The following is a 57,671-nucleotide window of genomic DNA, read 5'->3' on the forward strand; positions in this document are numbered from 1 at the left end:
TTTTAAACATTCGAGGATGTCCTTTCTAAATGTTGCAGTTGTTACAGCTTATCGTTGAGCATTTTCCCTTGTCAATGTGAGACATTACCCATAATTCGGTCGCTTTAGCTGAAGATAATTGCTATCACTACAAGGAATAAAAATAAAAAGCAATAAATTACAATTACTTAATCTTCTTCGTCTTCGTAGCCAGCGATTTACGCGAAATCGTGGACTAGATATACCTAGGAGAAAATGTTTTAAGCGGTACAATTGTAAAAGTTTGAATAAACTCAAACGTGTTCACTGCCATATGAAGGCGAACTATAGCGATATTGTAAGGAAACAATATGAAGACGTTGGCTCAGCTTATATTGAGTTGTTTTTTATTTTATTCGTGTTTAACGACAGCGAAGCAAGAAGTTGTAGAGGCGAATTGTGAAGATATTCAATATCAACTTTTTTTACTTTCTGTGGCAATGACGTCGAAGCAGCATCCGAATTTGAAGGCATTGGACGCAATTAAAACAAGTTTGCTTGATCTTCACTCTTATCACTGCAGAGATGGTAGTTCCTTTATTATCGAAAAATCAGCTATGCAATCGAAGTCCTTGCCATTCACTATCAAAGGACAAACCTTTCAAGATGAGTCTATGCAACGAGCATGGGAATCTCATTATGTCTTGCCGGAAAAATGTCGAGAAAAAAACTCGGATCTATCTACGTTAGTGTGGTGTAGTGAAGATAAGAAAAAGCAACGTCAACGCTTTATACTCAATTGGCAGTCAAACAAGGAAATTAGGAAAACCATTTCACTTGTCGCGCGAAATGTCATCCTGGATTAGTGGTGTTTTTTGTCGCGGTCTTTTGCTCTGACGACACAACTTGCTAATGCGTACACAACGTAGACTAGGATCAGCGCGTTGCCAACGACGAGTATGTCTTTATCGGTCGCCAGCAACCACAATATTGCAGCTGCAAAAATAGCAAACGTGAGTTGAGAGACGAGAGGGTGAACCGTACGGCCTTTTTTCATGTCACAATTTGTATATTGAATATACTCGTAAGTTTATCCGAAAAGCCTTCCTAAAAAAACCGTTATCGTTTTTGGATACGTTGCGCGTTCGCTAACCCGTTTCTGTAATCATTACAAATGTGCACAAAGTTGACTTAGATTAAAAATACCTTCGGCAATATCGTTATGATTAGAGTAGCTTGTCTATTTAGAGCGTGTGCCGTGCAGAAGTTATCGTTCAAAACAATCGAGTTAAAAAGACTCATCTTACTATTAGCAGGATTTGGAGTATTAATTACTTTACTCAGTTCCTTTTATGCGACGTATCAGGTTCAACGTCAGTTACATATTCAAAAAACCTTAGAGGCCAATCGGGCTTACGCGACAAAAGTGGCTAAAATTACCAGTCTGTTTCTGGATGCATCGCTTCAGCAACTCGCCTACAGCGCTAAAAAGATAGCAATGCATTTTGACAATGAGCAAGTCGTCAAGTCAGAACTCGAGCGGCTAACGCTTCAAACCGATACATTTAACGCAACGATTTATGCGCGTGAAAACGCAGAAATAGTGTCTGTTTATCCACAGTCAATTCCCGTCAGTGGCCTATTTCTTCAAGATTCCCAATCGCTTAAGGTACTTGAAGCGCGTGAGCCAATGGTCTCAGAGCCTTTCGTTTCACCTGCAGGCAATTTCATTATTAGTTTGTCGGCACCTGTAATTGACCTCAATGGCACTTTTCGCGGATTCATTGGAGGAGCCATTTATCTTGACGGGGACAATATTCTTAACAAATTAATGGGTGAACATTTCTACCAAGATGGGTCGTTTTTGTATGTTGTTGATGGGCACGGCACTCTGATTTACCACAAAGACCCTAATCGAGTGGGGGAAAATGTTGTGCAAAATGACGTTGTCAGGCAAGCATTAGGTGATAGGGTTGGCGCACAACAAGTTATAAACACCAAAGGGGAATCTATGCTGGCGGGCTTTGCCGCCATCCCTGAAGTTCATTGGGGGGTAGTTGCACAGCAACCCTTGAATGTGACTTTGGAAAATCTAAATTGGTCCTTACTGCGTGTGGTCGAACTGAATTTGCCCGCCATATTTTTAGTTTTTCTTGGGATCTATGTGTTTGGCTCAAAAATCTCCAAGCCGCTTTGGCGAATGGCGAAAGGAGTAGAACTCACCGATTCGATAGGCCACAACAATGTACACAATATCAATGCGTGGTATTTCGAAGCTGCACAACTAAAAGCGGCCATTGTCGACAGTACCAGTAAATTAACCCAGCGAATCGTTAAACTCGATTACGACAGAACGACCGATCCACTTACTGGTTTACTTAATCGTCGTGGACTTACGCATCATTTGAATCAAATTGAGTGCCGTCAGCAGTGTTTTTCGACATTAGCTGTCGATATTGACCACTTTAAACACGTGAACGACACATTTGGTCATGGTGTGGGTGATGAAGTGCTGAAGCAGTTAGCAAACGAATTAAGTAAACATGCACGATTTGGTGACATTGTTTGCCGTGTCGGTGGTGAAGAGTTTTTGGTTTTACTTCCTGAAATCAATATGGATATCGCAACTTCCGTCGCCGAACGATTACGGAAAAGTGTTGAAGAGGTTGAATTTAAACATGCAAGACGGGTGACGATTTCAATTGGAGTCGCCTTTTGGGATGGTATAACAAATACACCAAACGAAATTCTAGAGAGTGCTGATAAGGCTCTATACAAAGCAAAACAAATGGGAAGAAACCAAGTGGCCGTTGTTTAATACGGCCACTCAAGACACGTGATTTTGCTGTGGACGAAGAGTGGTTCAGCCAATTTCCAAACAATCTCAACGTGGTGGTCTAGCACTTAAAGTCAGGTTTAATCACACTTAAAGTGCATTTTAGTAATATAAGGTTTTCCCATTGAAGCTTTGACCGACTCGCCTGTAATCGCCGCGATTCCGCCTGCGTCATCGACTCTGCCATCACCAAAAATCCACAATACAGTGCCTACGTTTGACACGATATCTGCAGTTTTAAGGTTGCTTAAATACTCAGACTCAGGCGTTGAGCCTTGATAAACCACTTCTTCGTTTATCACATACATTTGTTTTTTGATACTTTCGCAGTAGTGTTTGGCTTGTTTCATAGCCTCACGACCACCTTCTTCTTTTTGTTGTGAATTAACGGCAACATAATGTGTGTTATTTTCACTTGGGCGGACATCATCATGGTGCGCACAAGCCGCGAGTAAACTGCACAGTGAAAGTGCTACTAAAGTATTTCTCATGAACGTATCTCTTCATTTAGGATTTGGTTAATGAGGCTATTGTGCATTTGACGAGGGTATATAGACAGTAAAAAACTGTTAAAAATTGCAGAAAAAAATCCTTTTCCGCTTTGTTTTGTGGCTAAAAATTCAACAAAGTAAAAGGCGATTTAAATTTTATTGATCTAAGTTATTACTTATCTCGTCTTTCTACCGTACTATGAAATTCTTGAAGGACCACTCAATCCAAAATTGTAAATTCAAAATCATGATTTTAACGTTTAGCCATTTTTTCAATTTGCCAAGTAGCGAATCTCGATATGAGTATGCGGCGCAGATGCTCCACAAACGATTTGCTGCAAAAGTCTGCTTAATTGGCAAATTTTCAGATAACGACACTCGTGTAAAAACCGTAGTGCATACATTAAATGGTGAAATAGTCGACAACATCGTTTATGACTTAGAAGGAACGCCTTGTAAAGACGCGCGTTATAGCCATTCAGTTTGTATGATCGACAGTTGTATACAGCAAAAGTATCAAGATGATGAAGCCCTTAGGATCCTGAATGTGGATGGGTATTTGGGCATTACGCTTCGTGCACTCGACCATCGGCCTATTGGTATTATGGTGTGTTTGTTTGAGCAGTCGCCAAAAATGACGGAAGAAGATGTAGAGTGGTTTCGAGAACTTAGTCATTTAGTAGGGGCAGAGCTTAATCACAATTTAGAAATTGCACAGCAAGATGCATTACTTAATCACCTCACCAAAGGTGAACGAATTGCAAAGCTGTGTTCGTGGTCATGGAATATTAAAGCGGATCAACATTGGTTCAGTTATGAAATGCCAAGACTGATGTTGAAACCCGAGGCCTCACCAAGTCTACATACCTTGTTAGAGAATTTAGACGGTGACGATAGAAAGAAACTTGAGCGATTAATCGTTCAAGTTCGAGAAGGCGTGACGGAAAAAGCAGACATTACGGTTAGTCACCGCTACCGCAATACCATTCGCGGCTTATTGCACATTATGGGCCAAGTCGAGTTACTAGAAGATGGTGAACGAGTGTTTAATGCCACCATCCAAGATGTAACCTATATTACGGTACTGAATAAGCAATTAGAGTTAACGAACGTCGTGTTCGAAAATGCGTCTGAAGCCATCATGATTTGCGACGCTAACAACAAAATTATGATGGTAAACAACACCTTTGAAAAAGTTACGGGCTATACCGCACGTGAACTTATTGGCAAAGATCCGAAAGTTTTGTCATCAGGTTTACAAGACAAAGCGTTTTACTCAATGATGTGGGATGAATTAGCAAAACAAGGCAATTGGAAAGGTGAAATTTACAATCGACGTAAAAATGGTCAAATCTATCCAGAAGAATTAACCCTGACGGTTGTTAAAAACGAAGTAGGTGAAATACAGAATTTCGTCGCTATTTTCCGAGATATTTCAGAGTGGAAGCGCAATGAAGCCCAGCTCACCTTTTACGCCAATCACGAACCACTCACAGGCTTGCTTAATCGTCGCAGTTTCATGGATTCACTTGAATCAACCATTTCAGAATCTCGAGCAAAACACACATCTGGTTCACTCATCTTTTTAGGAACTCGACCGCTTTAAAGAAGTGAATGACGTGTATGGTCCAGAAATTGGCGATAGAATTTTGATCTCGGTCGCAAAACGCCTTCGCAACAGCGTTCGGCAACAGGACTTAGTTTGTCGATATGGTGGTGATGAATTTGCAATACTCATTTCGAATTCACAGGTAGACGACGCGCTTATCGTTGCCAGCAAGCTGTCTCAAAAGTTACGCCAACCCTACGTATTTGGCGAATTGACTGTGGAGCCTCACGGCAAGCGTTGGTGTTGCTCAACTCGACGAAACAGTCATGATTAGTGCAGCAAATCTTATTCGCAATGCCGCGCACGCACTGACGAGTGCAAAAAAAGCCAATCCAGGAAGTGTTGCAATACACAACCAAGTGATCCAAAGCGCTTACCTTAACAAAATTCATTTAAAACAGAAACTTAAATCAGCTTTAAAAGAAAGAAAGCTGAATGTCTATTATCAGCCAATCGTGCATTTAGATACGAAACGTATCGCGAAATTTGAAGCTCTTGTGCGGTGGTTTGACGATGAAGAAGGGATGATCCCACCAAACGTGTTCATTCCGTTGGCAGAAGAGTTCGGTTTAATTCAGTCTATAGGCCAATTTGTGTTGGAACAAACCTGCCATGACTTGGCGTGGCTTGATAAACAAGGTTTTGGCAACGTTAGCATTTCGATTAACCGCTCCGTTAATGAATTCAAAGCATCGAACAATCAAATTGATTTAATTCTAAAAGCGCTCAGCACACATCAATTAGCACCTGGACGTTTAACTGTTGAAGTGACGGAATCGATTGCCACCAATAGTTATACGTGGGATGTGTTGGAAACATTGCGAGGGAAAGGACTTACAATTGCATTAGACGATTTTTGTACGGGTTTCTCATCGCTTAGCAACTTAATTGAACACCAAGTCGACTTTTTGAAAATTGATAAATCGTTTGTTGATAGCTTAATGGCAGACAAAACGAAACAAGTAATGATTTCCGGACTAATCCAAATTGCCTCCAAATTGGGGATCAGCGTGATAGCCGAGGGAGTTGAAACGAATGAACAATTGCAGATGTTACGGGAGTTTGGTTGCCATTATGTTCAAGGGTACTTATTTAGTTCTGCAAAGCCACTAAAAGAATGTTTAATGATGCTTAATGCGCCGGAATTTGAATTTAGCTAATTTCCAACAAATTGATCTACAGAGAAAAATCGCGCGATAACCCTCGCGCGATTTAGTTATGGTTTGAGTTAAAGAAGCGGTTTTAGCAAACTGAACATCGCATCAATATGATCGTCTCTAGTATTCAAAGCGGGAATGTATCGATAATGTTCACCGCCTGATTCTATAAAATAATGACGGTTTTCTTCTTCAAGTTCTTCAAGTGTTTCTAAACAGTCCGCGCTAAAAGCAGGGCTTAAGATAGCAACGTCTTTAATGCCATTACTTGGAAACGCACGCAGTGTCGCATCGGTGTATGGCTTTAACCACTCAGCTTTACCGAATCGACTTTGGAACGTGGTTTCAACTAGTTCATCGCTTAAACCTAACTTTTCCTTCACCAAACGGGTGGTTTTCATACAAAAACAGTAATAGGGGTCGCCTCGTTCCAAAAACAGTTTAGGCGTTCCGTGGTAAGAAAACACGAGCTTTTGCGGTGTACCATGCTTTTCTAGATCTTCTTTTACGGATGCAGCGAGTGAATCGATGTATTCAGGAGAATCATGATAGCCGTTTAAAAAGTGAAGTTCAGGAACCCATCGCCATTTGGATAGAACTTTGGCGATGGCATCAAAGGTTGAGCCTGTTGTCGCACTTGAATATTGTGGATAGAGAGGAAGCACGATTATCCGCGTGATCCCTTCGGCACGAAGCGTTTCTAAACCATGTTCAATTGAAGGATTACCGTATCGCATCGCCATGACGACTTTCGCATGACCTAGGCCTTCTCGCTGCAGCTTTTCATTGAGTTTGGCCGTTTGCTCTTTGGTAATTTGAATGAGTGGTGATCCTTGTTCAGTCCAAATACTTGCGTAAGTTTTTGCCGATTTGGCAGGGCGAACGCGCAAAATGATACCGTGTAAGATGATCATCCATAGAATACGGGGGATTTCAACAATTCGAGGGTCGGACAAAAACTCGCGAAGATATCGACGAAGCGCGCTTGGTGTTGGCGCATCAGGACTACCTAAATTAGTCAGTAAGATCCCCGTTTTCTGATTAAAACGGTTGCCATGTGGGTTGTCGGTTATAGCTGAAAAACGGGACACCTCTGCTCCTTTATGACGAATGAAATCAGTCTGTTATTTTACAAGATCAGCTAAACGTATACCAAGTAGATAGCGATCATTTAAACGAATATAATTTTAACGTTGTAGTCGGTTTCGGGTTTGCTTCTCTTCTAATGGCAGCCAAACGCGATGCCGAATCAATGCGACCACATTATCACTTAACCATGATTCTAAACGGATTAGGTCGTTGAGATTCTAACTGTTGGAGCTTAGCGATAGATTTGTCGGAGAACACATGCCCTTTTGGCAGTAACATAATGCCCTTGTTGCTGTGGATAGCAAGACCCAATACCATGCCTGCTTTTAGCTCTTGCGATGAAATAATGTCCATTGATCCTACGTGTTGTGCGTGCGAAGTCTTAGCATCCGCGAGCACGGCAATTAGCGCTTTCACCATTTTTGGATGATAAAAATTACCGCTATACATTTTGAGCATCTCTAGAGAAGTTTCTTTGCGCTCATTCATCGGCTTGTTGCTATCTTTAATGTACTGCCAATAGTCGCGCGCGACCGCGAGGATGTGAGCACACACAGGGATTTCATGTTCTTTTAGACCTTTGGGTATGCCATTACCGTTGTACTTTTCGAATTGATGATAAATTGCTTCAGAGACTTCATGTAAATGCGTTGCAGGCATAAGCATCAGCTGCGCTGTAGCAGGATGCGTAAAGTAAATTTTTCTTTTATTCTCATCAAGTTGTGCAACAGGGTAGCGGTAAATAGCGGGATCCATTGCAAGCAGACCTACTTGCGCGAGGTAACCCGCCATTCTTGCCGTTTCGACTAAATGTTCACTTAGTTTTAGTTTTTTCGCTATCTGTGCGCAGGTTGTTGCGACATTTTGTGCAAAATCAGCATCCAAATAAGGGTTGGCATTAATGAAGTTGTACAACACTTCAACCGTAGATTTGTGCTCTTTCTTCTCATGTTCATGTGCTACTTCTAATTGCTTAAGCACCTGCTTTATTTGGGAAGTTCGCTTTTCAACCAATTGTTCCAACGATTGATTGAGTTCTTTGAGTTCGGCGTTTTGTTTTTTTACCTTTTCTTGCAATTCGACGTTTTGCTTCTTCAACCGATATTTTTCCACTGCTTCTTTTACAGTGGAAATTAAATGCTCGTTTTGCCAAGGCTTTTGCAGATAAAAATGAATACCTCCTTCATTAACCGCATTCACCGTTGAAGAAAAATCGGAATAGCCGGTCAGGAGGATACGTTGAGAATCAGGCGAGAGCGTTTTTGTTTTGGCAAGAAAAACATCACCGGTCATCTGTGGCATTCGCATATCGCTAATAATGACTTCAAAGTCGTCCTTTTCTAACGCCGCGAGCGCTTCGAAGCCGCTGGTAAATGTTTCTATCTCCATGCCATGGTGTCTAAGTAGACGGGCGAGAGACCGTAAAACACTTTCTTCGTCATCTAAACAAAGAATCTTAGGCGGGTGTTTTTGTAGGTCTAACTCAATCGCTGTCATAGGCCGTGGCATTTTTGTAATTTACTATCGCTATTCATAATTTAGTCTAAGCTAGAAAGAGAAACAAATAGAATTATGGCTTAGTTTGGTTTTGGGGTAACGCCAAGTTGAAAGTGATATTAATCGATGATGATGCGCTTTTACTAAAAGCATTAAGCCGCGCCATTTTGCACATCGATTTCGAGTGTGAATTGAAAGCGGTCAACAACCCACTTGAATTTGCTGCTTGTGTAGAAGAATTAGGTGAGCCTGATATTATTTTCAGTGACTTAGTCATGCCGGAATGCTCTGGCCTTGAAGTGCTGGAGCAAGCCCGTATTATTTGTCCGACAGCGCTGCGCTGTTTGCTTTCCGGTGAAGTTGCTACCGATTTCTCTATGCAAGTTGATAATCTCGCGCATTTCTATTTAGCGAAACCATTTACCAAAGCGCAACTTGTTGATGTGATTAACGCATCTAAATTACTTCCCTTGCTTGGCTTAACGCTTGAAGAACGTTCAGAGCTTGGCCAACTGACTAAATTACCTGTCTTACCAGAAACGCTGATTGATACCTTGCGTTTGTTAAGATTGTCCCCTCCATTATTAGAACAAGCTGCGGACTTAATTTCATTAAATCCCCCGCTTGCAGCGAAACTGATTCAAATCTCAAATTCAGCCATGTTAGGGTTTGCATCGCCCGTCCATTCTGTGCAACAAGCGGTATTTCGGCTTGGTTCTGAGTTTACGGAAGCCATTTTGACCTGTTTTGAAATAGAGAAAATAGGTAACCAGCGTATTTCCCCCAAACAGCTCTTTGAGATAAACAACAAAGCGATGAAAAAGGCCCAATTAGCGAAGTCTCTTGGGCCAGTTCTCGATTTGGAAAAGCAAGATATTGAAGATTTACAAGTCGTATGTTTACTCGGTGCGATAGGCGAAATCTGTATTTTACAGTTATCCGAGCACTCGTTTAATTGGCAAATGAAAGAAGCGACAACATTGAGTGCTTATCTGCTTACCTTGTGGGGATTTCCCGGCGACATCGTGCTTGGTGAGCTTATTTGCCAGTCTGCAACGTTAGGTGCAAAGAAATTGACGCTCGCACATGCCGTTTTAGAAGATGCCATAGCATCACAAGATCCAAAATGGAAAGCATCAGTACAGAAAATATTGTTTGAAAAAGAGCTATATGACAAAGCAATCGATTGGCGAAAGAGGGTATCAAAATGAAAGGTGTCGTGTTTAGAGCACTTGAAGATTTGGTCATTGAACAGCACGGAATACAAACGTGGGACAGTATTTTGGACCAAGTGAATTTGTCGGACCGATATTATCTTGGGCCTCAAAGTTATCCGGATGAAGAGCTTTTTTCGATAGTTCAAGAAATCGGACGTATCTTAAACGTCCCACTTCCAGATTTGATACGTGGCTTTGGGCAATATCTGTTCGGTTACTTAGCCAACAGCCATAAAGATATCGTTTCACAATTTGATAGCTTCGAAGCCCTAATAAAAGGCATCGATAGCGTTATCCATAAAGAAGTTAAAAAGCTCTACTCTGAACCTAATTTACCTTCTATTTCAGTGGATTTTAGTAATTCGGATTCGCTGATCGTCGTTTACGATTCCCCTCGAAAGCTGTGCTTTTGTTCTGAGGGGCTTATCTATGGTGCAGCAGCACATTTTGGTGTAACAGTAAAAATTGAACATCAACAATGCGCTCATCATGGAGCGGATAAATGCATTCTGCTGGTAAGGAAAGTCTAAATGAGCGAACAAAACATTGATTACAAGCGTGCGTTCGAAAGAGAACGTAGAGCGAGAGATGAGTTAGAAGGACTTTTGGAAGCACAGACTCGTCGTTTGTATGAAGCCAATGTCGAGCTTGAAGACAAAGTCGCCATGTTAGAAAAACAAAAAAATGTCATCTTAAAGACGGAAAAAATGGCCACGCTTGGTACATTGGCTGCAGGGGTTGCGCATGAAATCAATAACCCACTTGCGTATGTATCGAGCAATATTGAAAGCTTGTTTGATTTTAATGACACCTTAGTTGGGTTACTTCATTTGGCTCGTGAACTCAGTCAAAGTGAAGAAATTGATCCAGACCTTAAAGCTAAGTTTGTTGCACTACAAAAAGGCATGTCGTTTGAACTCATGGCGGATGATATTGTCGACATTGGAATCGATGTCCAAGAAGGGGTCCGGCGGATCGCTGGTATTGTGAGTAATTTACTTAGCTTTTCACGACCTAAAGAGAGTAAATCAAGTAACGTCAATCTAGCCGAAGTGTCTCGATCTATTTTAAAACTCGCGACCTCCCAGCTAAGAAACGTGGTAGTGAAAACGGAGATAGAGGAAGTACCAGAAACGTGTTGCAATGCAGACGCAATTGGTCAAGTGATATTGAACTTGTTACTCAATGCAAAAGATGCCTGTGAATCCGAATTTACACGACAAAGTTGTGTCGGGACTCTCAGTCAGTGCAAACCAAGAACATATTCTGATTGGTGTATCCGACAACGGAGTGGGCATGGACGAAACGACACTGACTAAGATATTTGAGCCATTTTACACCACAAAGGACGTAGGAAAGGGCACAGGAATGGGGATGGCTATCGTTTATGGTTTTATTGAAGAACACAATGGCACTATCCATGTTGAATCGAAACTCGGACAAGGTACAAGCATTACCGTCTCATTGCCGATAATAAATTGATGGTTTATGTAACTATTGTAACTTTTAAATTACATATGGTTCTAAATTAGAACCTAACGTTATATTTATTTTTTATCCGTTTTTTCTTCTCATCATCCCGATTATTTTAATTCTTACTATTTTTAGATAGATAGATGTCTAATCTATTAAATTTTAATTACTTTTTCGTTTTTCGAATGAGTAAACTTCAGGTTGTTTATTTTCTAAACAACATGAGGTTTACTCATTTTTTATCCTATAAAAGCCATTCTATTGTATTAATCTGGAAATTAATCTCATCATTTTGTGCTTGAGAATTAAGTTGACGACCGTAAAACTTGTGTTACTTTTGTTTAAAGTGTGAAGTTTAAGTTACTAAAAACAGGTTGGAGAATCTATGCAAACACAAAAATCTCTCAAGTCCATACTTGGACTGAGTGCAATAACGATGGGGCTGTATGCCGCTAATGCTGCGGCATTCGACTGCTCAGGATTAGAAAATTGGCAAGAAGGCAAGGCGTACGTTGCGGGTAATAAAGCGCAAAAAAGTAATATCGCCTATGAAGCAAATTGGTGGACACAGGCTGATCCGGCAACGCACTCTGGCCCATGGCAAGAATGGAAAAATTTGGGTAATTGTGACAGCGTTGTCAATAATGAGTTGCCCGTTGTCGCTGAGTTTAAACCTGCGAACAATAGTTCTTTTCAAGAAAATGACAGCGTTATCATTAGCGTGAATGCAACAGATTCCGACGGTTCTATCGACAAAGTGGATTTCTTTGTTGATGGAAGCTTATTCAAAACGGTCACAGTAGGTGCCGAGAGTGTCTATTCGGTTGCATGGAACGCAGTAACGGGCACGCATGCGTTGACTGCAGTAGCAACCGATAATCAAGGTGGTGCAACTTCAACCGCTGCGCATACGGTTTCAGTTACAAAAATTGTAGATCCGGTGAATCAAGCACCTACCGCGAAAATGGCGATTGCAAACCTTCCAGAAAAATTAATTATTGGTAGCAAGCTGCAGTTTACGTTAACTGCGTCAGATGCGGATGGGCAGGTGACAAACCTCGAGTTTAAAGTGAATAACGCTGTGGTTGCCAGTTCCACAGGGGCAGACCTATCTTATACTTGGGAAGCGGTAGCGCTCGGAGCAGTTACTTTTACGTTGGCGGCGACGGATGATAAAGGTGCAGTAACGACTGAAACTAGAACGTTCACTGTTGTAGACAACTCGGAGCCTCCAGCGGACGTAAACTGCCGCCCTGCAGGGCTCTATCAAACGCCAGGTGTGACGGTGCCTTACTGCACCGTTTACGATGAGCAAGGTCGCGAGAAAATGGGCCTTGATCATCCGCGTCGCGTGATAGGTTACTTCACTAGCTGGCGTAATGGTGCGAATGGCCAGCCAAGCTATCTAGTTAACGACATTCCGTGGGACAAAATTACTCACATCAACTATGCCTTCGCACATGTTGACGCAAATAACCACGTTTCTATCGGTGATCCAAATGCGGTTGGTAATCCAGCAACAAACATGGAATGGCCAGGTGTAGCGGGTGCTGAACTTGACCCGACATTGCCGTACAAGGGTCACTTCAACTTATTGAATAAATACAAAAAACAATACCCAGATGTGAAAACATTGGTGTCTGTCGGTGGTTGGGCTGAAACAGGTGGCTACTTTGGTTCTGACGGCTCACGTGTGAACAGTGGTGGTTTCTACACAATGACAACCAATGCGGATGGCTCTGTCAATCAGGCGGGCATTAATGCGTTTGCTACGAGTGCTGTCGCGTTTATCCGTAAGTATGGATTTGACGGTGTGGATATCGACTATGAATATCCATCATCAATGGCGGATTCTGGTCATCCGGATGATTTCCCTATTTCCAACGCGCGTCGTGCGGGACTCAATGCGTCATACCAAGTGATGATGAAGCGTTTACGTGAAGAGCTTGATAAAGCCAGCGCGGCAGATGGTAAGCACTACATGCTCACTATCGCATCACCTTCATCGGGATATTTGCTTCGTGGTATGGAAACGTTCCAAGTAACTAAATACCTAGATTACATCAACATCATGTCTTATGACTTGCACGGCGCTTGGAATTCTCACGTCGGCCACAATGCGGCGCTTTTTGATACCGGCCAAGATTCTGAATTGAAACAGTGGAACGTGTATGGCACGGCTGAATTTGAAGGTATAGGTTACTTAAATACTGATTGGGCAGTGCGTTATTTCCGAGGTGCGGTTGCAGCAGGCAGAATTAACATTGGTATCCCTTACTACACTCGTGGCTTCCAAGGTGTTCAAGGTGGTACGAATGGTCTTTGGGGTCAAGCTGCTTTCCCAGATCAGGCAAATTGTCCTCCAGGTACAGGTAAAGGCGAGAAAAACAAGTGTGGTTTTGGTGCGGTTGGCATCGACAATCTTTGGCACGATAAGAACGATGTAGGTCTTGAAGTACCAGCAGGTTCAAACCCGCTGTGGCATGCGAAGAACTTAGAAAAAGGCGTAACGCCAAGTTACCTGTCTGATTATGGTCTGACACCGGACACGGATCCTACAGACAAGTTGACAGGGACGTATGTGCGCAACTATGACAGCGTAGCTGTTGCACCTTGGCTTTGGAACGACGAGAAAAAAGTCTTTATCTCAACTGAAGACGAGCAGTCCATGGCAAGTAAAGTTGATTACGTTATCAACAATGGTCTGGGCGGTATCATGTTCTGGGAACTCGCTGGCGACTTTGATTATGACGCGGCGAAAGGCGAGTACTTTATGGAACCGACTTTAACGTCACTGGCACACAGCAAGTTCAATCAAAGTGGTAAAGCGTACGACGTGAATATCGGCAACGTGAGTTTCCAAGTGCCAGCAGAGGCAGTGAATGTCACCTTTGAAGCAAAAGACTTCCCGGTTGGCGATAAAAACTACCCAATTTCTCCAACATTCGCTTTCACCAATAACTCTGACGTTGATTTATCTGGCGCAAAAATCTCATTTGATGTGCCCGTGTCGACATCGGCAATTTTCAAATCGAATTGGAATGCGCAAGAAAAATTGGGCATGAAAGTCGAAGTGAACGGGTCGAACGCCGCTGGTAACAACATTGGTGGATTCGAAAATGAGTTCCACCGATTCTCAATCGAACTGAAAAACGAGTGGGGTGGATCACCTAAATCGTTTGCACCGGGTGAAACCGTAAATGCGCAGGTGATGTACTACATGCCAATTACAGGCCCAAGTAACTTTGTTGCGGAGAAAGACGGTAAACGTTACGCATTTAAGTTTGAGTACCCGCAACTACCTGATGCAGCTCCAGGCAACGGAGGGCCAGGTGGTGACCCAGTAACGACGTGTGAAGGTAAGCCTATCAGCGACATCGTTGTATATCCAACACTACCACAAGGTACGCATGCAGCGGCTGGGGATCTAATCATTCAAGGTAACGCAGTCTACAAAGCCAAATGGTGGACGAGTGCAGCACCAGAAGGCAACGACGCATATACCAAAGTTTGTAGTATTTAATCAGAAACATACCCAATAGGGAGGGCAACCTCCCTTTTAGGAGATTGCTATGAAACAACATGTAAAGGTTTCTTTCTCGATGTTAGGTTTGTGTGCGACGGTTGCAAGTGTGAATGTTGCGGCACATGGCTATCTCGATTTTCCAAAAGCTAGACAATCGATTTGCGAGGCTCAAGGTGGTTATTGGTGGCCAGAAGATGGTTCGAATATACCTAACTTAGCGTGTCGCGCAGCATTTCTGGAGTCCGGTTACGTTCAATTTACTCAGGAACACGAGTTTTCAGTGAATACTGCAGACTATCGCAATCAAGCAGCGGTAGAAGCGAACATACCAGGTGGGCAGTTGTGTAGTGCGGGAGATAAGCAAAAAAGAGGGATCAACTTACCCTCTACAGAGTGGCAAAAAACGGTCGTAACACCTAATGAAAAAGGGCAAGTGACGATTAAATGGAATGCAACCACACCTCACAATCCAAGTTTCTGGAAGATTTACCTCACTAAGCCTTCGTTTAATCCAGCTACAGACGAACTCCGTTGGCAAGATCTCGATCTCATTTCTGAGTTCGGCAATCTTGAGTTCGTTAAAGATCCAAGCGGAAAACGTTACTACAACATGACAATAGACATTCCGAAAGACCGTCAAGGGGATGCGATTTTGTACACGCGTTGGCAGCGGATTGATGTTGTTGGTGAAGGATTCTACAACTGTAGTGATGTTCATATAGTACAAGATGCTACAGCACCGACGTGGCATAAAGCGGGTTATTTTGTGACTGCTTCTCAACAGCCAAAAATAGACGATAAAGTATGGAGCTCGTGTATTTGATGGTTCAGGACAAGAAATAGTTAGTCAATCCCTGAATATCAACAACGACAACGTGCAACGTTGGGCGACGACACTCGCCGAAATGCTAAATCTCAATTTTAGCCAATGGGTTAAGGTGGGAATTAAAAACGCAAATGGAGACATTGAGTTTGACCCAGCCCAATTACTGAGTAATGAAGTTTACGTCACGGATGCAGAGCATACCTATAATCTTACAATTCAGGTCCCTACGCCAAATACGCCCCCAGTCGTGCATCAACCAGACCCTATTTTGGTAGATGAAAATGGCTCCGTGTCTTTGCATGTTCATGCCTTTGATGATGAGCAATCGGAATTAACCTATCGCTATGAAACCTCAGCACCGTTATCCGTAACGGGCGTCGGCGCAACGGTCACAGTCAATGCCGCCAGCGTGGATAAAGATACACAAAGTACGATTCGAGTGACGGTGTCGGATGGTGAATTGGAAACCTCAAAAGACATTGCGGTGACCATTACCAATACGGACCAATCTTTACCAATCTGGTCTGCAACCAAAGTGTATTGGGGCGGCGACCAGGTAATGTACAACGGTAAGCGATATGAAGCCAAATGGTGGACACAGGGTGAACAACCTGACAAAGCCCAAGTTTGGAAAGCAATATAAATATTATTAAAAAACAACCACCCATAGGGTTTGGTTACAACATGTAGAAGGTCTAAACCATGAAATTAAAAATGTTAAGCTGTGCAGTCGGTCTCGCACTGATGAGCACAACCGCTTCCGCAGCACCAGCTGCGCCAAGTATCGATTGGCAACCTCAATTGTATTCGTTTGTTGAGGTCAATTTGGATGGACAAGGTTCATACAAACAGCTGGTGAAAGCAAAAGATACTGTCGATATTTCAATTAAGTGGAATGCTTGGAGTGGTACAGGCGGTAACGCTTACAAAGTCTATTTTGATGACACACTAGTAAATGAAGGTAGCTTAGCGGCTGGCACAAAAAGTGGAACGATTACTTTCCCTTATCAAAAGTCAGGCCGTCATCAACTGTTTTTGGAGCTCTGCGATGACACAGGATGTGCGCGCAGTGCTGCCAAAGATATCGTCATTGCGGATACGGATGGTGGACACCTCGCGCCACTTCCAATGAACGTCGATCCGAACAATGGAAACTATGGTACGTCTGCAGATACGGTTGTAGGCGCATATTTTGTTGAGTGGGGCATCTATGGTCGCAATTTTGATGTGACTAAAGTCCCTGCGCAAAACCTCACACACATTTTGTACGGATTTATTCCTATTTGTGGTCCAAATGAATCATTGAAAGAAATTGAAAACGGCAATAGCTGGCGTGCACTGCAAAAGGCCTGTGCGGACTCTGCAGATTATGAAGTTGCGATTCATGACCCGTGGGCGGCAATTCAAAAATCAATGCCAGGCGTGGATGCAAACGATCCAATCCGTGGTACTTACTCACAGTTAATGGCACTTAAACAACGCTATCCAGACCTTAAAATTCTACCGTCGGTAGGTGGCTGGACATTGTCTGATCCATTCCACGGTTTTACAGAAAAGAAAAACCGCGATGTCTTTGTTGCTTCTGTAAAACAATTCCTAAAAACGTGGAAGTTCTATGACGGTGTCGACATTGACTGGGAATTCCCTGGTGGTGGTGGTCCTAATGGTAACCTCGGTGATCCGGTTAACGATGGCCCAGCTTATGTCGCCTTGATGCAAGAATTGCGTGCAATGTTAAATGAATTGGAAGGTGAAGTAGGCAAAAAATATCAGCTTACCTCAGCAATTGGTGTGGGTTACGACAAGATTGAAGACGTCGACTATTTACAAGCGTCGCAACATATGGACCACATTTTTGCGATGACCTATGACTTTTATGGTGGTTGGAACAATGTAACGGGTCACCAAACAGCAATTTATTGCGGTTCGCATATGTCAGTTGGTGAGTGTAATGGCACAGGCCTAGATGACAAAGGTGAACCACGTAAGGGGCCGGCTTACACTGCCGACAATGCAATGCAATTGATGCTGAAACAGGGTGTTGATCCGAAGAAGATTGTTCTTGGTACGGCAATGTACGGTCGTGGTTGGGAAGGCGTTTACCCTGCTAACGCGACGGATCCGGACAACCCGATGACTGCACCGGGTAATGGCAAACTCACCGGTACAACTGCACAAGGTGTTTGGGAAGCAGGTGTTATTGATTATAAAGGTATCAAGTCATATATGATTGGTGCATCCGGCACTGGCATTAATGGTTTTGAAGTTGGCTATGATGAAATGGCAGAAGGCGCGTATGTCTGGAACCGTTCTACAGGCAAGCTTATTTCCTACGATAGTCCTCGCTCAGCGAAGGCGAAAGGTCAATATGCGCGCAGTCTGGGTTTAGGTGGCCTATTTGCGTGGGAAATCGATGCGGATAACGGCGATATCTTAAACGCAATGCATGAAGGTTTAGGTGGTCCAGTAAACTCAAACAACAAACCTGTGGTTACAGTTCCTGCTAGTGTATCCGTTGATTCTGCTGGTAGTGTGAATGTTCAGGCTAGCGCAACGGATAAAGACAATGATCCGCTTACTTATTCATGGTCTGCGGATAGTGCGCTTGTGCTTTCTGGTGGCAATACTGCAACGGTCAGCGTTACTGCTCCTTCTGTCTCTGTTGACTCTAATTACACGCTTACAGTCACTGTGTCAGATGGAAAAGCATCTGTATCTAAGCAAGTTACCGTTATGGTAAAAGGAGATGGGACACAGCAAAACAATGCGCCAGTCGTTGATGCAATTGCCAACGTGTCTGTTGACGAAGGTAAGTCCGTTACAGTGAACGTAGTGGCGTCAGATGCAGATAATGATGCGCTAACGTACACATGGAATGTACCATCAGGCCTGACAGTTACAGGTTCTGGTGCTTCTATTTCTCTCACCGCTTCGGATGTTTCAGCTGATACCACGTACACCGTTTCAGTGGCAGTATCTGACGGTAAAGCAACCACCACGCGCAGCTTTGACGTAACAGTGAAAAACGTTGTGTCAGGTGGCGATACAACATGGAGCGCAACCGCGGTTTACAACACAGGTGATGTGGTTAAATACAATGGTGTTGAGTATAAGGCTAAATGGTGGACTCAAGGCGATCGTCCAGACCAAGGTGGTCCATGGGAAGAAGTGATCCCATCAGATGGTCAAGTACGCGATTGGCGAGCTGACCTTGTCTATGTTGCTGGCGATAAAGTCACACACAATGGCGAAGTGTATACTGCACAATGGTGGACAAAAGGTGAAGAACCTGGTGTTGCATCTGTTTGGGCAAAATAATTAATTTCCCTTCATAATCAAAAGCACCACGTCCTACTACGTGGTGCTTTCTTGCATTCAAATGCGCAAAACAGATTCTCAAGTATACAAATAGTTCACAGTTTGCTTTCCAATTATTGACGAAGGGCCAAGATTGTTATATTGCTAGAGGCGTTGCTTTAAATTTTGGTTTTCTCAACCATACTTTAGCGTGAAGTTACTGACAATTTAGGATCAGCGTGCGGTATCTAATTTATTTTATTTTGTTTTTTGTCAGTATGAGTGCTCAAGCTGATTGTGGTCGTATCTATAAAGTGGGTATTGGCACTAATTGGCCTCCTTATGTTATGTACCTTAATGACATACCTTATGGTTTAGATATTGAAGTGACAGAAGCGATTCTGAGAAGTGCTGGACTTTGCTACGAATTTATTAAACTTCCTTCGTCAGCTCGAGGTTTAAATGAATTGGAAAAAGGGCTGGTCGATGTACTACCTTCGGCTAGTTTTAATACTGAACGGGCAGAAATTGCCTATTTCTCAATACCATACCGACGAGAGCGGATGAGGCTGTTTTCTGTCAACCCTGATGAGTCTGCCAAGAACTTAAGTGAGTTATTCGCAGGGGACAATATTTTCACCGCTAATCCTGGTGCCTATTATGGTGAAGAACTGGCCGAAATATTAAGAATTGATTGGTATCGGAAACGTCTGTTCGAAGTCGCGAGTTTGGATAGAAGAATGCAAATGGTCGTTCTTGGGCGAGTAAATTACCTGATAGAAGATGAAATATCTGGTCTATATTTTGCCAAGCAAAAGGGCTACAACCAAATAAAGCTTCACAGTTACATCGTCAATGATAACGCGATTCATTTTATGCTTGGACGGCGTTCATTCTCAAAAGAACAGGTCGATGCCATCAATGAAGCAATTGAGAGACAACGGCCTTACTTCAAAACGTTGGAAGCAAAATACATTTCGACAACGGTTGAGAGCTCCAACCCATTAGAGGAGTTGTGATTGATAAAGCGCAAATTTTCTCTGCTAATTAGTATCTTATGTCTTTTTTTTATTGCCCCAATCTATGCGAAGAATCCGTGCATTAGAACGGTCAAACTCGGCTTAGCTTCTGACTGGCCACCGCTTGTCATTTTCAAAGGACCGCATACCACCGGACTTGAAATTGAAATTGCAAAGCAGGTCTTTTCGGACATAGGCATTTGTATTAATTTTGTTCGCTTACCATCTTCGTCACGCAGTTTCACGGAGTTGCAAAAAGGGAATATAGATTTCGTGTTGATGGCAAGTTTCACCAAAGAAAGAGCGAAACTAGGTCATTTTTCAGCCCCGTATCGTCAAGAGAGGATGCGGTTGTTTGGAAAAATTAAGGACAATTTACCGACAACGCTCGCACAAGTTTTTGACAGAGGTGAAAGTATTGCAGTGAGTACCGGCTCATACTATGGTGAAGAATTTGAACATCTAAAAGCGATCTCAGAAAATCAAAAGCAAATTGTTGAAGTCGCGAATGCCACAAGACGAGTCTCGATTGCTTGCAATGGGAAGAGTGGATTACTTTATTGAAGATGAAATTTCAGGTGGGGCGTTGCTCAAGAAATACCAAATTGAAGATGGCGTCATGTTACCTTATCCTGTGCATGACAATAATGTTCACTACCTCCTCCGCAATGATGTTTTTACTGCTGAAGATATCTTGAATTTAAACGAAGCGATTGCCCGCAATAAAGGTATGATTAATGACTTAATTCAGGCCTACAGCCAACCTTTTCGAGATCATTAGCATCACACAAGTGCCATTCACGTCGCCAACATAGTGAAATTAGACACTATAACAATCTGTTCTTTTCCTTTAATAAGGTTCAAACCATTCGCTATTTTAGTAAGCGCTTTGCGCCCCAGCAGAAATCATGTAAGGTTTAACATTATAAAATTAAACACGATTTTTAGATTCACTAGGTTGTAAATCCATTTGGATCTTAAACTCGTATCTAACTGGTTAAATTATCCAAGGAATACGGCCTACATGGAATTAATGGAATATCTCTGTACACATTTTTTAAGTAAAACCCAGTTACTCAGCGCGGCTCAAGTTTCTGATGAAGAACTTAGAAACTATCAGGCGTTCGGACTCGTCCCAAAGTGTTCTTACAAGTTGAATCTTAATCTAGATTGTCATTCTTTTTTTGGTGAGCATCAAGAACACGGTACAATTGAATATTTTGCAAAAGGGTACGTTGAGTGGCTTCAACACGTGCATGCCGCGAGTGATAAAAAATCGGTCTATCGAGGTTTTGCAGTCCGATACCGACACACATTAGAGAATTTGAACAAATTGGGATTTGAAAGTACGCATCCGAACGTAAATGAATTGCTCGATTCACATATTGAGCAGGAATGGCAGCACTTTCTAAACGGCACTTATGGACTTTGTACTCAGTCGGGATTGCCAGAAGACATTGCCGCGAAAGAGTTAGCGATTCTAATCATCAATGCATTAACACTCGGCCCTGTGACAAGTGACTTAGATAAGCAAAAACTCAAACAGGCAGTTGACCTCTTGGATTCGGTGAGTGCGCAATTTGCGCCACATGAGCGAGAAAGAAGTTCTCGTAATAGACTCATCGATGGGGTAAGAGCAAAATATTTGGTTTAATGAGTGTTTATTGATGAACCCAAGTAAAGTGATAAGAGAGAAAGTGGTCAAGTTAACGGATCTGCCCAACATTGGAAAAGCAAGTGCTGAGGATTTATTGCTTCTTGGTATTGATAAACCGAGTCAACTCATTGGCCAATGCCCGTTTGAAATGTATGAACGACTTTGTGAAATAACCAATATTCGTCATGATCCGTGCGTAATCGATGTATTCATGTCTATAACGCGTTTTATGTCTGGTGAGGAGGCAAAACCTTGGTGGGCATTTACTGACATTCGTAAGCAACATTTGACTAAAAACTAACGACCCCACTTGCAAGCGAATTCAATGGGTTTTGAAATGAAACATAAACTGCTTAAAAGATGCACATGGAAACGAGTGCATCTTTTGAGACGTGTTTAGACTCTAACGTCTGATGTCCTTTTGGTGAGGCTCAAAGCTTATATTTGAGCGAGTCCACCATCTACATGAATGTCCGCGCCAGTAATAAACGCGGCATCATCAGAATTGATGAACGCGACTGTTTTTGCAATTTCTTCTGGTGTACCAATGCGTTCGAGTGGCGTCGCGGCTTTAACCTGACCCAAAATGTCCGTTAATGTTGAATCATCAAATCCAAATTTGTTCAAAATAGGCGTTTCCGTCACGCCAGGCGATACGCAGTTCACTCGGATACTTTGTTTACCTAAATCAGCCGCAAAAGAACGAGTCAGTGAACGCACGGCGGCTTTTGTCGCACCGTAAGCTGCCCAAACGCCAGCACCTCGAATGGCTTGGATCGAAGAAATTAGAACGACGGAAGCATTTCGGTTTAAGTGAGGAAGGGCTTTTTGGACAGTGAAAAACACACCTTTGACATTGATATCAAAAGTCGTTTGAAAGCTTTCTTCCGTCACGTCTAATATGGCTTCCGGAACTGCGATACCTGCATTAGCAACGACAAAATCTAGTTTTCCTTGTTTTGATGCGCAGTGACTATAGAAACGCTCAATGTCAGCCACCTTCGACACATCTCCTTCAACACATAGATACTGGTCAGGATAGTCATTTTGCAATGTATTAGGTTCATCAAAACGACGGCTAAGTACGGACACGCGGTGTCCTTGTTGGAGATACAACTTAGCGATGGCGTACCCAATACCCGAATTTCCGCCAGTAATTGCTATATGCTTAGACAATGTATTCATGTCATTGATTCCTTTTTCATGATTTTTGGTTGTCACACTGAGGGCATGTTTACCAAGATTAGGCCACACCATGTGGCATGTAGTTTGGTTAACAATTGGCGAACTGATAAGAAAATGTCAGTCCAACAGCCCTAGTACATGAAATAAAGAGTCGCATTCAACGTTGAAACTGTCTACAATATCTGGGAAATAATCCATTATAGCGGATGAAAAGAATAAACAATCAAGGATTAGCTAATAATGAGTAATAACGACTTGAACTTCGAATATTTAGGTAGCTTTATTCGCAGCTTTCGTAGTGCAAAAGGAGAAAGTTTACAATCACTTGCAGAGCGGTCAGGTGTAAGTAAATCGATGATTGCACAAATTGAGTCGAGTAAAACGAGTCCTACATTAGCCGTTCTTGCCAAACTAGCTCATGCGATGGATATTGCATTGGGCGATTTTGTTCAGCCACCTGAGCAAGCGTTCAACGTACGTACAAATTCAGCAGATGAGAGTAATATCGTCAGTAAAAAAGACAGTGTGTTTGTTTGCCATTTACTGGCAAATGAGCAGCGCCATTTCGCAACTGAGGTGTACCGGTTTTATTTCAAAGAACCTGGAAAAACGATGTTTTCGGCGAACTATGTGGGTTCAGTTAAACACGTTTGGTTGGAAGAAGGATCGTTAACGGTTCACATCGCGGATAAAAGTATTCTGATTGCCCCGCAAACGCTCACTACGTTTAACGCCTCAGTGCCTCATCGATTTGAAAGTCCCACTCATAAATTGGCTAAGGGGTTGTTTTTTATCGCCTACTAGCTGCCTGAGCACAAAAAAGCCACAAAAAATAGAACATCTACTTTGTGGCTTTTCATGTTAAAACTTGAGTAACCGCAGGGCTACCCTAGTCGTGTCACGTTGACTCGGATCTTACCCGCATTTGCGCCATAGTAACGTTGGATATCGTTGGCAAATGGCGTAAATTCTCCGCTTTCCAAAATCTTCACATCGGCGCCTTCGTTAATCGCAAAAGCATGGGCGTCGTTTTTGTTAATGGACCCGATGAGCGAAAACCAATTTGCATTTGGCAATCGTCGGAACGGTTCCATCATGCTAATTGGCATCGATTTTTGTGCAATCGTAATATGCTCTCGTTGCCAGCCACATGCATTAACACGCGTACCATTATCAAACCAATAGCTGTCTTGCACCGGTGAAAAACGATACGTTGCCCCTTTTTGCAGTAAAATGCCTGTTGAATTAAAGAGACTCGCAGGCATAAACGGCACACATTGCAGTTTGTCCGGGTTGAAGCACGGTTAAATTCTGTTGGGTAAGTTCAATGTGAGCGGACAACCCCCGGAATGTTAGCGTTTCACCATTGGGGTATTCTAATCGATAGTTTAACCCCTTAAGTGACTCGGGGCGATACGAAGCAAGGTTAAATATCCTACTTGCAACGGAGTGGTGGATGAGTGGTAAGTGTTCACTCACCGTATCGTTTTCCATCACAACACATTGACGGTCAATGGGTCGAAGATTGGTCGCAAACCAGAGGTAGTCTTGCTGGTGGCTAATCGCAAGTGGATTAGGGTGAATGGCTAAGTCGTCTTCATCGATGAGTAATCCACCATCAAGTGGCAACAACGCAGAATAGTCTATCTGTTTAGACGTCAGCAGCCGAATGCCGATTGGTAGATCAATTAACCATTCGATAGCGTAGCGCAAGCATACATCGGAAAGACCATCACGGTAAAAACCGCCGCCGACGTCAGAATGAGCGCCCGCAAACCATATTTCTTTTACGTTGTCTGCGGCATTGAACAGCGTAGGTTCAAATGCCCGGCGCTTATCGTCAAGAGAAACACAGTGCAAAGCTTGCTCAACGTTATGTGCTACGTCACAACTACTAAAAATTACATGTTCCGCACCACAGGTCGCTTTGGCAATTTTTGATAAACCTAACGAAGCAACAGTATCAAACACGCACAAGTAAACGTGGTCTTCTATAAATTGTTCTAAACACGTTGCAAAACGTCGAGCTAGAGCAGCACCACGGCTAAAGCCAGTCAAAACAATCACATCACTCGGTTGGTGATGTTGTTTAAAGTCTCTAAGTGCCTCATTTAATATCGCAGCAACTTCAATATTGCGAGGGGCAAGGATCTGATTGAGAACACGCTTAACGGCACTGCCTTGAGAGCCGATTCCGGCATAATAGAAACTGAGTTGGTCGGTAAAATAACTGGGAGCTTGAGGGTGGAGTTTTCCACCGAAAAGAAGGTGAAGTTTGAGGATGTTGGAAATAGCGGAGTCTTCTTTAAAATGTTCCGAAGCAAATTGTTCGGTGTCTCGCGGCTCATTCCCCGTCCCATCGAAGTTGAAAATCAGTAACCTTGGCGCCATGGTATTTCGATCCTACTCTGGTTTTTCTCACTCTAGCGAGAAATTGTGATACTTTTGCGTCAGTGAATAGAATTTAGTGAGACAAATCGATGGAACGTTTTGATGAACACATCGATGCCCGACTGGATACAAGCTTACGCCAACATTTTGGATTTTCCAGTTTTAGAAGTGGGCAAAGAGAAACTATGACGCATTTGTTAAATGGTCAAAGTGCAATTGCCATTTTTCCTACAGGTTCAGGCAAATCGTTGTGCTATCAATTGCCCGCTTTGCTGTTGCCCAAACTAACATTAGTTGTCTCTCCATTACTCGCGTTGATGCAAGATCAAGTCGCGTTTTTGCGATCTAAAGGGATAGCTGCAGCCAGCATTGAAAGCTCACAAAGCAAAGCTGAGCAGCAACACATCATGGCGCAAATCCAATCGGGCGAACTTAAAATATTGATGGTGTCGGTTGAACGGTTGAAGAATGAGCGATTTAGACAATGGATAGCCAATATTCCGATTTCAATGTTAGTGGTCGACGAAGCGCATTGTATTTCTGAATGGGGCCATAATTTCAGACCAGACTACATCAAATTGCCGTTTTACCAACAACAGTTGCAAATCCCTCAAGTGTTGCTCCTAACCGCGACGGCGACCAAAAAGGTGCAAATGGATATGGCACAGCGTTTTGCTATTTCTCCAAACAACATCATTCAAACAGGGTTTTATCGACCCAACCTACATTTGAGTGTTGTGCCAAAATCGCCCGATGAGAAAATGCCCTATTTGGTCAAAGCGTTAAGCAAAAAAACCGGCGCTTCGATAGTCTATGTCAGCTTGCAACAGCAAGCAGAAGACGTTGCAAAGCAACTGCAAGCGGCGGGACTAAAAGCCAAAGCCTATCATGCAGGCATGGATGACACGACTCGACAGGCGGTACAAGCTGCGTTTATGGCTGACGAAATTGATGTCGTCGTCGCGACAATTGCCTTTGGTATGGGGGTAGATAAGTCCAATATTCGTTTTGTTGTTCATTATGAGTTGCCTAAATCACTAGAAAACTATGCGCAAGAAATTGGTCGTGCAGGGCGAGATGGCGAACAATCTTTTTGTGTTGTACTTGGGTCTCTTGACGGCCTGAATACACTTGAAAACTTTATATACGGCGATACGCCAGAAGCGCAATCCATAGAAAATCTACTTTCACTCATTACCAACGAGGTGGATAACGACAATCAATGGCACGTAGTAGATTCAAGAGTTTCAACCGAAACGGATATAAAGCAACTGGTACTGAAAACCTTGTTGGTACAACTCGAATTGCGAGGTGTGTTAGCCGCTCAGTACGCGTTTTATGCACAAATGCGTTTCAAGCTTTTAGTCACCGAAAAACAGCTTTTCTCGCACTTTGACGAGAGTCGTCAAATGACGCTTCAGACTATTTTTCGATTTTCAGAGATGAAGCGGAGCTGGGCGACCATTGATGTTGAAGGGCTCTTTAATCAAGGACAAATTGATAACGCCAAGCTGTTGACGATTATGGAGTATTTGCAACAAAAAGGGCTTATCGAATTTGAAAGCAAAGTACTTACGCAGGTCTATCGGGTTGATAAGCAAGCGTTGGCAGAACAAGCGTTGCAAGGCGAACTGACAAACTACTTTCAAGAAAAAGAAAAAGCAGAAATTAAGCGTATACACACGATGCTGCGCTTTTTCCAATCGGCACGTTGTTTGTCACGAAATTTATGTGACTATTTTTCTGATGCGCAAGGCCCAAATCACTGTGGTCATTGCAGTGTGTGTCAGGGGAAAGTGGCGATATTTGAGCAGTACGAACAAGCTCAGTGGCCTAGCGACGAAGCGCTCAGGGAAACGATTTTTAGAATGAATAAACATCTCGCGCAAGCAGGGGAAAAGGCGTCGCCACGACTTCGAACCCGCTTTTTAAGTGGTTTACTGACACCGAAGATGTCTCGTTTCAAATTGCGGCAAATGCCTGGATTTGGCAGCTGTGAAAAACACCGCTTTGCTGATATAGAGGCTACTTTAAAGCGCTTGGGTATTTTCGGGATTATTGAAGAAAGTTAAAAGTTTTTTCCTTTAAACCATTTGTTGAATACCTTCGTCATAACAATAACAACGGCTTGTGACAGCCAAATAATAATTAGAATTAAAAAAGGAATTCGAATGCGCGCTTATCTTCAACACATCAAAGTAGGGCTAGTGGTTGGCTTTTCGTTGCTTTCTTTTGCTTCATTAGCAAACCAGACTTCAGCGGTCGGGGCGCTAGAAAAAATACTCACCGTTGAGCAAATGCAGCAAGACATCAACGCTTGGCAAACATTTATGGATAACACGCATCCTGACTTAGGTATCCGCGTTACCGATCCTACTCAACTTAAAGCGTCAATTGAATCGCTCAGAGATAGCCTAACGGCGCCACTTACGACTAAAGCGTTCATCAATAAACTCGCGGTCTATAACGGACAATTTCACGATGGTCACATGAGTATTATGGTCCGCAGTCAAAAGAAACTAGCAAAGAGTATTATTGATGAACACCAAGCCCTGTTGCCATTTGAAGTAACGGTTAAAGACAGCAAAGTCTACGTTCGTTCAAAGCTTGGAGGTGAATTCAGTGAGTACCAAAATGCGGAGCTTAAATCCATAAATGGCTCGCCAGTTTCAAGCATTTATCAAACGTTGATTGAACGTACCTACGGCGATACCGTAAGGCACAAAGAAGCGCTATTGAGTAATAAATTTGCACTTTTTTACTGGTTATTTGTCAACCCGACGTCGCAATTTAATGTTGAGCTGGAACATAACAAGCAGCAAGTAAAATTGGCGTTAGAGGGTTCAGCTCAATTACCCAGCGCAATGCGTACAAAAAGTTTTGAAGATACGTTTCAATTTACGTTGCTCGACAATAAGCAAGCGCTTCTGACAATTAACGAGTTCTGGTGGGAAGACAAAAAAGCGTTTTATGACTTTACCAAAAATGTGTTCCAAACGTTGAAAGAGAAACAGATTGAGCATTTGATTATCGATGTGCGTCAAAATCCAGGAGGAGATGACGACACATGGAAAACAGGGCTACTACGTTACCTTGCTGACAAACCATATCGCCATACACGTCGTTATACCAAAAAGATTTTAGCCAAGTATCAAGACGAAGGAGAAGTAGTAGGTGATGTCTTGAGCAAAAATTACGATAAATACGAACCGGTTGTTGCTGATGAGCCGCTTAAATTTAAAGGTAAAGTATCTGTTGTAGTTGGTGCGCTTACATACTCTTCGGCCATTTTGTTTACCAACACAATGCAGGACTTTGGCTTTGCCCAAATTGTGGGAGAACCTTCCGGTGGATATGCTTGGCAAACTGGTGGTATTCAGTTTTTTACATTGCCAAATTCAGGATTACTTGCGGTCAGCCCGCGATTCTATCTTGAAAGGCCCGTGGGTGGCAGCGCTCATGAACAAATCAAACCTGATGTCGTACTTACCGATAATCCTCTGGCGACTTCTCAAGTCATTGCAGACCTTGCAAATAAGTCAGTGACGGATCTTTAGCAAAATCCCACAAGGAACTAGGCGGATTTTCAACGTGTCTGCCTAGTCATACAATCAACGATCAAAACGAGGCAGAAGCTTTTTGTTTGGTGGTGGCGGTTTCATCAGTACATCCTCGGAATTAGTCAAAATGGCACAAGCGACGTATGGCATGGGTTATCTGTCTGAAAAAGCACGCTTGGCGCTCAAAACGCCAACCAAATTACGCGAAGGACAAGTGAACAAAGAGCAATATTCACTGGGCTGGCGAGTTAGGACGCTGAAATTCAATGACCAAATGCAAAACTCACTTTGGCCAAAAGAGCTTCAACTGACCCCTGATTTGTTCGATGAGTGGTCAGTAAAACGGCTCGGTGTATCTAACGCAAAAGGGAGTGGCTTCGTGCATTTGCTATGTACTTTACCAAAGATGCAATTTAACGGCTTGTTGTAACGAAGATAACGTCAATTTTTAATCAGAATCCCTGAGTTTCGCTTTTTTAATATTTCTACATTGGATGAACTGCCCAGATGTTGGCAGCCGTTATTTAACCAATGGAGATTTTTAATGGATACTGACTTTCATTTCTACGGTACTGCGAGTGCAGCAAAAAGCGCGGGGTTTAGTGCAGAGCAAGCACAGTTGATAGGTAATGCGGCAGAGTACGTTGATTTTTACAATTCAGATTTCTGGTCGTATTGGTCGATAGTCGATCAATCAGGTAATAATTTACTCTCAATAGATGTCCCACAACTCTCTTGTCAGACAATAGGTGCCAAAATGGCAATTGATTATCAAGATGACTTGTGGAATGCCTTTCACTTTCCACCCGGCAACTTACAGTACAGTGCGCAAGGTCGCGATGTATATGCATGGCAAGCGGATTTTCGTAAACGCTTCAAAGCACGAGAGACTCGTTCCGGTATCAAAGGAACGTTACTGTGTCGGCCTTACAGCAAATTCGCACATGACATGATTTTGGATACGATAGAACGCTTTAAATCACTGATAGCACTGTCGAAAATCACCAATGGACAGGAAGCTCAGCAAGGTTTGCAAAAGGCGTTGAATACAGAGTTTGGCGTCGATAAAAACGGCAATCCTCGTCGTTTAACAACCGCGAACATTGAGCGTTTGGCCCACATATTTTTAGGGATCCGCATGCATGTGCTAGCTGATACATGGGCACACCAAGATTTTAGCGGTATTGCTAGCAAAGACTTGAATGGCGCGGGCACGTTGAACAATGTCTATTGTCCAAAAAACTCGACGCCGGAGATTTGGCAGCAAAGTACGTGGACGGGATCGTTGTGGGTGTTTGCGAGTGACACGGATTGTGCAGCAGCACCTAACGCACCAGGGAGCCAAGCATGCAGAGGCCATGGACAAGTTGGACATTATCCAGATTATTCTTGGCTCAGTTTCTTTTACCCTGCAGCGTGGATGAGTTCAGGAACGTTTTTATTGCGTTCAAATCCAGAACAGTACAACGAAGCTTGGCTCTGGCTACGTCGAGTAATGTCGGAAGCGATAGGCAAGTCAACGACAGACATGAACATTCCAACAAATGTACAAGCGGTGATTGCAAAACCAGTAGAGACTCAATAGCAAAAAGTTAGAAGCCGTCGAGATTAAAGAAAAGCAATGGCAACAACTCGACCTATGTACAGGATTTAGCCTAGCAAATCGTTGGAACAACAAGCAAGGCGCCTTTGATAAAGCGAAGCGCAATCAACTTGGTGTGGTAGGCGACCTACCTTCAACTCGTTTAGGGACGCTCAAGATCAAGCAGAACTCGGATTTACATTTAATGGAACTAGCTTCTGCATTCCATTATCTGTGGAGCAGCAATTGGGCGAAAAATAACAAAGAGTTTGGTTGGTCACCTGTTGGTTTAGCAACCGGGTATTCGAGCACTGGTCGTTACACCTATGATTAAAAAAACCGATGACGCTTAAGCGAATTTAGTTTAATCCGTCTTGACCCTAACTGTCAGATTAGAAAACAGCGGTTAAATCAAATCTGACAGTTTCGAATGTGCCATACGTGGTTATGGATAATGCTGGACCAAGCCAGTTAAAACGTAGGTGAAGGTTCGCCTGAGTACCTTGTATGGATAATACACCCATCTTAATTACTCTTTTTATACCGATTTAGGGTAAGGTGAGGCCCAAGCTTTAGCTGCAACTAAAGCCTTCTTTTACAGTAGTTCGATTGAGTGATGGCTCCTCCATTGAGAGACCGATAACAAGAAAGAACGCTGTAAAAGACTCCAAGCATCACACTCGAATAGTCTACTGGGCCTCGATTCCGCATTATGCAAGCAAGAGTTAGCTTATATGAACACGAAACCAAATCAAAGCATTAACATTGGCGTTGATACCGGTAAATTTAAACTTGATATTTACATCCGTCCGCTGGATATCTACTTCACCGTTTCTAACGATGACAAAGGGATTAAAGAAGCTATTAGCAAGATTAAAAAGCACCAGCCTGAGCGCATTATTATTGAAGCAACAGGTCGCCTTGAAATGTCATTCATTATGGCATGCGCTAAAGCTGGTTTACCTTTTGTAATTGCCAATCCTGTCCACGTAAAACGCTTTGCCGGGGCGATTGGTCAACGTGCAAAAACCGATAAACTCGATGCTAAGCTGATAGCCCATTATGGCGAGGCTATTAAACCTGCACTCTCTCAGCTCAAGCCTGAGAATATGCAGCTTATGAGTGATTTAGTCGCGCGTAGAAATCAATTGCTCGTTATGCAAACTATGGAGAAAAATCGACTCCAAATCTTGCCAAAAGAACTCGCTACAACGATTAAACCTATCCTGACTGCATTTAAAAATCAGATAGCTAAAATAGAAAGTAAAATCGTCAAATTAATCGAGTCATGCCCTGAATATCAAGCAAAAAATCATCTACTTCAAAGTATGAAAGGGATCGGTAAAATAGCTGCTGCATCCATCATTAGTAACCTACCTGAGACTCGGTTATATGACCAATAAACAAGCATCCGCATTAGTGGGGGTTGCACCAATAAACCGAGAAAGTGGTCGCTTTAAAGGGATGCGAAAAATACAAGGTGGGCGTCATCAAGTGAGGACCGTTTTATACATGGCCATGATGTCGGCAATACAATCTAACCCGGTTTTTAAAGGCCAATATCAAAAACTAGTGGCCGCCGGAAAACCGAAGAAAGTAGCACTCATTGCCTGTGTTAGGAAGATGATTGTTATCTTAAATTCGATGCTAAGAGACGGGGTAATTTGGGAAGCGCCAAAAGTCTAAATTTAACTATTGACGCCATAGTCTCTTGTTAGATTTCAGGCATTGGCGGTACTATATTTTCGAAAAGATGGTCTAACTCCTTTAAATATAGGTTTTGGCCCACAATGTGGGCATTTGAATGGTTAGCACCTTTGACTTCGATAATCTTAACATTTGGAAACGAACTAACGGCACCCGCAACTTCATCATATGATGCCACTTGATCTTGTGAACCCTGAAGGATAACGATTTTCGAATTTAGCTTAGACAGAGCCGTCTCAACGTTTGGATTAAACGCCATGAAAACGTCTAGTGGTAAATAGGCAGCAGGTAAAGTGAACCAATTTTGCTTTAACTTTGCACGAATAGCGACCGCAAGCGAAGGTGCGATTGAATCAACTAAAATACCTGCAGGTGGGTTTTTGACCGCTAACTCAACCGCTAATGCCCCACCAAGCGAACGACCTACAAATACTGATTTATCTATGCTACATGCACCAATTTTGTTTATCTGCACCAATGCGTGATTACCCAGTTCGGTAACGCTAGAGAATGTACTTCGTCCCACTGCACCGTCATAACCAGGGAAGGAGATAGCATAAACACTGATACCTGCTGCAAGTAAATGCTCGAATATTTCTTTCTCATATCTCGGGATCCCGCCATTACGTCCCGAGAAAAATACGATGCAACGGTCATCATTTTTTGCGTGGTAAATTCGAACGATTGCTTCAGTTGCTCCAGCCTTAACGTTGAAGCTTGAACTTTCATTGGTTACAACGTTTGGTGTAGTGACAAAAATCAATTCATCGAGGAAAAACCGAACACCAACCAAGACCGCCAGAACATATAGAGATGCAACCAAAAAAAAGCGACTAAGAATTCGTTGAATAAACATTTAACCTTGCGACTGTAAAAATTTAACCATGCTAATCTACGAGTGATTGCGTCGCGAGTCTATAGTATCAAGCCCTACAATGTGAAGACTGCACGCAATCCAAGATCTGAGCCATTGATTTGTTTCCATAAATGGTAAACTATAAAATTTAAAAGAAATGGCACGCTATGTAATGGATAAATATGGCTCGGTTATGTGGTAAAAGAATATATCTCTGTGAAATTCATAGAAAAAATAAATTACATAGCGAGCCGGGTAAGGCTCGAATAAGTAAAGTCTCGTTTTTGCTGAACACTTTTTTGATTGCCTGAGGAAAAAACTGTTGGTAACTTATTGCTATTGTTAAAGAAAAAATTTAATAGTGGGATAAAAGAAGGGTGTGGACAACTTCCTTAACCGAGAATCTCGCTAATACGCTGTTGAACTAAGCCGCTACGCGGAGATCGCCAACCTCACCATTTTCACCACACTTATCTTTGGGTATTCCAACTTATCCGGAGGTAAACATGGACCCATTGATAGAGCAAGTAAGAGTCGAAATCGGTTATTTAGGGTATTCAGAGAGCACCGCAAAAAGCTACTGTGAACACGTGCAAAAACTGAGTCGTTATATCAATAAGCCATTGGCTCAAGTCACTGATGAAGAACTCAATGCGTTTTTTAGAACATCAGCGATACGTCGCTTGTCACGCGCCAGCCAAAAGCTACAGATAAACAGCATTTGGTTTTTGTTCAAACACATTCTAAAGCGCCCACTTAACCTTGATATTGCGCTGCCTAAAGCTAAGCAGCAAGCGCCAAGTTATTTATCTCGAGAGGACGTTCGGCATTTGGTCGATAGTTGCCAGGATATGCGACTAAAAACACTGATTGTATTGTGTTACGGCTGTGGATTGCGAGCGGGCGAGGTCGTGCGGATTAAAGTGAAAGACATCAGTGGTGAGCGTCACACAATTTTAATTGAGCATGGTAAAGGGGATAAATCGCGTTATGTCGTGGTGCCAGAAAGTGTGTTGCAGCTGCTACGACAGTATTGGCGGATGTATCATCCAAGTACGTGGCTTTTTTACTCACGTTGGGTGCGTGACCAAGCGATGTCGGTGTCTTGTTTCAGAAAAGCCTTACTAAAACACGCTAAAGCGGTAGGATTGGAGACACGTTGCCACCCTCATGCACTGCGTCATGCCTATGCGACTCACCAACTTGAATCAGGTATGCCACTGCACCAGTTACAACATCAATTAGGGCATAACAACATAAAAACCACCGAGGCTTATCTGCATTGGCTGCCGGAACTCGGGCATGGTGGTGTGGATTTACTCGCCAATTGGTTTACGTCATGAGCGAGTACCACATTGCCGATATTTTACATGAGGGGTTAGCATCCTACCGACAGCACCATACGATAAGTTACCAACAAATAAGAGCATGTCAGCATATTCAATCGTGTCGCACAGGTAAACTGGGGTATCAAGAGTGGCAATGCGACGACTGTGCCGAGGTTGAACGTATTGGATGCAGTTGTCGAGATAGACATTGTCCACGTTGTCAGGGCTATGCGACACAGCAATGGATAACGAAGCAACAAGCGAGGTTATTACCGTGTCGTTACTTCCACTTGGTGTTTACGCTGCCTCATGAACTGAATCCACTGGCTCAACATCAGCCTAGCATGGTGTACCAAAGCCTATTCCAAGCCGCTTGGGCGACATTGACCCAGTTCGCCGCCAAGAAAGGTCATGGTCAATTGGGCATGACCTGTGTGTTACACACATGGGGGCAAACGCTGAGTCAGCATATCCATTTACACTGTCTAATTCCGGCGGGGTCGATACGACAAGGACGCTGGTGCACGATAGACAACAACTACTTATATCCGGTCAAAGCACTCTCGCGTGTATTTAGAGGCAAAATGCTTGCGGCATTGTACGCTAGAAATAAGGATGTCGTGCACGTTAGCACGCCGACAGAATGGTGCGTTTATAGCAAAGCGTGCCTGACGTACAGTCCTTACTTAGTGAGCTATTTAGCGCGGTATACACGAAAAGGGATGATGTCGGAACATCGACTGGTTGCGGTGGATGAACAAGGGGTGAGCTTCAGTTATCGAGATTATAAGGATGAGGATAAGCAAAAAGTCATGCAGCTAAGTCGAGACGAGTTTATTCGGCGGTATTTATTGCATGTATTGCCAAAAGGCTTGATGCGAATACGGCACTATGGCTTTTTAGCCAACGCGAGCTATAAACGAGTACAGCGCATAGTAAGGTCAATTGAACAAGAAGCCCAATCCTCACCCCAAAGAGAATTGCAACCACCGACGTTACCGTGTTGGACATGTAAAGTCTGCGGACATGGGCGATTGAGTTTAAAATCGGTGGTCACCGCAAAAAGGCATAATCCAGACGACGTAACCGCGGATATCCGACAGAGTTAGCAGCGTCAACGAGCTGCCTAAATTCAATGAGTTACCCTAATTGAACGGATTGGGATGGGATGTGCTGCGCGGTTTATAAAAAGATTGCTTACAGCCCCTTAATTCGCTGTAATAGAAACATAAAAAACACGACTGAGCGATGCTAGGAAGCGCAAAGTAAGATAAAGGATTGAGCAAATCACCCACTTGCCCCTTAGGCTTAAAAAAGCAAATTCCCATAGCATAAACGATACCAAGCTACGTGCAGGTAGCGCCTCAGTTCAACAAGGGATTATGTGACACAAACAACGTGTCCCATAAATACTAATACGTTAAGCGTATTAGAGAAGGTTATGAGTTTGGATAAAAAAAGAGACAATCATTTTGTACCAGTTATGTATCTAAAGAACTGGTCAACAAGTCGAAAGGTTCAAGTATATCGGACTCTAGTTCAGCATGAGAATGTTCCTATTTGGAAGCCGTTTCCATTAAATGGAATTGGTTACTTGCGAAATCTTTATATAAATACGAAAGATGGTGAAGAATGTGACATGCTTGAAACATGGTTTGATCAGCACTATGAAGCTCCAGCAGAAGCATCAATCGCAAAAGTAATGTCAAACTCCAAATTAACCCCTAGCGATTATAAAAACCTGATCAATTTTTTTGCTCTTCAAGATCTCCGAACGCCCAAAAAATTTATTGAACATCTCAACAAGGACGACAAAGATGAGTTTGAGGTGATGATGAAAGATGTTGTTGAAAGAGCTATATCTAAAGGTGTTCCCAGAAGTTTTGAACCTTCGGGAGGGTATAGGTTTCACGATGAATTACCTTTGAAGTTGCAAATAACAAAAGATGATAAAGGTTTGATGGTTTCTGTTGAGAAATTGGTGGGTAGGGCTTCATGGCTATGGAGTATCAAGCACTTGCTAACTAACGTTTCTAGTCATCTCCACGAACACAAGTGGACAATCTTACATCCTGCTAAGGGTGAGTCTTGGTATACGTCTGATAATCCGGTTCTCAAGCTTAACCATTATGGGAAGGACGGCTATGACCTCAAAGGTGGATGGGGGAATGCAGGTACTGAACTTATTCTTCCATTGGGTCCTCAGCATCTTTTGTATACGTTGGTTGGTCAAAAACCTCCGCTGCCTAGAGGCACTAGGGTTAGTATGGAAAAAACCAATGTCATAAACCGGATGCTTGTCGAAAATAGTCACAGATATGTTATTTCTGTGAATCAATGCCCTAAGATTGGTTTGTTTCATGAAAGGTTGGTGCTTCCAGACGAAGTAAAATATGAATTGTCGCAATGGAAATCATTGAATGAGCACCATGCTTACAGTGAAAAAGAGTTTTACTCGACAAAATACGCTTAACAAACAATTTAAGAGTGATTCAGCACGCTTGGCATTTTGGGTTTGGATTGAGTTTAGTGTTTAAGGTGGTCAAATTAAGTGTCGTGGTAGTGTGCTTCACACCTTAATTGGGCGTTAGGTTAGAAATCGTTCAATCATAAGGAGTAGAAGTGGGACGTTTACTTATTTTAATTTTGAGTCTATTTGTATCTTTACAAGTTCAAGCAGATGAGCAGATAAAAGTACATCAAGTCGCTGAAAAATATTTTTCAGCAGTAAAGTCTTATGATGTTTCAGTACTCGCAGGCATGCTGCATCCAGAAGCGTTGAACAAATTTCGTTCTGCATTTGATGGGGCTTTTGGTGGAAGTAAAAGTGAACAAGCCCAAAAAGACTTATTACCTCTTTTCTCCGTATCGGGAGTGCAAGAATTTAATAGCTTGACTGATGTAGATGCGTATAAAAGAATGACAGCTTTTTTTGCTAAAGCTGAACCTAAACTGTTGGAAATAATGAAATCGTCAACGTTCTCTATTGCTAACGTATCGGTTGATGGTGATGTTGCTTACGTAAATTATTCAATGACCATGAAAATAAATGGTAGCCCTTTAAGCCAAGATTCCGTGCAAAAGTTTAAATTGTTCAACGACAACTGGCTGGCACTGCTTCCACCTAGTGGTGAGGCTACGATCACGAACCTAAATACTAGGTACAAATAACCTAACAAACTGTTTAAGTAGATTCGGCATGCGTGGCATTTTTGGTTTGCAGCGGTTTTAGTGATTACGCTGTGTTGCGGAAGCTCTTGTAGTGCATGCCTCACTACTTAACAGGGCGTTAGCTGTACTCATGAAAACTGATAAAACGTCTCAATTTCTGTGGTTTATTTTCCTAATATTAGGTGTTTGGTTTTCAATCGAAACCGTGAACAGCACCTTTTATGGTTTCGAACTAGCCTTAGGAACAGCTCTATTTGGTTTAATCGTAGGGCTTATCTTGCACAAAAAGCGTAATCGTTCTGAACTTTGGGATAGTTTTGTAGATAAAAGGAATTTTTTTAGAAGCCAGCGTAAGACAACGTATATGTTCTTTTTTCTCGCGGTTATAGGTTTCTCGAATTCTTACATGTTAGTTGGTGAGCCTAACTACTTGAATACAGAAATAACCGAAAAAAGAATTAGCAGAGGAAAATCGACTAGCTATATATTGGCTATTGCTCCGGCAGAATACGGTACGTTAGATCTAAAAGTCGGTGAAAAATTTTGGAATTCTCAATCAGTAGGTAACGAGCTTATGATTGAAGTTCAAGAAAATATTTTTGGCTTATATGTGGTTACGGATTACAGTACAGCTAACAAGCCACTGAAGCGGGACTCGCAACAGTTGGCTCGGTTTCGCTTCGCTACACATTTTAGCCAACTATTACTCGCTCCTTAGTGGGGCGTTATAACGATAAGGAGTATCGGTGCAAACTTTAATTAAAAAGAAGAATATCCCGTTTATATTTCTTGCAGTTATTTCTGTTTTCTGGTCTTTTTATTATCAAAGCTCAAATATTCTTAATGGATATGGCGTAGACAAACCAGAATGGCTTTTGCTAATCGATGGTTTAGTTGTCTTACCTATTTTATGCTTTTGGTTTGTTAAAGATAAAAAAGATGCCGCTATCAAAGCTGTAGCCTACAGCTGTTTAATTATTTTGCTTGGCAGCTTTGTAATTCCTGAAAGTTCAAAGGTTGTATGGTCTTACCTTGAATCATTGCGCTATCTTGCTATAGCTGCGTTTATCGTTTTAGAAATCACCACTATTTTGACCGTATTTTTTGCAATCAAAGCTTCTCTTACCAAAGAGCAAGATCCAGATTTGGCTATATCAAAACCAATTGAAAAAATTCTAGGTAAAGGTGTTATGAGCTCTTTACTCTCTTTTGAGGCGCGAGTTTGGACATACGCGTTATTTTCTAAAAAGATAAGGCAACAAAGTTTTACTGGAGATAGTCATTTTAGCTGTCATAAAAAAGATGGCGCTCAAAGCAATCAATTAGGCTTTATTTTAATCATTTTATTTGAGCTACCCGTAATGCATTTGCTGTTACATTTTTTATGGTCACCATTTGCGGCTAATTTCACAACGGCTTTAACTCTTCTTGGTCTAGTGTTTTTTATTGCAGAGTATAAAGCCATTGCAATTAGGCCTATTTCAATTCTTCAGGACAGCATTATAGTGAGGTATGGCGTTTGGAATCCTTTAAGGATTGCTTTAAGTGAAATTGCTCAAGTTCAACTTAATTCAATTTTCATACGTCGGTCAGGTAATGTTAATAGATTCAATTTGGCTGGCAATCCAAATATTGAGATCAAGCTTAATTCGGGTAAGCTCATATATTTAGGCGTAGATTCACCCAATGAGTTTCTAATGACTATAGAAAAATGTCGAGAAAAATCATTATAACAAGCTGTTTAACAAGGACAAAATACAGTTGGCTTTTGCTCCTTCGTCGCTTATTGTAGCCAACTGTATTTTGCCCATTAACAGGGCGTTAGGCCCACTCACAATTGAGAATTTCGATGTACATAGAAAAATTAGAGCTTAAAAACTTCAAAGCATTTAAGAAACTTGAGTATACATGCAATGAAAATTTCAATGTTATTGTGGGAGAAAACAATATAGGTAAAAGCACCATATTTGAAGCATTAAACCTTTGGAAATTTGCCTACGACAGGCTTATTCAAGAAAGGGATAAGACTAGGTTTTACAAGGCTGCTTCTAACTACTACTTGCCTTTTTCAGAACTAAACCAGATACGATTGGTAGATGATAATGACCTTTTGTACAAAACAAATACACCAAGTGCATCTATCACTGTAACTATTCGTGAAGGTGAAGAAAGTTTTTCACTGAAGATTAGGTTTGAAAAGCCCGGCATCAAGAACGCATATATTAGATTTTTTAATTCTGATCGTTTTTCTGAGTTTGAGCGATTTGCAGATTTTGTTAGACCAAAGTCCTGTTCACTCAAAAACGCTATATTCATTTATCAGACGCGCCCAATCTCAACGATTGGTAGGTCGGAGCCATTTTATAACAATGGGCAGATAGAAAAGAAAATATCGATTGGAAAATCGCACGATGTGTTACGAAATAAGGTTTTGAAAACTGAAAACTCTCAAGTCAGAGTTTCTGAAAGGTTCGATAAATTAGAAAGTAGGCTTGAAAGAGTCTTGCAGAAAAGATACCAAATCCGATTTAAGAATAAAAATAGAACAGATGATGAGTATGTCCGAATTACTGCAGAGTGTGCAGAGCATAAAGAACTCGAAATATCTATGATGGGGAGTGGATTCCTACAGATTCTAGAAATATTTTCCACTATTGAATATATAGAATCGCATGTCGATGGTATTTGCTTAATCCTCATTGATGAACCTGACTCACATATTCACTCAGACCTTCAATCCTACCTTATCGACGAGTTAAAGAATCATGCAGATAGCCAAATACTAGTTATTAGTCATAACGACAGGCTTGTTAGTAAAGTAGATGAAGGGGAGTTGTTTTACCTAAATAATGCGGTCAAAGAACTTGGAAAACTAGATCCACTTTTAATAAGTGATTTCCACAAAGTTAAAACGGGATTGGCGAGTATTCTTGAAGAGCTAAGTGCAGAGGATACTAGGCCGATAATCCTAACTGAAGGAAAGTCAGATAAAAAAATTCTTGATACTGCCTGGGCGAAGTTAAATCCTGGGATTCCGATGCCTTTTAAAATTATATCTTCTGGAATCCAAATTGAAGAAGATAGAAGGACTGGGTCGGCAGAAACCGTAAGGCGCTCACTTGAATACCTATCAACTCTTACAGATAGAAAGATTATTGGCCTATTTGATAATGATAGAGAGGGGAATGAGCAATTTAGAGGGTTGAATCGGCAAATTTTCAACCCACATGATTTGGCTCTTTCTTCACGCAAGCATCTTACCAAGAATATATTCGGACTGCTCCTGATTGTTCCTGAATTTAGAGCGGACTTTGTAACACAAACATCTCTCACTCAGCGATATCTAGTTATTGAACATTTATTCGAAAACGAAATTTTAGAACAGTACAATATGAAGGGTGAGAACATACTACAAACCAATGTATTTGAGATTTCTGGAAACAAAAACGACTTTTCTCATGCGTGTGTCAATTTTGAAAGAGGTGCATTTAGAGAGTTTCAGCAGCTATTTGATAAATTTGAGGAATTGAATGGCGAGGCCTAACAAGCGCATGTTGTCGGACTGGTTCTCCGCTGTGCTCCAAACCAGCCGCAAATGCGGGCGTTATATGCACATGGAGAAGTGGTGTTTAAATCCAAAGAATAAAGTTCACTGCTTGCAGAAGAGTTGAAAAATGGTAATCAAATCGCTGAAAAATCTTCTTGGCCACCGAAGTGTGAAGCTCTTATTCTTCTAAAGAATAGGTTTACTAAAAAATACGAAAGTAATAACTGGGTGTACCGAGAAATTAAAGATTCTCATTATTGGTACGCTGAGTATTCAACAATTGACGAATCAGAATGTTTAGCTTGCAAATAGCGAGCATATAACAAGGCACTTTAGGCGGATTTCAGCCAGCCCTCCTTTGCCCATACCTCGCAAGTTTAGCTGGGAAGTCTGTTCCGGCTAAGTGGAGCACTAGTTTTACTTGGAATGGGGAGTCCATATCATTCGTTATGCATAAATAGAGGAAACATGGAAAATCAGGGAAAGTTGTTCTTCTTCTGTGGCAAGATGGGAGCCGGTAAATCAACCAAATCTAAGATAGTTGCCGCTGAAAACAATGCTGTCCTTATTTCAGAAGACGATTGGCTATCGGCTCATTATCCTTCACAAATTCAAACATTTGACGACTACATAAAGTATTCAAATCTCATCAAGCCTTTCGTTAAAAGCCATGTTCAAAATTTGTTGAATGTTGGGGTTAACGTTGTCATGGATTTCCCGGCTAATACCTGTAAGCAAAGAGCTTGGTTTCTATCACTATGCGTCGAAATAAGTAGTGAGCATGAGCTTTGGTATTTAGACTTAACGGATGAGCAATGTTTATCCCAAATTGCTAAACGCCGAGTTGAACAACCTGAAAGAGCTATGTTTGACACTGAGACTGTATTTCATCATGTGACCCAGTATTTTGAAGTACCATCAGCGACGGAAAATCTAAATTTGGTACGAGTAGGATAATACGCATAGCAAAGCGTTTAAGATGGATTCACAACACTCGGTATTATTAGTTTGAATCAGCTTTAGTGTTTACGTCACAATGGTATAGGTATGGTGGTCGCGTTGTTCTCAAGTCAATGCGGCATTGTGCTGTTCGGAGATATTTATGAATGATTCGATATGAGCAATATTTCCGTTTTTATTTCTTGTTTATATTTCGATATGGTGGGGTTGTATTATCAATCAAACAGCAGGCTAAATGATTATGGCAGCGCAAATTTAGAATGGTTGTTTCTATTGGATGCGTTAATCGTACCACCGATAATCTGCTTTTTCTGTACTAAAAATAAAAAAGAAGGCTTGTTAAAAGCTGTTGTTTTAGGCAGCTTAGCTGTCTTGAACGGTAGTTCCCTGAGCAAAGTAAACTGATCTGGCTCTATCTAGAAAATGTCTGCTATTTATTCTTTGGCTATCATCTTAGTGTTTGAAATTGTTGCAATTTCAACCGTGTATAGTGCTATTAAAGCTGCAATAGGGAAGTGTGAAGATCCTGATTTTTCTATAGAAAAACCAATAAAAAAAATACTTGGGTGAAAGTGCTGTTACATTTCTATTGACCTTCGAAACGAGGATGTGGAGCAAATCGCATCAAACCAGAATATTACAACGGTGAGCAACACTTTACCTATCATCAGAAAGACGGTGCAAAAAGTAACTTGCTAGGCTTCATCTTACTCTTCGCGTTTGAAATGCCAATTATGCATCTGGTGCTACATTTCATCTGGTCACCTCTTGCGGCAAATATTGTCACATTACTTACGATTTTTAGTTTGGTATTTTTTATTGCAGAGTATCGAGCATTTTCGAAAAGGCCAATTTCTTTATTTTATAATAAGTTATTTATTCGCTATGGACTTTATCAGCCTTTGGTAATACCGTTAGATAATGTTGTTAAAGTTGAAAAAATAACGAGTTTGTTCCTCGGTCGAAATTTGTAGAACGTTACAATTACTCAGGTAATCCAAATATCAGAATTGAACTCTCAGAGCCGTTGGGGTCGGTTAGTTCAATTTTTATTGGTCTTGATAATGCTGAGTATTTTATCTTAGCTTTGTTAGACTCTGTATCACGGCATAACAATCAAATATTATTGTCAGCAAAAAGCGCTGGCTGCGACGTTAACCCTCTACGCGGCTTTTCACGCTAAATTTGGACGTGAGTCGCGTATGGATCAAGGAAGAAATCTATGGTTTTTTTATTAGGTGTTGGGATCCCAACTTTAGTTATTTTAGGTTTAGTCACAATCATAAAATTAAATTCGATATTTTCGTATGTCTTAATTATTTTGCTAGGGATTTTATCTACTTACGTTTTTAATTATACGTATTGCAATATTCTTGGGTTCGAATGTAAGCCAGATCCTTTAAATGCTCTGGGTGAAATAATTCACTCAGGATTGGTAATAGTAATTTCTTCCATTATTTACGCTTTATTGCCTAAAAAATACAAAAAACGTAGTGTAGACGTTGGCGGATAACAAGCCAATAAAGTGATGGGATTGCAATAGCTTGACTCAGTTTCACTTCGCTAAGCAAGTTTAACTAAGCATTTTTACGCATTTTATTGGTGCGTTGAGTTTAAAAGGAGTTAACTTATGTCCTGGCAACTAGTTTTGTTACTGATTTTTCCAATTCAATTTAAAATCTATGGGTATATAACAAGGAAAGATAAAAGCCCTTTGTGGGTAAAAATTGAAGCAATGTCAAACGCTTTTTTTCTAGCGATGGGCTTAATTGTCTTTTATGGACTTATAAATGATGTCATTTATTTTACACCAATATTTTGGAATTTTTGGCTCATTATTGCTGTTATATGGTTGATGGTTTGCCTTTATGGTCACCAAAAGTCAAATACGCTGTTTAAGTTTTAGGTAAATCGAAAGCTATTGGTTTTGTGATAATTAGTGCGGCAATTTATATGTCAATGTTTTTTGTGGTGTATGAATGTGCAGTTCAAATATGGTGAGATAATAAATAAAGGGCGAGAGCGGTTTTTATTCTTTTAAAAAAATGACTATTTCAGCTTGTTTCTATAGTGTTTTAAGTAACTTAAATTCAGTTTAAAAATTAAACAAGGATGTATAAATGAAGAAGCTAATGTTAATTTCACTATTTCCGTTTTGTTCTATGGCAAATGATGCTTTTGATTCTTCTAAATTAGCTGGAACAGAACGAATGTTTTGGGTAAATAGTAAAACGGAAAAAGCAGTAGTATACGGTGAATTTGAAAATTTCCATAATTTAAAAGCGCTTATATCTTCAATAATTTCAACCGACAATTCTCAACCTTACACAAAAGAACAATATTGCTCTTTCGATAGTTTAGTTTTTGTTGATAGTAACAAAAGTGAAATCATTCAATTTAAGATTGATGGTGAACATGTTTTTTATAACGGATATGCTTTTGCTGATTCTAACAGTAAATTAAGTGACTTTGTTAAGATAAACCAACACCGTATCAGCCAAGGTGAAGCGCTTCACTCTAAAGCAATAAAGCTAAATATAAAAAACTACGCTGCTAAGTGCTTATAATACAAAGAGAAAGCTAGGAAAAGAGCAGTATGCTTTTGCTCTTGTGTCGCTTGTTTTAGGTAACATGTTATTTTTATTCTAAAAAGGCGTTAGGCGAATAGGGAAATGAACAACTCTGGATACGAATTATCGTTTGATGATTTTGCCATGAAAAATTGGCATGAATTCACCTAACACGACGGGTTTTGTATCCATACGAGTTAGTTTAGCCGTGGACGCAAGACAGCAGGCTTGCGTTCATTCCTCGGTTAGTTTAGCCTGCTATTTTTCGCTGTTTATTAAGGCGATATTTTTTGTCCAAGAGTGACAATATATAAAAAGGGGTCACAAATGAAATCAAAAATAATATTGTTTCTAGTCGCTGCTGCTATTGGTCAAGTGTTAATACCACCATTTGCTAGTACATCAATGACAGCAACTTTGATTAATTCAGAAGGCGAATCAGTTAAATGTGAGTTTAATTGGAGTGGTGTTGGTTTTGGTAAATCACTCTCTGATGGAAAGTTAGAAGAGTGTATAAGTAAACACATTAAAGAAGGCTATGTCTTGAGTTCAAATGAAAAAACGGTTGAACAGAAAACCATATTAAATTGGTTAGTGTTTGGTTAAAAAAGCATAAAAAGAACTTCAGGCGGAAAAGCATAGGTGGCTGTTTTTATTTGGTTTAATTTTCAATCTATGTTTTTTCGCTTAAATAGGCGTTGTTCGATTTGGGATTTTTAATAAAAACAAAGGAATATCTACAAGTGAATAATTTGAGTAAGGAATATTTAGTCAAATGTATAAATGCTCTGAATGAGGAGCAAAGTCTTAGCTTGTCAAAAACTGATAATTGGGCACATGTTAATAGAGAACTTGTTCATCAAGATTGGGATGTACTGTATAAAAAGTTAGCGAGATATGTTGATGACACTCCTGTTGAACATGAGGCTGTTCAAACCTTAATGAAAGAACACTTTGAAATAGCTTGCCGTTTCTATATCCCATCCAAAGAAGCATATATTGGTATGGCTATATTTTATAAAGAGAATGAAGATATGGAAAAATTTCATAAATCTTATCATCCTGAAATGGCTAATTATTTAGGTGATGCCATTGTCTGTTATGCAGGTAATCATTTATAAAATCGCATAGTGACTAAATATTAATCCCGACTATCAATCCTACCTGTAAGAAGAATTGCGAGATGCTTTTGAGCATATTAAGAAAGACGCTTGGTCAGAGCGCTATGCTGCAATAGAAAAGCAGCTGCAAAAAGACGCAAATGAAACAGAAGAACACAGTGTAAGTAATTCTAAAAATAGTGAAAATTCTTGGTGGCATAAAATTGATTTCACGAAACCCAAAGAAAAGATTATCACGCTCATATTTACACTTTGGACTCTATATCTTATTTGTGGGGAAAATATTTCTTAAAAATAGTGACATAAGTTTTGATTAGTCACCGAAAACATAAGAGACCCTTAGATGTTAAGACCCTAAGATAGTAGCAAAATTTCATTTATTTGAATCAAAGTAGCTGCAAATGAACCATTTTGTTGTAATTGATATTGAAATCAGAGCTGCAATTATTAACTAACCAGAGCTGCGCATAAGAAATTGAACGAATTGTTCTTGTGACGTTCAGATCGTTCGACCAAGAAACATCAAATTATGTTAAGGGAAAGTTCCTGTTCTGGCCCTGTCCTAAAAGGTGACAGGTTAAAATGAAGTGTATCAAATTCTAGATTCAATAAAGCCAAGCTATTTACATTAACAAACAATAAATTAGCGCAAAGTGTATACGACCCTGATCGCGTATTGTATAGTATGTATCTTTTTTGAGAACGAAAATATTTTAATCGATTTACATTAAATCAAATATTTTAACTACTAAATGGATTTTTTAGATGATACTGTATCGCTCGCTGCTGCTCGCAGTCATCCTTTTTGCATTAAGTGGTTGTGGTGGAGATTCTGACACCCCAACATCCCCCGTTATTGATCAAACCCAATTAGATACCGATAAAGATGGTGTACTCGATAAAGACGATGCATTTCCATCCGACCCCACCGAAACGATTGATACTGACAAAGACGGTATCGGCAACAATGCCGACACCGATGACGATAACGATGGCGTCGCCGACGAGCAAGATGCCTTCCCACTCGACCCAGTGGAATCCCTCGACACGGATTTAGACGGAATTGGCAATAATGTGGATACTGATGATGATAACGACGGCGTAGCGGACGATCAAGATGCCTTTCCACTGGATCCTGCTGAGTCTGCTGACACCGACAGCGATGGTGTCGGTGATAATGCCGACGCGTATCCAAACGACAGCGCGTGTTTTGTGGCAACAGATGGTGACGGTAATGCCTGTTATTTGAGTTTGTTAGCTCAAGATACTGAATTAAAAGTTGCGAAATCGGCAGAGAATTTCTTTATATACAGTCCTCAAGTTCAAAAAATAGTTGAGTTATCAGGACAGACTGAACAGGTAGTAGGGGTCTATCAACCCAATCCAGCTAAAGTCGTCGCGCACTTAGCCTATTCGGATACAATGGGGTTGCTTGTTTCGTATGCTGAACATGCTGAAATAGACGCTTTCGATCGCCTAGGCACGCGTTCTCAGTTTGCAACCTTGAGTGAAAACAATGCGCATATCCTACCTATGGGGCGGTTTGTTTATTTTGTTACCCAAAATAAACTATCTGGTTGGGATCAAAATGGAGAAAACGTCCATAACCGATCTATTGATATTAGAAGCGGTATTGAATCGAGCTTTGTCGACGGTGGTCAAAACAGAGCGATTATTTCATATGCTATTAGTGGTTGGAGGAATTTTCGGGATTCGTTCACTATTGACCCAGTAACGGGTCTTATTCAAGCCCATAACAAAGAATTCGTTAGTGAATACGCGAGTCTAAATGCCATCGCCTTATTTGATGACTATATCGTTACCTCATTAGGTACATATAGTAGCGAATTAAGTTCTCACACTGAATTTGGTTTTGGCCTGGGCGCAAAAACTTTTGTCGTATCAGCGGCTAATGAGTTGGCAATGCTACGCCATGATGGCAGTGATACCCAGTTCACACGATTTAGTATTCAATTCAATATGCTGGATCAAGTGACGCTAAATGGCTCGCCGGTCGACATGTTGATAACGGGTGAGCATGCAGTAGTGTTAACGAAAGCGCCCAATAGATTGATGTTCCATCGTCTCGTGCTTTCGAACGATGTTGATAACGATGGCGTACTTAATGCGGATGATGCATTCCCTAAACACCCCGAAGCGTCGCTTGATGCAGACAAAGACGGATATCCAGATAGCTGGAACGAGGGTGCCGATGCGTCTGCTACTACGCTGCAACTGGATGCGTTTCCAAAAGACGCTCTTTGTTGGTTGGCTGAACATGCCAACAGTGACGGATTATGTGACTATGCCTCGTTCATCAATGCTGCATACATTACGGATATGGTGCAAAGTGAGGAAGGAATACTATATCTGCTGGACAGCACTCGAGCATTAGTTTACCCATTTGACAGTCGCACAGGGCGATATTTACCGGCATTAGTTGTGGGTAAACACAATCAATTAGAAACAGTAGCTCCAACATCGATGACTTATGTCGATGGTCAAGAGCGATTGTATTTTTTGAACCGCGATGGAATAGTTAAGTATTTCGATGAAAACAACGTACAAACGTTTTTTACCAAAGTAAGTGCAGACACAAAATTATTTGCCGCGGAAAAGTATCTTCTCGTTCCAGATTACACGAGCACTCCCGACTCGATAACTAGCTATCGAAAAAATGGCGAAGTGACGGAAAAGAATAATTTCGATTATTTATATAGAATAGGTGCTTTGAAATGGAATAAGCACACTAACGAGCTACTAGCACTAAGCGAATATGGTTATTTATTAGACCGCTTATCATTAAATTTACTGTCCGGCGAAATTAGCGAGTTAGATTACTATCCGATAAATATCCGCAATAGTAAACCTGACATGAGTTTATCGGAGGACGGCAATTTAGTGGCCGTCAATACCGGTGTCTTGTTTGATATAGTAAACGAAAAAGCACTTACAAATCATCAAGGCTCACTTGATATGCACTGGTATCAAGATAATCAGTACCTTGTGGTGGTCAATCATGATGGGGTTCATCGTGTAAACCGCTATAACACAAGCACAGAATTACTCGAGTCTCGCGAGTTAGTGGGGACGCTCGTGAAGTTGGTTAAACTCGGTAACAAGCTATATATTTTAGAAAATCAAAATGGTTTGCTTATTATCAACGAGTTTATCGCAAACGATGACTCAGATGGTGACGGCGTAATCAATACTCAAGATGCATTCCCAAATGATGTGGCTGCTTCATTGGATTCGGATAGTGACGGATTTCCGGATGCTTGGAATGAAGGCTATAGCGAAGCCGATTCGACACGTGGTTTAATTTTAGACTCGTTCCCGAATGACTCGGCGTGCTGGCAAGAGAGTCATGATGATGGAAACGGTATGTGTAACGTCTCGGCTACGGTGCCAGAATACGTCCCTACTATTACGGCCAACGGACGCCCAGGTGAGCTGTTCATGTTAAGCCCTGAAAATCACCGAATATACCGCTGGTCTTTAGAAAGCAATGGTTATATCAGCCCTATCGTGTTGCCTCAAGTTGGCCGTTTTGCTCATTTAGATATTGTTGATATGGCATACTCAGACAAGCTCGACCGTATCTATCTAATTTTTAAGGATACTTTAGATTACAGGAATGAAAACCATTCAGTCGGTTATATTGATCTAAACCATCCTAACCAACTCCGCGTATTTTCGGATAACGTAGACCTTAGATCAGGCGCTTTGATTCCGATCGGTGATTATTTGTTAAGCAATAATAAAGGCCCTCTGATGATATTCAATGCCAGTGGTGAAGTTGTTCATACTGCTGCTGGTAAGTACATCAGCACAGGTGCTGCGCTGGATAAAAATCGCAATGTTTTATTCCGAGTCCAATGGGACAAGCTAGTTAGAGCACAGTTTAACCCCACTACAGAGACATTAGATGACTTAAACACCAACATATCTGATTGGTTTCCTGATGCAGAATTATCACTGTCCCCTAGTGGAAACAAATTGGCAGAAAGTAAAGGTCGCATTTTTGATGCCACAACGCTTGAGCAACTTAGGGAAATAGAAGCCCTTCAAACGCCTTGTATGGTTGAATGACGAACAGTATCTTATTATTACCCAAGACTCTGATAAAATTGTTCTAAAAAATTTCTTTGTAAGTAATAGTAAAGATGTATTAATCCGACAAGACGAATTACCAGGCCAATTTATTCACTTTGCACAAATTGATAATCGAGTAGTGATTTTGGCAAAAAAGGATAATAACAGTCACTTTTATCTATATGAGCTTAATGGAGATGTGGACGGTGATGGAGTGCAAAATCATGTCGATGCATACCCATTTGATGCGGCGGCGTCGGTGGACACCGATGGTGATGGCTACCCGGACGCGTGGAATGCTGGCTATAGTTCCGCCGATTCGACGAGTGGTTTAATTTTAGACTCGTTCCCTAATGATTTGGTTTGCTGGCTAGCAAGCCATGACGATGGTTCGGGACAATGTAATTATGCGGCTAGTGTGCCGAGCTATGTGCCTACGCAAGTGGCCATCGATAACCAAGGTATGGTTTACTTGCTTAATCGTGAAGAAAATAGAATTTACCGCTGGTCCACTGCGGCGAGCCAATACCGAAATCCAATACTTGTCGATAAGTTCAATCCAACAGATTCGATCAGCATAATGACGTATTCGGCTGCTCATAATCGTTTATACCTTGCTTATTTTTCGGGTGATGTTAGTTATATAGACTTAACGGAAGGGAAAACTGAGGTTCCACTCTTTCACACAAAACCTATTGATGCGCTAACTGCGGCTGGCGATTATCTGATTGTGCGATATCATGATTTTGGTAATGAACGCTACATATATATGGATGGTGTTTTCAATAGCAACGGCGACGTTGTTTATGGTCCATCTTGGGATATTCATAAATCTAGTTGCATTTTGGGCCGCCATAGCTTCTCTACATGGAATGCAAATACTAACCGAATGTACTATATCATCGATGAGGGTCATCGGAGCGCATGGACTGATCATTGCCCACGGGGACAGAGCATTATTGCGCAAGAAATCGATCAAACTACAGGGTCTCTTTCATCTGTAGCTTCTTCGGTTCATTATGAATATTCGAATAGTGTTGAACCAATCGTTAAACCAATCGTTGGACCAATCAAAGTTGTCAATAATGGGACTGAGGTTATTTTGGGAAATGGGAGGGGTTACGTCTCTGATACCGATAGTAAAATGCTTACCGAGTCGTACAATCTAGGCTTTGGGTTTTCCGATCTTATCGAAACCGACGCGCAATTTGTTGCAGCAGTGGCAGCAGATGAAAATACTGAACTAGTGTTTGTCGATAAACAGTCTCGTCGTGAACTGGTTCGCATTGCTATCGAGTTTACGGTTAAGCAGATGTACTTGGTGGGCAATAAACTGATTTTGGTTAAAGACGCAGCAGGTGATACCGAGTTTGAAACCATAACTTTAGTTGATGATGACCAAGATGGGCTGCCGGTTTGGTGGGAACAAGCCTTTGGCTTGTCCGACAACAACAGTTCGGATGCGCAAAGTGATGACGACAATGATGGACTTAGCGCACTTGATGAGTATACGTTTACAACCAAACCAAACGTGTTTGATACGGACGGTGATGGATTGGGCGATGGCGCGGAAATCAATACACACTTGACCTCTCCATTGTCCCAAGATACTGATAATGATGGTTTATCTGATGGTGAGGAAGTAAACACCTACTTCACGTCACCAGTCAATTCAGACTCGGATGGAGATGGTTTTTCCGACGGCAATGAAGTGTCGCTTTATCACACGGATCCCAATGATCCAGAGGCCAAGCCTGCACCCACTACTACATGGAGCGAAAACTTTGAATCGGGTCAAAAACCTAGCAATATGACGACACCGAGCACAAGTAACGCGGCTTGGAGTATTACTGAAGAGAAGAGCGTGCAAGGGCGTTACTCCCTTGGCTCTGGGGCTATTTCAGTTGATCAGACGTCGATGGTCGAACTGCGTGGATTCTTTGCTGCGGGCACATTTACCTTTGATGCATTGGTTTCATCGGAAAGTTACGGCGATTATTTATCTGTGACTATCAATGGCGAACAGGTGCGGGATGTAGGAAAAAGTGACAGTTGGGCAACTTATAGCTTTTCGATTGAACCTGGCGAGCACGTGATCCGTTGGACATATGCAATAAAATACGTCTATAGCAGTGGAAACGATAAAGCTTATATCGATAATTTAAACTTTGTTGCGAATTAAGTTTAAAGACGAATAAAAACGGTGGCTGAGGCCACCGTTTTTATTTTTGCGTTGCGCTATGCTGCAATAGAAAAGCAGTTGCAAAAATACGCAAATGAAGTAAAAGAACACAACGTAAGTAATTCTAAAAATAGAGAAAATTCTTTGTGGCATAAAATTGATTTCACGAAACCCAAAGAAAAGATTATCACGCTCATATTTACACTTTGGATTCTATATCTTATTTGTAGAGAGAATATTTTTTAAAAATAGCGACGTAAGTTTTGGTGAGTCACCGAAAAAAACGTATATTTTGTAGTTCTATTTATAGCTATTTTTGGTTTGTGTCTATATAGGCATTTAACGTCACATTAAAACGCGTTTACTAAGACAATGAGTCGTTGTGATGGTTTTGGCTAATTACGCATAAAGCAGCCCCAACACATTATGTGTTTGGAGAGCGTTAGGTGCAAAATGGATAGACTCTACAAGAGGTAGAAACGCGTGAAAACTCTCCAAGCAGCCACCTGCGCCTTTGTAAGCTATGCTAACAGGTGCTCAAATCAAAACTGACCACAGGCTGTTATGGCTCTGCACTGTGGTATTGATTGAAATTCAAATAGTCATGTCATTGTTGTTAGTTTTATAGGAAAGGCCAATTAAGCCACTATACACTGAACTGGCAAAGACATTTTAAACTCACACCCTTTTGGATTTAGGTTGGTTACGGTTAGTTCTCCATCGTGTGCTTGGGCGATTCGCTTGCACAAAAACAGGGCCAAACCCACACCATCGGTTGAACGGTGATTGATGTTCTCGGCATGAAAAAAAGGTGTAAACATGTTTTCCAACATGTGCTCCGGAATACCCTGACCGTGGTCGGTCACTGAGAAACTAAGGGTTTCGTCAGAAATATTGATGGCAAGTTCGACATTTTTTCGTGTTTTTCCATGTTCTATCGCATTTTGAAGTAAATTACGTAACACGAATTTAATGCGTCCAACGTCGAGTTTTATCGCTTCCTCAGGAAGGGGGGTTGTAACGGTTACCTTTTCTTGCAGGCCATTTTCGCTTAAGACGTCTTCAATCAATGTGGGTAAATAGTAGGTCGAAGTCGTTAAGACTCTCGCGCCTTGTTGCAGCCGTTCGCCTTCTAGAAGTTGGCCGATGAGATTATTCATATATTGGATGTCGGAACTTAAATCTTTAGTTATTTCATTTTGTTCGAGCATGGCAAGAGACACGTTCATTCTGCCAAGTGGTGTCCGGAGTTCGTGGCTAATTGCCATTAATATTTCGTCTTTTGACTCAAACAACCGTTGCAAGTCGGCAGCCATTTTGTTCAGGCTTAGTGTGAGTCGAGACAATTCTGATTTTGGGTGTGAGGCAATGCGATAATTAAGGTCGCCTTGGCTAATTCGGTTAGCACTCTCAATAGCGGAATTGATTGGGTCGAGCAGCCGTTTTAGGATGTAATAACTCGTCATGAGCACCAAAAACGCGGCAATCCAAGGCCATAGAATGAGCCACTGTGGATACACAATGAGATTCACCATTCGCGACGTGACGACCACATTAGTGTCAGAAACATTCGCGTATAAATAGTATTGTGAGTTCAATTTACTAAAATACAAATGACCAATCGGCTCGGCGTTTTTCGCTAACGCTTCCATCGTGGGAAAGTGACCAGAGGTTACGAAACGTTGACCTTCACGTTCAACCATAATGCGAACGCGATTGCTTTTTGCGTCGGAATTGAGTTTTACTTCATCAATCGGTCGTTGAGCTATCTGCTGGATCATTTCAAACAGCTGAGATTCGCGTTCGTTCACAAACTGCTTCGCCTCTTGCTCTGTTGTGGCAAAACTACCTAGCAGCACGCACACTGAAAATAAAACAGTGGTGACCGAAAACAGAACTAAGAAACGGCCAAAAAGACCTAAATGTGGAATTTTCATGATGGTTTCGCAATGAAGGTGTAACCCACATTTCTAAGTGTTTTAATGTACTTAACATGTTTAGGGTCATCTTGTAGTTTTTGCCGTAAACGGCTCATCAGGATATCTATCGAGCGACTGTATATGTCGGAATCAATGCCTTTTAGTTCATTTAAAAGCTGATCGCGATTAAAGACTTCACCTGGGTGGGTTGCAAGAAGGTGCAGTAGCTTAAATTCCATGCCGGTAAGTTGGATGTCTTGGCCGTTTAGTTTTGCTTGATGACTGGCAGTCAGAATCTGCAATTCGCCAAACGAGAGGTCTTGCTGCGTGTCAGGTGAGGCACTATGGCGGCGCATTAATACTTGGATCCGTGCAACGAGTTCTCGAGGTTCGAATGGTTTGGCAAGATAGTCATCCGCACCTAACTCAAGCCCAAGCACTTTGTCGGAAAGCTCACCTCGCGCAGTCAGCATAATAATTGGAATGTTACTGGTCGTTCTGATCTGCTTACACAGTGCAAAGCCATCTGTGTCGGGCATCATAACGTCCAATAACAAGACATTAGGCTTTTGAGTATCCAACATTGTTAAGCCAACTGCTGCGCAATGAGCAGACAAGAGCGTGAGGCTATACATTGAGAAGTACGCTTCGAGTCGAGTACACAAAGCTTCATCATCGTCGATTATGAGCACTTTTATTGTCATTGTTTTACCACGCTACCTGTTCACTAATTACTTAGATTTGATTTTTCGCGAAGGTGTTAACCTTCGCGAAAAATCAATCGTCTTTCTTACTCGCTTTGATGAGTTTTGCCATAAACGCTTGTTTTTGTTCAGGCGTTAATTCGGCATGAAGCTGACTCATTGATTCTAGAAGGTGTAACACGCGAATATCAACGTTTGTTTGCCATTGTTTATACGATTCATAAGCTGCATTTGCATCAAGTTGCTCACTGGTGGCGGCATCGATAAAAAACAGTTTGATTGAACCTTTACTGGATTTGACCTCATCCGTCACCGCTTTGAATGCGTTAAACACGTTCAGCGCCAATGTTTCTTGCTGTTCAGTAAATCCCTGACTTTGAATAAATAGTTTCGCTAAGGCCTCGTTTGCCAACGTGGGTTTTGAGGCAAACATGGCTACGACTACAAGGAGAATAGAGACTAATTTCTTCATAATGGAGTTCCTTATTTCACAATCCTGCAAATTGCAGTTTTGCCATTATGGCAAGTACAAAAAAGGTTTCTTCTCAGTAAAGCAACGGAATGTAACAGAGCGTAACAGCCATTGTTTTTGAGTCTAGACACACAATTTTTCTCGTAACTTCGGTTTAACGTTCGGTGTATTCAAGGATGTTACACTCCGTTACATAGCGTTACGTCAGCGCAACCAAGCCGCCGTCGCCTTTCATTATTGTGTAAAGCATCAACACGACCGTGATAAACATAGAAAGGGTGTCGAGAATGAAAAAGGTAACATTAAGTACGATTTTAGGTGGACTGCTGTTGGTGCAAATGGCTGGCGGGGTGTTTTTGAACTTCCGTTTTTTAGGCATTTTCAAATCGGATATTTTTACGGTGGAGATGTCTAGCTTGACGACCGCCTTAGGTTTCGCGACCCTCATGGCGTTAATGCTGAGTTTTATCAACGTGGTGGTGGGTGTGATTGCGGCAAAGCGCTTCCAGTCGCAGCTGCCAATCTTCAGTCTACTTGTAATTTTAGTTGCGTCGTTGGGGCTAATTCTAACCGGAGTGGAGTACGCAAATCTTGCGAATTACACCGCGTTTATCGGTGATGTTCAGGCAAAAGGACTACACGAGCTTAGCGAGTCGATGGAGTTTATCCGCAGGTTAATCGTGTCAGAGCGCAACGAGTCACACTACCTGTCGCTCTTTTTTTCAAGCTTTAGTCTTTTCCTATTTTATGCCTTGTTGTATCGAGCCACACGTATACCAAAGTTGCTACTGGCGTTTGCTATGACGGCTTGTTTACTCCAGTTAATTGCACTCGGCAGCACGTTCTTCCAAGGTCCGGTTATTGTTTCGATCCAATTACCTCTTTTTATCACGCAGGTGGTGATGCCTGTGTACTTTATTCTCTATGGCTTTCGAGCAAACTCGAATGGTATTGCAGACGATGTAAAAACCAACTCAGTTTTAAATAGCCATGAGGAAATTTAGCGATGTTGACGTTTCTACTGATTTTTCACATTGCGATGGGGACGATAGGGATCATTTCAGGGTTTTGTGTGATCGCGATAAAGAAAGGCAGTGCGCTGCATAAACGGATTGGTCGAGTGTTTTTTATCACTATGTTCTTTATGGGGTTAAGCGGTTGCCTCGTCGCGTGGGTTAAACATATCCCATTATCTATGTTAAATGGTGGGTTAGTTTGTTATTTAGTTTTAAGTGCATTCATGGCTATGAGGCGTAATACAGCGGCCCTTATCAAACTAAGTAAGGGCTTGTTTGTGTTCGGTCTACTACTGGTGACAGGGTACTCATCGTATTTCTACTTTGCACTTGGCGCTAGTTCAACCTTGAATGGGGGATTTGGACCTAGTGCGTTTGCGGTGTTTGGCCTAATTACGGTGTATGCGCTTGGTGAAGATTTGTGTTATTTGTTGTCAAATCGAGTGTCTAAACGATTTATGCTTATTCGACATCTGTGGCGAATGCTTTTTCCATTATTTATGGCAAGTGCCGCTGTGTTTTTGGGGCAAGCAAAACATTTCCCCGACTTGCTCGTTAAAAATGGCGTGCTCATCATTCCTGTTGCGTTTGTTCTACTCTGCTTATTTTATTGGGTCGGAAAAACGTGGATTCAAAAACGTACGTCAGGTGCGCTATCATAAATGCGCTGAAGGGTTTGCTCAACGCAGGCCTTTTTCCTCTATATCGAGAATATCGTCTCGCCAGTCCACTGTGAACTATGCTTTATGTAACTTTCAATGATTCTTTTTGCTTCTTTGACGTGTTTTCCTGTATCCTGTCGCGCTGCAAAAATTGAGTATCTATAAATGCATTTTTCTGACTTAGGCTTATCGCCACAAATAAACCAAGCGCTCTCTGATAAAGGGTATGTGCAACCTACACCAATTCAGGCTCAAGCGATCCCCGCAATATTAAAGGGCCGTGATGTAATGGCTGCGGCGCAAACGGGCACAGGCAAAACGGCGGGCTTTACGCTGCCGATGTTGCAACTATTAAGTCAGGGAAACAAAGCGCGTTCAAATCAGGTTCGCGCATTAGTGCTTACGCCAACACGTGAACTTGCCGACCAAGTTTGGCAAAGTGTCATGACGTATTCTCAGCATTTGCATCTTTCGTGTCAGGTTGTGTACGGTGGGGTGAAAATAAATCCTCAAATGATGAATCTTCGTCGTGGTGCGGACATTTTAGTGGCGACACCAGGCCGATTACTCGACCTATATCAGCAAAATGCGGTGAAGTTTGATCATTTAGAAATTTTGGTGCTAGATGAAGCAGACCGCATGCTAGACATGGGGTTTATACACGATATAAAACGCATCATTAAGTTGCTGCCGCACCGTAGGCAAAATCTTTTGTTTTCTGCAACCTTCTCGAAAGAGATCCGCGAGCTTGCAAAAGGGTTAATCCATGACCCAATTGAAGTGTCAGTTGCGCCGGCGAATACGACAGCGAAAAGTGTTGATCAGCTAGTTTATGAAGTGGATAAGAGTAAACGAGCAGCTCTTTTAAAACACTTGATCAAAACCTACGATTGGAAACAAGTACTTGTATTTACTCGCACCAAACACGGTGCAAATAATTTAGTGCGAGATTTAGAAAAGGCGAAAATTTCTGCTTTAGCAATACACGGAA

At 41.7% G+C, this 57,671-nt stretch carries 53 protein-coding genes and 2 pseudogenes (2 of these 55 running past the window's edge); 44 read left to right on the forward strand and 11 right to left on the reverse strand.

The genetic code is table 11. The annotated features are described in order from the left end of the window. Positions 1-10 carry the beginning of a nuclear transport factor 2 family protein gene (locus J5O05_RS18265; RefSeq protein ID WP_208845056.1) on the reverse strand. 458 nt of this gene lie to the left of the window's left edge, so 10 of the gene's 468 nt are visible here — the first part of the coding sequence; the start codon lies at positions 8-10; the stop codon falls past the left edge of the window. A gap of 319 nt (positions 11-329) precedes the next feature. On the opposite strand from J5O05_RS18265, the gene J5O05_RS18270 reads away from it, so the two are divergent. Further along, positions 330-824: a hypothetical protein gene (locus J5O05_RS18270; RefSeq protein WP_208845057.1), complete on the forward strand. Its 495-nt coding sequence runs from the start codon at positions 330-332 to the stop codon at positions 822-824. Here J5O05_RS18270 and J5O05_RS18275 read toward each other — a convergent pair. Continuing rightward, entirely contained in the window at positions 821-1,015 is a 195-nt protein-coding gene (locus tag J5O05_RS18275; protein WP_208845058.1) for a hypothetical protein, read from the reverse strand. The two genes, J5O05_RS18270 and J5O05_RS18275, sit on opposite strands and share 4 nt — an antisense overlap. Positions 1,016-1,216: 201 nt before the next feature. Between J5O05_RS18275 and J5O05_RS18280 the strand changes: the two genes are divergently transcribed. Continuing rightward, on the forward strand, positions 1,217-2,776 hold the full coding sequence (locus tag J5O05_RS18280; protein WP_208845059.1) for a sensor domain-containing diguanylate cyclase: 1,560 nt from the start codon (positions 1,217-1,219) through the stop codon (positions 2,774-2,776). 98 nt (positions 2,777-2,874) lie between these two features. Here J5O05_RS18280 and J5O05_RS18285 read toward each other — a convergent pair whose 3' ends face one another. Beyond that, on the reverse strand, positions 2,875-3,285 hold the full coding sequence (locus J5O05_RS18285; protein WP_208845060.1) for a putative periplasmic lipoprotein: 411 nt from the start codon (positions 3,283-3,285) through the stop codon (positions 2,875-2,877). 247 nt (positions 3,286-3,532) lie between these two features. Between J5O05_RS18285 and J5O05_RS22070 the strand changes: the two genes are divergently transcribed. From J5O05_RS22070 to J5O05_RS22080, 3 genes are read left to right on the forward strand one after another with little or no spacing between them, the layout of a single operon-like run. Continuing rightward, positions 3,533-4,891 (forward strand): PAS domain S-box protein, encoded by a 1,359-nt coding sequence (locus J5O05_RS22070; RefSeq protein ID WP_244370156.1) that lies wholly within the window; start codon positions 3,533-3,535, stop codon positions 4,889-4,891. 13 nt (positions 4,892-4,904) lie between these two features. Continuing rightward, positions 4,905-5,168, forward strand: a complete 264-nt coding sequence (locus J5O05_RS22075) for a GGDEF domain-containing protein (protein WP_244370157.1) — start codon at positions 4,905-4,907, stop codon at positions 5,166-5,168. Then, positions 5,161-6,054 (forward strand): putative bifunctional diguanylate cyclase/phosphodiesterase, encoded by an 894-nt coding sequence (locus J5O05_RS22080; RefSeq protein ID WP_244370158.1) that lies wholly within the window; start codon positions 5,161-5,163, stop codon positions 6,052-6,054. Before J5O05_RS22075 ends, J5O05_RS22080 begins: the two co-directional genes overlap by 8 nt. A 68-nt stretch (positions 6,055-6,122) precedes the next feature. Here the strand turns inward: J5O05_RS22080 and hemH are convergent, their stop codons facing one another. Together hemH and nosR are read right to left on the reverse strand one after the other, a co-directional pair. After that, a complete protein-coding gene (gene hemH, locus J5O05_RS18295; RefSeq protein ID WP_208845061.1) occupies positions 6,123-7,142 on the reverse strand; it encodes a ferrochelatase in 1,020 nt (339 codons plus the stop codon). Positions 7,143-7,317: 175 nt separating this feature from the next. After that, complete coding sequence (gene nosR, locus J5O05_RS18300; RefSeq protein ID WP_208845062.1) at positions 7,318-8,637, reverse strand: response regulator c-di-GMP phosphodiesterase, NosR family; 1,320 nt, start codon at positions 8,635-8,637, stop codon at positions 7,318-7,320. A 113-nt stretch (positions 8,638-8,750) separates the two neighbouring features. Here nosR and J5O05_RS18305 point away from each other — a divergent pair, with 113 nt between their 5' ends. The 13 genes from J5O05_RS18305 to J5O05_RS18360 all read left to right on the forward strand — a co-directional run bounded on the left by J5O05_RS18305 (position 8,751) and on the right by J5O05_RS18360 (position 21,953). Beyond that, positions 8,751-9,848 (forward strand): HDOD domain-containing protein, encoded by a 1,098-nt coding sequence (locus J5O05_RS18305; RefSeq protein WP_244370187.1) that lies wholly within the window; start codon positions 8,751-8,753, stop codon positions 9,846-9,848. Beyond that, on the forward strand, positions 9,845-10,384 hold the full coding sequence (locus tag J5O05_RS18310) for a heme NO-binding domain-containing protein (protein ID WP_208845064.1): 540 nt from the start codon (positions 9,845-9,847) through the stop codon (positions 10,382-10,384). The genes J5O05_RS18305 and J5O05_RS18310 overlap by 4 nt, the downstream gene beginning before the upstream one ends. Then, positions 10,385-11,173, forward strand: coding sequence for a sensor histidine kinase (locus tag J5O05_RS18315; RefSeq protein WP_208845065.1), 789 nt, complete (start codon positions 10,385-10,387; stop codon positions 11,171-11,173). Beyond that, entirely contained in the window at positions 11,151-11,336 is a 186-nt protein-coding gene (locus J5O05_RS18320; protein ID WP_244370159.1) for a sensor histidine kinase, read from the forward strand. The genes J5O05_RS18315 and J5O05_RS18320 overlap by 23 nt, the downstream gene beginning before the upstream one ends. Before the next feature lie 376 nt (positions 11,337-11,712). Next, the gene (locus tag J5O05_RS18325; RefSeq protein WP_208845067.1) at positions 11,713-14,850 is read left to right on the forward strand and encodes a glycosyl hydrolase family 18 protein; all 3,138 of its coding nucleotides are present in this window, start codon (positions 11,713-11,715) and stop codon (positions 14,848-14,850) included. Positions 14,851-14,899: 49 nt separating this feature from the next. Continuing rightward, positions 14,900-15,676, forward strand: coding sequence for a lytic polysaccharide monooxygenase auxiliary activity family 9 protein (locus J5O05_RS22085; RefSeq protein ID WP_244370160.1), 777 nt, complete (start codon positions 14,900-14,902; stop codon positions 15,674-15,676). Between the two features lie 37 nt (positions 15,677-15,713). Further along, positions 15,714-16,322 carry a carbohydrate-binding protein gene (locus J5O05_RS22090; RefSeq protein ID WP_244370188.1) on the forward strand — a complete coding sequence of 203 codons (609 nt, stop codon included), beginning with the start codon at positions 15,714-15,716 and terminating at the stop codon, positions 16,320-16,322. A 59-nt stretch (positions 16,323-16,381) separates the two neighbouring features. After that, a complete protein-coding gene (locus J5O05_RS18335) occupies positions 16,382-18,997 on the forward strand; it encodes a glycosyl hydrolase family 18 protein (RefSeq protein WP_208845068.1) in 2,616 nt (871 codons plus the stop codon). 218 nt (positions 18,998-19,215) lie between these two features. Then, positions 19,216-19,995 carry a substrate-binding periplasmic protein gene (locus tag J5O05_RS18340; RefSeq protein ID WP_244370161.1) on the forward strand — a complete coding sequence of 260 codons (780 nt, stop codon included), beginning with the start codon at positions 19,216-19,218 and terminating at the stop codon, positions 19,993-19,995. Next, positions 19,996-20,559 (forward strand): substrate-binding periplasmic protein, encoded by a 564-nt coding sequence (locus tag J5O05_RS18345; RefSeq protein ID WP_208845069.1) that lies wholly within the window; start codon positions 19,996-19,998, stop codon positions 20,557-20,559. It abuts the gene before it with no gap. Continuing rightward, the gene (locus J5O05_RS18350) at positions 20,543-20,776 is read left to right on the forward strand and encodes a hypothetical protein (protein ID WP_208845070.1); all 234 of its coding nucleotides are present in this window, start codon (positions 20,543-20,545) and stop codon (positions 20,774-20,776) included. The genes J5O05_RS18345 and J5O05_RS18350 overlap by 17 nt, the downstream gene beginning before the upstream one ends. 243 nt (positions 20,777-21,019) lie before the next feature. Next, entirely contained in the window at positions 21,020-21,649 is a 630-nt protein-coding gene (locus J5O05_RS18355; protein ID WP_208845071.1) for a DUF6058 family natural product biosynthesis protein, read from the forward strand. A gap of 13 nt (positions 21,650-21,662) precedes the next feature. After that, entirely contained in the window at positions 21,663-21,953 is a 291-nt protein-coding gene (locus tag J5O05_RS18360; RefSeq protein ID WP_208845072.1) for a helix-hairpin-helix domain-containing protein, read from the forward strand. A 137-nt stretch (positions 21,954-22,090) separates the two neighbouring features. Here J5O05_RS18360 and J5O05_RS18365 read toward each other — a convergent pair whose 3' ends face one another. Further along, positions 22,091-22,837: an SDR family NAD(P)-dependent oxidoreductase gene (locus tag J5O05_RS18365; protein WP_208845073.1), complete on the reverse strand. Its 747-nt coding sequence runs from the start codon at positions 22,835-22,837 to the stop codon at positions 22,091-22,093. 240 nt (positions 22,838-23,077) lie between these two features. Between J5O05_RS18365 and J5O05_RS18370 the strand changes: the two genes are divergently transcribed. Continuing rightward, on the forward strand, positions 23,078-23,641 hold the full coding sequence (locus tag J5O05_RS18370; protein WP_208845074.1) for a helix-turn-helix domain-containing protein: 564 nt from the start codon (positions 23,078-23,080) through the stop codon (positions 23,639-23,641). Positions 23,642-23,721: 80 nt separating this feature from the next. Here the strand turns inward: J5O05_RS18370 and J5O05_RS18375 are convergent. Beyond that, positions 23,722-25,228, reverse strand: a pseudogene (locus tag J5O05_RS18375) (phospholipase effector Tle1 domain-containing protein). An 89-nt stretch (positions 25,229-25,317) separates the two neighbouring features. Between J5O05_RS18375 and J5O05_RS18380 the strand changes: the two are divergent. The 6 genes and pseudogenes from J5O05_RS18380 to J5O05_RS18400 all read left to right on the forward strand — a co-directional run bounded on the left by J5O05_RS18380 (position 25,318) and on the right by J5O05_RS18400 (position 32,056). Then, the gene (locus J5O05_RS18380; protein ID WP_208845075.1) at positions 25,318-27,300 is read left to right on the forward strand and encodes a RecQ family ATP-dependent DNA helicase; all 1,983 of its coding nucleotides are present in this window, start codon (positions 25,318-25,320) and stop codon (positions 27,298-27,300) included. A gap of 99 nt (positions 27,301-27,399) precedes the next feature. Continuing rightward, positions 27,400-28,785: a S41 family peptidase gene (locus J5O05_RS18385; RefSeq protein WP_208845076.1), complete on the forward strand. Its 1,386-nt coding sequence runs from the start codon at positions 27,400-27,402 to the stop codon at positions 28,783-28,785. 130 nt (positions 28,786-28,915) lie between these two features. After that, positions 28,916-29,218, forward strand: a complete 303-nt coding sequence (locus tag J5O05_RS18390; RefSeq protein WP_208845077.1) for a hypothetical protein — start codon at positions 28,916-28,918, stop codon at positions 29,216-29,218. 114 nt (positions 29,219-29,332) lie between these two features. Then, complete coding sequence (locus J5O05_RS18395; protein WP_208845078.1) at positions 29,333-30,373, forward strand: DUF6765 family protein; 1,041 nt, start codon at positions 29,333-29,335, stop codon at positions 30,371-30,373. Positions 30,374-30,575: 202 nt separating this feature from the next. Beyond that, positions 30,576-30,704: a hypothetical protein gene (locus tag J5O05_RS22610; protein ID WP_280117713.1), complete on the forward strand. Its 129-nt coding sequence runs from the start codon at positions 30,576-30,578 to the stop codon at positions 30,702-30,704. 400 nt (positions 30,705-31,104) lie between these two features. Beyond that, positions 31,105-32,056: pseudogene (locus J5O05_RS18400) on the forward strand (IS110 family RNA-guided transposase). 28 nt (positions 32,057-32,084) lie between these two features. On the opposite strand, the gene J5O05_RS18405 reads toward J5O05_RS18400, so the two are convergent. Next, entirely contained in the window at positions 32,085-32,933 is an 849-nt protein-coding gene (locus J5O05_RS18405; RefSeq protein ID WP_208845079.1) for an alpha/beta hydrolase, read from the reverse strand. Positions 32,934-33,439: 506 nt separating this feature from the next. On the opposite strand from J5O05_RS18405, the gene J5O05_RS18410 reads away from it, so the two are divergent. The 16 genes from J5O05_RS18410 (at position 33,440) to J5O05_RS18485 (ending at position 51,907) form a co-directional block, all read left to right on the forward strand. Then, positions 33,440-34,276, forward strand: coding sequence for a tyrosine-type recombinase/integrase (locus J5O05_RS18410; RefSeq protein WP_208845080.1), 837 nt, complete (start codon positions 33,440-33,442; stop codon positions 34,274-34,276). Next, complete coding sequence (locus J5O05_RS18415; protein ID WP_244370162.1) at positions 34,273-35,370, forward strand: IS91 family transposase; 1,098 nt, start codon at positions 34,273-34,275, stop codon at positions 35,368-35,370. Before J5O05_RS18410 ends, J5O05_RS18415 begins: the two co-directional genes overlap by 4 nt. Positions 35,371-35,702: 332 nt before the next feature. Beyond that, a complete protein-coding gene (locus tag J5O05_RS18420) occupies positions 35,703-36,734 on the forward strand; it encodes a DUF4238 domain-containing protein (protein WP_208845081.1) in 1,032 nt (343 codons plus the stop codon). A gap of 149 nt (positions 36,735-36,883) precedes the next feature. After that, positions 36,884-37,432 (forward strand): hypothetical protein, encoded by a 549-nt coding sequence (locus tag J5O05_RS18425; RefSeq protein ID WP_208845082.1) that lies wholly within the window; start codon positions 36,884-36,886, stop codon positions 37,430-37,432. Between the two features lie 130 nt (positions 37,433-37,562). Beyond that, a complete protein-coding gene (locus J5O05_RS18430; protein ID WP_208845083.1) occupies positions 37,563-38,150 on the forward strand; it encodes a hypothetical protein in 588 nt (195 codons plus the stop codon). 28 nt (positions 38,151-38,178) lie between these two features. Continuing rightward, on the forward strand, positions 38,179-39,165 hold the full coding sequence (locus J5O05_RS18435; protein ID WP_208845084.1) for a hypothetical protein: 987 nt from the start codon (positions 38,179-38,181) through the stop codon (positions 39,163-39,165). A 116-nt stretch (positions 39,166-39,281) separates the two neighbouring features. Continuing rightward, positions 39,282-40,976 (forward strand): ATP-dependent nuclease, encoded by a 1,695-nt coding sequence (locus tag J5O05_RS18440; RefSeq protein WP_208845085.1) that lies wholly within the window; start codon positions 39,282-39,284, stop codon positions 40,974-40,976. Positions 40,977-41,447: 471 nt separating this feature from the next. Continuing rightward, a complete protein-coding gene (locus J5O05_RS18445; protein WP_208845086.1) occupies positions 41,448-41,936 on the forward strand; it encodes a P-loop nucleotide/nucleoside kinase family protein in 489 nt (162 codons plus the stop codon). 1,225 nt (positions 41,937-43,161) lie between these two features. Then, positions 43,162-43,452 (forward strand): hypothetical protein, encoded by a 291-nt coding sequence (locus J5O05_RS18450; protein ID WP_208845087.1) that lies wholly within the window; start codon positions 43,162-43,164, stop codon positions 43,450-43,452. A gap of 117 nt (positions 43,453-43,569) precedes the next feature. Continuing rightward, positions 43,570-43,845 (forward strand): hypothetical protein, encoded by a 276-nt coding sequence (locus J5O05_RS18455; protein ID WP_208845088.1) that lies wholly within the window; start codon positions 43,570-43,572, stop codon positions 43,843-43,845. A gap of 214 nt (positions 43,846-44,059) precedes the next feature. Further along, entirely contained in the window at positions 44,060-44,506 is a 447-nt protein-coding gene (locus tag J5O05_RS18460) for a hypothetical protein (RefSeq protein WP_208845089.1), read from the forward strand. A 330-nt stretch (positions 44,507-44,836) separates the two neighbouring features. After that, positions 44,837-45,115 carry a hypothetical protein gene (locus J5O05_RS18465; protein ID WP_208845090.1) on the forward strand — a complete coding sequence of 93 codons (279 nt, stop codon included), beginning with the start codon at positions 44,837-44,839 and terminating at the stop codon, positions 45,113-45,115. 137 nt (positions 45,116-45,252) lie between these two features. Then, the gene (locus J5O05_RS18470; RefSeq protein ID WP_208845091.1) at positions 45,253-45,630 is read left to right on the forward strand and encodes a TipAS antibiotic-recognition domain-containing protein; all 378 of its coding nucleotides are present in this window, start codon (positions 45,253-45,255) and stop codon (positions 45,628-45,630) included. 55 nt (positions 45,631-45,685) lie between these two features. Further along, a complete protein-coding gene (locus J5O05_RS18475; RefSeq protein WP_208845092.1) occupies positions 45,686-45,922 on the forward strand; it encodes a hypothetical protein in 237 nt (78 codons plus the stop codon). Between the two features lie 473 nt (positions 45,923-46,395). Next, positions 46,396-49,722, forward strand: a complete 3,327-nt coding sequence (locus J5O05_RS22760) for a hypothetical protein (protein ID WP_244370163.1) — start codon at positions 46,396-46,398, stop codon at positions 49,720-49,722. Continuing rightward, positions 49,715-51,907: a hypothetical protein gene (locus J5O05_RS18485; protein ID WP_208845093.1), complete on the forward strand. Its 2,193-nt coding sequence runs from the start codon at positions 49,715-49,717 to the stop codon at positions 51,905-51,907. The genes J5O05_RS22760 and J5O05_RS18485 overlap by 8 nt, the downstream gene beginning before the upstream one ends. 638 nt (positions 51,908-52,545) lie before the next feature. Here J5O05_RS18485 and J5O05_RS18490 read toward each other — a convergent pair. The 3 genes from J5O05_RS18490 to J5O05_RS18500 all read right to left on the reverse strand — a co-directional run bounded on the left by J5O05_RS18490 (position 52,546) and on the right by J5O05_RS18500 (position 55,002). Continuing rightward, on the reverse strand, positions 52,546-53,844 hold the full coding sequence (locus tag J5O05_RS18490; protein ID WP_208845094.1) for a HAMP domain-containing sensor histidine kinase: 1,299 nt from the start codon (positions 53,842-53,844) through the stop codon (positions 52,546-52,548). Continuing rightward, positions 53,841-54,530 carry a response regulator transcription factor gene (locus J5O05_RS18495; RefSeq protein ID WP_208845095.1) on the reverse strand — a complete coding sequence of 230 codons (690 nt, stop codon included), beginning with the start codon at positions 54,528-54,530 and terminating at the stop codon, positions 53,841-53,843. Before J5O05_RS18495 ends, J5O05_RS18490 begins: the two co-directional genes overlap by 4 nt. Positions 54,531-54,603: 73 nt before the next feature. Next, positions 54,604-55,002, reverse strand: coding sequence for a hypothetical protein (locus tag J5O05_RS18500; RefSeq protein ID WP_208845096.1), 399 nt, complete (start codon positions 55,000-55,002; stop codon positions 54,604-54,606). A gap of 287 nt (positions 55,003-55,289) precedes the next feature. Here J5O05_RS18500 and J5O05_RS18505 point away from each other — a divergent pair, with 287 nt between their 5' ends. The 3 genes from J5O05_RS18505 to J5O05_RS18515 form a co-directional block, all read left to right on the forward strand. Then, the gene (locus tag J5O05_RS18505; RefSeq protein WP_208845097.1) at positions 55,290-56,006 is read left to right on the forward strand and encodes a hypothetical protein; all 717 of its coding nucleotides are present in this window, start codon (positions 55,290-55,292) and stop codon (positions 56,004-56,006) included. Positions 56,007-56,008: 2 nt separating this feature from the next. Further along, positions 56,009-56,680, forward strand: coding sequence for a hypothetical protein (locus J5O05_RS18510; protein ID WP_208845098.1), 672 nt, complete (start codon positions 56,009-56,011; stop codon positions 56,678-56,680). Positions 56,681-56,845: 165 nt separating this feature from the next. Beyond that, on the forward strand, positions 56,846-57,671 hold the 5' portion of the coding sequence (locus tag J5O05_RS18515) for a DEAD/DEAH box helicase (RefSeq protein ID WP_208845099.1). It continues 626 nt past the right edge of the window; only the first 826 of its 1,452 coding nucleotides appear in the window; its start codon is at positions 56,846-56,848; its stop codon lies beyond the right edge, outside the window.

The organism is Pseudoalteromonas xiamenensis (assembly GCF_017638925.1).
Classification (GTDB): Bacteria; Pseudomonadota; Gammaproteobacteria; order Enterobacterales; family Alteromonadaceae; genus Pseudoalteromonas; species Pseudoalteromonas xiamenensis.

Bases quoted from the DNA above. Each gene is read 5' to 3' on its own strand.
- J5O05_RS18510 (WP_208845098.1), top strand. From the start codon at position 56,009: ATGTTGACGTTTCTACTGATTTTTCACATTGCGATGGGGACGATAGGG.
- J5O05_RS18385 (WP_208845076.1), top strand. From the start codon at position 27,400: ATGCGCGCTTATCTTCAACACATCAAAGTAGGGCTAGTGGTTGGCTTT.
- J5O05_RS18365 (WP_208845073.1), bottom strand. From the start codon at position 22,837: ATGAATACATTGTCTAAGCATATAGCAATTACTGGCGGAAATTCGGGT.
- nosR (WP_208845062.1), bottom strand. From the start codon at position 8,637: ATGACAGCGATTGAGTTAGACCTACAAAAACACCCGCCTAAGATTCTT.
- J5O05_RS18285 (WP_208845060.1), bottom strand. From the start codon at position 3,285: ATGAGAAATACTTTAGTAGCACTTTCACTGTGCAGTTTACTCGCGGCT.
- J5O05_RS18440 (WP_208845085.1), top strand. From the start codon at position 39,282: ATGTACATAGAAAAATTAGAGCTTAAAAACTTCAAAGCATTTAAGAAA.
- J5O05_RS18430 (WP_208845083.1), top strand. From the start codon at position 37,563: ATGAAAACTGATAAAACGTCTCAATTTCTGTGGTTTATTTTCCTAATA.
- J5O05_RS18445 (WP_208845086.1), top strand. From the start codon at position 41,448: ATGGAAAATCAGGGAAAGTTGTTCTTCTTCTGTGGCAAGATGGGAGCC.
- J5O05_RS18310 (WP_208845064.1), top strand. From the start codon at position 9,845: ATGAAAGGTGTCGTGTTTAGAGCACTTGAAGATTTGGTCATTGAACAG.
- J5O05_RS22070 (WP_244370156.1), top strand. From the start codon at position 3,533: ATGATTTTAACGTTTAGCCATTTTTTCAATTTGCCAAGTAGCGAATCT.
- J5O05_RS18505 (WP_208845097.1), top strand. From the start codon at position 55,290: ATGAAAAAGGTAACATTAAGTACGATTTTAGGTGGACTGCTGTTGGTG.
- J5O05_RS18270 (WP_208845057.1), top strand. From the start codon at position 330: ATGAAGACGTTGGCTCAGCTTATATTGAGTTGTTTTTTATTTTATTCG.
- J5O05_RS18490 (WP_208845094.1), bottom strand. From the start codon at position 53,844: ATGAAAATTCCACATTTAGGTCTTTTTGGCCGTTTCTTAGTTCTGTTT.
- J5O05_RS18495 (WP_208845095.1), bottom strand. From the start codon at position 54,530: ATGACAATAAAAGTGCTCATAATCGACGATGATGAAGCTTTGTGTACT.
- J5O05_RS18410 (WP_208845080.1), top strand. From the start codon at position 33,440: ATGGACCCATTGATAGAGCAAGTAAGAGTCGAAATCGGTTATTTAGGG.
- J5O05_RS22760 (WP_244370163.1), top strand. From the start codon at position 46,396: ATGATACTGTATCGCTCGCTGCTGCTCGCAGTCATCCTTTTTGCATTA.
- J5O05_RS18360 (WP_208845072.1), top strand. From the start codon at position 21,663: ATGAACCCAAGTAAAGTGATAAGAGAGAAAGTGGTCAAGTTAACGGAT.
- J5O05_RS22085 (WP_244370160.1), top strand. From the start codon at position 14,900: ATGAAACAACATGTAAAGGTTTCTTTCTCGATGTTAGGTTTGTGTGCG.
- J5O05_RS18315 (WP_208845065.1), top strand. From the start codon at position 10,385: ATGAGCGAACAAAACATTGATTACAAGCGTGCGTTCGAAAGAGAACGT.
- J5O05_RS18500 (WP_208845096.1), bottom strand. From the start codon at position 55,002: ATGAAGAAATTAGTCTCTATTCTCCTTGTAGTCGTAGCCATGTTTGCC.
- J5O05_RS18390 (WP_208845077.1), top strand. From the start codon at position 28,916: ATGGCACAAGCGACGTATGGCATGGGTTATCTGTCTGAAAAAGCACGC.
- J5O05_RS18405 (WP_208845079.1), bottom strand. From the start codon at position 32,933: ATGTTTATTCAACGAATTCTTAGTCGCTTTTTTTTGGTTGCATCTCTA.
- J5O05_RS18320 (WP_244370159.1), top strand. From the start codon at position 11,151: ATGGACGAAACGACACTGACTAAGATATTTGAGCCATTTTACACCACA.
- J5O05_RS18455 (WP_208845088.1), top strand. From the start codon at position 43,570: ATGTCCTGGCAACTAGTTTTGTTACTGATTTTTCCAATTCAATTTAAA.
- J5O05_RS18275 (WP_208845058.1), bottom strand. From the start codon at position 1,015: ATGAAAAAAGGCCGTACGGTTCACCCTCTCGTCTCTCAACTCACGTTT.
- J5O05_RS18420 (WP_208845081.1), top strand. From the start codon at position 35,703: ATGAGTTTGGATAAAAAAAGAGACAATCATTTTGTACCAGTTATGTAT.
- J5O05_RS18465 (WP_208845090.1), top strand. From the start codon at position 44,837: ATGAAATCAAAAATAATATTGTTTCTAGTCGCTGCTGCTATTGGTCAA.
- J5O05_RS18450 (WP_208845087.1), top strand. From the start codon at position 43,162: ATGGTTTTTTTATTAGGTGTTGGGATCCCAACTTTAGTTATTTTAGGT.
- J5O05_RS18380 (WP_208845075.1), top strand. From the start codon at position 25,318: ATGGAACGTTTTGATGAACACATCGATGCCCGACTGGATACAAGCTTA.
- J5O05_RS18395 (WP_208845078.1), top strand. From the start codon at position 29,333: ATGGATACTGACTTTCATTTCTACGGTACTGCGAGTGCAGCAAAAAGC.
- J5O05_RS18335 (WP_208845068.1), top strand. From the start codon at position 16,382: ATGAAATTAAAAATGTTAAGCTGTGCAGTCGGTCTCGCACTGATGAGC.
- J5O05_RS18460 (WP_208845089.1), top strand. From the start codon at position 44,060: ATGAAGAAGCTAATGTTAATTTCACTATTTCCGTTTTGTTCTATGGCA.
- J5O05_RS18325 (WP_208845067.1), top strand. From the start codon at position 11,713: ATGCAAACACAAAAATCTCTCAAGTCCATACTTGGACTGAGTGCAATA.
- J5O05_RS18415 (WP_244370162.1), top strand. From the start codon at position 34,273: ATGAGCGAGTACCACATTGCCGATATTTTACATGAGGGGTTAGCATCC.
- J5O05_RS22610 (WP_280117713.1), top strand. From the start codon at position 30,576: ATGGAACTAGCTTCTGCATTCCATTATCTGTGGAGCAGCAATTGGGCG.
- J5O05_RS18355 (WP_208845071.1), top strand. From the start codon at position 21,020: ATGGAATTAATGGAATATCTCTGTACACATTTTTTAAGTAAAACCCAG.
- J5O05_RS22080 (WP_244370158.1), top strand. From the start codon at position 5,161: ATGATTAGTGCAGCAAATCTTATTCGCAATGCCGCGCACGCACTGACG.
- J5O05_RS18370 (WP_208845074.1), top strand. From the start codon at position 23,078: ATGAGTAATAACGACTTGAACTTCGAATATTTAGGTAGCTTTATTCGC.